Genomic DNA, 57671 nt, shown 5'->3' with positions numbered 1-57671 from the left:
GATACCGTTACTGTTAACACAACAGATCGCGACCTTACAGCTGGTGAAGATGAAAGAGGTAAAGACGCATTCGTTGACAACGCAGTTGGTGACAATGCTGCTGACCTGAAATTGGTTTCCCGTAACAATGAAGAGAAAACAATTAACGTGTCTATCTTTGCACGTGGCGGTCAATCCGTAAGTAAAGACGTAAAAGTTAGAGCTTCTAAAGTTCCTGCAACTGTAGAGTTCGGTTCTTACAACTATACTTTGGCTGAAGGCGACGAGCATACTGGTGACGAAGCAGTAGATAACAAATTCTACGTGCCGATCATCCTGAAAGACTCCAAGGGTGAACTGTTGTCCGCTCAAGACATCGTTGATGCATATGGCGATGGAAGAGACAAATTGGATATCCGTTCTTCCGGCGGCATCGTTCTTGCTGAATCGGGTGCAGAAATCCAAAAAACTGGTGCACACAAAGGTCAAATCGCTATTAAAAAAGCGGATAGAAAAGGTACAGCTTCCTTGAGCGTTACCTTGAGAGATATCCCAACACAAAGAGCAAGCTTCAACATTAGTGTTGGTGACCCTCGTGAGGCTCAAGAAATCAGATTCTCGACTACTCCTAAGAAACAAATGGTAGCTGGATCTGACAACGAGCTGAAATTCAAATTCTATGACCAACAAGGCGCTGAGTTGAAGTATGTTAACAACCCAGACTACACTTACTATGTAAAACTGTCTTACAAATTGAACTCCGTTGATAGCGGCGGAGACGCTGGTTTGACTTTCCTTGCTTCTAAAGAGAAAGATGCAAACAGCAAAAACGTTGATCAAAGAAAATATGTGTTTGCACCGAAAGCTGTAACTGACGATGTTTACCAAATCTTTGATCTTAAAGCTAACCCAGAAGCATTCCCAGGTCAATGGGATAACTTCTTCGATAAGTCCTTCAAAGTATACTCCAAAGCAGGAGCTCCTAAAGCTGCTTACACTGTAAAAGCTGAGCTCTTCAGAGTAGACAGAAAGAACGTAACTCAATTGGTTGATGATGTTAGCCAAGTAATCGAAGTTATCAATCCTAACGATTCCGCTAACAAATTGACTTATGAAGTTTACCTTGATAAAGGTGTAAACAACACTATCCTTGCTTCTGGCGATTACCTGAACCTGGATAAAAACTACAACCAAGATGCAACTACAGGTAAAACTGTAAGTGACATCACTTATGTAGCTAACAACTATCCTAAACTGGGTAAAGAAGTTAAAGTTAGAGCGAAAAACAGCAGCGGTGAAGAAGTTAAAACTCCTGCTAAAGTTGATTCTATCTCTTCCAGCAACCCAAGCGTTGTAGGTATTGACAACACTAAATACGTTTACGGTCTTGATGCAGGTACTGCAACAATCAACGTTATTTATGTCAATGCTAAAGGCGAAAAAGGAACTGCAAGCGTGAACGTAACAACCAAAAACGAAGGACCGCTTGTTAGCAGCATCGCTCTTAAGAAAACTGGTAAGCAATATGCTAGCTTGACTGGCTTGGCTGGTAAGTATGTATGGGATCTGGCACTTGCAGAAAAAATCACTGTTAAAGACCAATACGGTGATGAGTTCGTAGCTGAGAACGCTCCAGGATCTACAGGCGAAGAGCTTGGCGAAACTGATAACTTCTTGGTTAAAGATGCGAACGGTTCTAAGAGCAAAAACCATAACTCTGTTTTGAATATCAGCTTCTATGCAAGTGATATTACTACCAACGGTGGTACTAACAACACTGTAGAAATTGATTCCAAAACTGGTAAAATCATCTCCGTCGGCAGCGACGTTACAGGCTTCACAATCAACGTTCTTGCTCCAGGCAGCGGCGTATCTACTTCCTTCTCCGTTGGTATCGGCAGCAAGTAATATAAGCTTTAAAGAAAGAGGACCCTTCGGGGTCTTCTTTTTTTTATCTTAACAAGCTATACTTACAATACATACCAAGCAAAATACAAGAGGTGAAGCATGAACAAGATACGAACGAAGATTATCATCAGTACCTTAATGCTATGGGCAGCAACCATTGTGGGCGCGAATGCGGACGGTACGAATACATCGGTGCAACCGGGTTCCGTAGATGATCCTGTCATAACAAAAAGCTACTTGGAACAAAATATTAAACAAAAAATAACGGACGAGCTGACCAAGCAATCCATTACTGAAGAAAAGGTACGACAAATCATCAGTTCGGAGCTGGGAAAAGGACAGGCTGATGGAAATTCCATCGGATCATCAAATAATGCTCCAGATACTTCTGGCTCATCCGGCAGCTCTTCCTTGGAAGTCATCAAATTAGAACAAGGGCAGATTTTATATGGAAGTGCCGGCACAGAGATAATTGTCCGGACCGGAAAGACGATAGCTGTCAGCAAAGACGACGGTATTGCTGATGTTACTTCGGGCAAAGATATCGTCGCAGGTGCGGCCGTTGAGAACAACCATCTGCTTATTATTCCAAGAGAAGGCCGTGGTATTAAGCCGGATCCGAAACAAAAGCAAGAAATATACGTCATGATTCGCGGCGACTATAAGTTAACCAATGCTGACGGTTCTAAGGTTACACCATAAATTTTACCCATAATGTAAACAGTTTATACGATTGCACCTTAAGTGAGTGGACAAACTAGGTTTACATCACTTATGGAGGTGGATCTTATGGCAAAAGCCAAGAAAGTGGTTCCGGAAAGCAAGCAGGCATTGGATGTATTGAAGTATGAGATTGCGGCTGAATTAGGTCTTCCTGTTGGGAAGAGTGCAGCCAATGCCAATGTAGAATTTGCGACAGAACTTGGTGCCATACCGGCACAATCAGTAAAAGAGGATTATTGGGGACATATTGCATCCAGAGATACTGGTGCTGTTGGCGGAGCCATTACAAGCCGTTTGATTCGCAAAGCAGAAGAAATGATGCTCAATCTATAGTGCCATTAATCAGGTAAACAACGGGGCATTCCAATTGTTAATTTTTGTAGGAACTCATGCAATTTTATTGACAGTCCTCGACAAATCCAGTAACATAGCATAAAGAAGGTCATGTAAACAAAACCTTTTCCTATAGGAAAAGGTTGATTTTTTGTATGTATACTTTTTATCTAATAAATACTCTTTAGGAGGTCGATACTATGTCCATTCCTCGCGGTCGTCGTTTATTTACATCCGAGTCCGTAACTGAAGGGCATCCGGATAAAATCTGTGACCAGATTTCCGATGCGGTACTTGACGCTTTTCTTAAGAATGATCCCAACGCCCGTGTAGCTTGCGAAGTATCCGTTGCTACAGGCTTGGTGCTTGTTATCGGTGAAATCACAAGCCAATCCGAGTATGTCGACATTCAAGCTATTGCCCGCAAAACCATTGAAGATATCGGATATACTCGTGCTAAATACGGATTTGACTCCAAAACTTGCGCTGTGCTTGTTTCATTGAACGAGCAGTCTCCTGACATTGCTCAAGGGGTAGACAAGGCTCTAGAAGCACGTGAAGGTCAAATGACAGACGAACAAATCGAGGCTATCGGAGCAGGCGACCAAGGGATGATGTTCGGGTTTGCCGTTAACGAAACTCCTGAGCTGATGCCTCTTCCTATCTCGATCTCCCACCAATTGTCCCGTAGATTGGCTGAAGTTCGTAAGAACGGTACCTTGCCTTACCTTCGTCCAGACGGAAAAACCCAAGTAACAGTTGAATACGATGGCGACACACCAGTACGTGTTGACACTATTGTTGTTTCAACTCAGCACAGTGAAGACGTTACTTTGGAGCAAATTCAAGCGGATATCAAAGAGCACGTTATCAAGCCAATCGTGCCTGAAAAGTTCCTTGATGCCAGCACGAAGTATTTCATCAACCCAACGGGCCGTTTCGTTATCGGAGGACCACAAGGTGACGCAGGTTTGACTGGACGTAAAATTATCGTTGATACGTACGGCGGTTATGCTCGTCATGGCGGCGGCGCATTTTCCGGTAAAGATCCTACGAAAGTGGACCGTTCCGGTGCTTATGCAGCTCGTTATGTCGCTAAGAACGTGGTTGCAGCAGGACTTGCTGACAAATGTGAAGTTCAGCTCGCTTACGCTATCGGTGTGGCACAACCTGTATCGATCTCCGTTGACACTTTTGGAACGGGCAAAGTAGCTGAAGAGAAATTGGTTGAAGTGATCCGTAAGCATTTTGATCTGCGTCCTGCAGGCATCATCAAGCAATTGGATCTGCGCAGACCGATTTATAATCAAACCGCGGCTTACGGACATTTTGGTCGTACCGACGTGGATCTTCCATGGGAACGTACGGACAAAGCAGATCTGCTTAAACAAGACGCTTTGGCATAAACAGCCTAATCGAATACAGTTAGACAAACGATACCAAAGCCTGGTTCCTAGTGATCCGGGCTTTTTTTGTTTTGGAGTGTAGCTCATCCCTTTCAAGAAGCAATAGATTGTGAGTATTTCCAATTAGCGAAGCGTCTTTTTCAACCTAGTTTCTGTCTTGTTCGATAAATGTTCAAATATGGCGGATAATGTCCTAAAATATCTGTTTTTCATTCTAGTAAAACGTAACTTTTTCCATAGTAATAGAGTCTAAATAAAAGGAGAGTGGGAAATAGAAGGGAGAAAGCAACGTGAGTAAGCATAAGGCTTGGATGAAAATATCCTCTATCGTTTTATCTGCAATGATCTGTTTATCGCCTCTTATGTCAACGGCCCAAGTATATGCGGCATCCGAACCGACTGTGACGATGGTAAGTCAAGAGATATTAACGTCTGGTGCGGTTTTGAAAAAATATGTTTGGAAATCGACCCGTAATAAAAAAGATATATCTGTTAATGCGAATGTCGTTGAGGTAGATTTGACGAACCCCTATGTGAAATTGGATGTTATGACGGGAACGAACAATCAGTTCACTAAGAAGCAGAGTGTACTAGGGATGGCTACAGAGACGAAGGCTGTGGCCGGTGTAAACGGGGATTTCTACAATACCCAGGCGGAAGGGGTTCCAATGGGACCTGAAATCGCCAACGGGCAGCTGATGGCTACGCCTCCTTATTTACCAGGGTTTTATTCTTTTGCACTGACCAAGGATAACGTTCCTGTAGTAGATTTGTTTACGTTTCAAGGATCGGTAACGACCAAGGATGGCGCTAATTTCCCTCTTGGCGGGATCAATAAGACGTATTACTGGTTTGAGCCGGGCGGCGAGCACAGCCATGTAGACGCTATGTTCATGTACACCAATGCCTGGGGACAATCCGACCGATCGAATGATGGAGTTACGGTCCCAACGGAAGTACTGGTACAGAACGGTATTATTCAAAAGATTGCGGATAACACGATCATAGATATGATCGCTCCTAAAGACGGGTACATTCTTCGCGCATCAGGCAAGGCGGCCGATTTTGTACGTGCGCATATGAAGGTAGGAGACCCTCTTAAATACGACTATCAGATTCTTCCTCAAGATGCTAGCAAAACGTATGATACGAAAAACTTTAAAATGATGATTGGCGGCCATACGATTCTGGTAGATGAGGGCAAGCCGGCGGAATTCTCAAGAGAAGTTGACAGCTTATGCTGCACCCGTTCGAGAACGGCTATCGGCTATTCCCAAGACCAAAAAACGGCTTACCTGGTAACTGCGGATTACAGCGGAGACAGTAAGGGCTTGAGTATGACCGAGCTGCAGCAGTTTATGATTCAAGTAGGCGTTTGGAAAGGTATGAACCTCGATGGAGGCGGCTCGACCCAGATGGTGGCCAGACCGCTGGGCGAGGAGTATCCGGTTCTCATCAATAAAACGGAAACAGGGATTCAACGTAAGGTAGTCAACGGTGTAGGGGTTTATTCGACGGCGCCGAAAGGGCAAGTGAAGGACCTTGTCATCCAGTCACCGGATTTCTTGTTTTTGAATGAGCAAGCTTCATTAAGATTTAGAGGCTATGATGAATACTATAATCCGATAGCTTCCGATGGTGTACAAGCGACTTGGGCTTCGCCTAATAATGCGGGGACCTTTAAAGATAATGTGTTCACGCCGACCCAATTAGGTACAGCCAAGGTAACGGCTACATCCGGCACCGGAACGCAAACGGCGGATATTCCCGTCATAGGCAGGGATCAGCTGGCCTCATTAACCATTGATGCAAGTAATATTGCTTTGTCCGAAGGGGGTTCTTACAAGCTTCCTGTCATCGCAACGACGAAATCAGGCAAATCAAGAGAGGTCCCTGCGGAATTGCTCCAATGGGAAGTTAACGGGATGAAGGCAGAGGTCAAAAACGGCGTTCTGACCGTAAATAGTTTGGCAGGCGCAACCCAGCTGCAGCTGATTGCCCGTTACGATGGCTACAGCACGATGCTGACCCTCCCAATCGGAAAAGACAACGTCTGGTATGATCTTGATAATAATGCGGTGATGACGAATTCTCGTCCGCTTCCGCAGGAGGTTACGACTTCCGTCTATATTCGCGAATCCGAAACGAAAAATAAGTACTTGGAATTAAATTATGATTTTACAAAAGCGACGGGCAGCAGATGGGCTTATGCCGATATGGATACAGGCATCCAAATCGAAGGCCAGCCGCAATTCATTAAAATGAGAGTGAATGGCGACGAAAGCCTGAATTCGCTTAGAACGGAGATCAAAGATAACAGCGGGAAGATCTACTATATTGAGCTCGCCCCTAATATCAACTGGAAGGGCTGGAAGCAAGTTTCGGCCGATTTATCGGAATATGATATGAAATTCCCGATTACCGTTAAGAGCGTTTATGTATACAACGATCAGGTTGGCCAGGATGAGCGTGCGGCCGTAGGCAAAATAGGCATCGATGATATTACCTTCACGTACAAAGGCCAGCTGCCGGCACTGCCGAACAATTCGGTGAACCTTACGGTCAATAAAACGGCGGTTTCGGTAAACGGCAAGACGATGACCTTGGAGCAAGCTCCTGTTATTGTCAGCGGAAACACGCTGCTTCCTATTCGTTTTGTAACAGATGCGTTGGGCGGAACGGTGCGCTGGGATGATAAAGAACGTAAAGTCACTGTTATTCGTGGGGATAAGATGATCGATCTCTGGATCGATAATCCGGATTTAATCGTTAACGGAAAGCGGATAACGGCTGAGGTGGCACCCAAAATTATGAAGGATGTTACTATGGTACCACTGCGCATTTTATCCGAAAATCTCGGCTGGAAAGTAACCTGGGACGCCAAAACCCAGCAGATCACTCTGCAATAATTAGTTCCATGCTCCTCTTACAAACTTGAATAAATATGGTACTATATTGCTAGGAGCCTGTCCGACACTCGGGGTCGTGCAGGCTTCCTGTATATGGAATCGTTGGAGAAGGGGCCTTACGTATGCAAGTGGACGCTTTGGACCGCATTATTAAGAATGCAATTGACGTCATGGAAAGCAGCAAATATCAAATATTTGAAATTTGTGAAAATGTCCGGTCAGAGCGTAGTGCGTTGAACAACGAGCTGCAGGAAGTAATGGACGAAACGCGAAAGACCATAGATATGGTTGACCACATCGAGTTGGAATATCGGAGGGCTCGTATTCGGCTGACCGAGGTTAGCCGCGATTTTAAACGCTTCAAAGAAGATGACATTCGGACGGCCTACGAATTTGCAACTCAAATGCAAACCCAGCTCGCTATGTATCGGGAGAAGGAGCTTCACCTGAAGGCAAGAAGGGATGATCTTGCGAAACGAATAAAAAATGTCGATAAACAATTAGAGAGAGCTGAAGCTGTCGTCTCCCAAGTCAATGTAGTTCTCGAGTACCTGTCCGGTGACTTGAATCAGGTAACCCGGCTGCTGGAATCGGCCAAAAACAGGCAGCTTCTAGGCCTGAAGATTATTTTGGCCCAGGAGGAAGAGCGCAAACGGATTGCCCGGGAAATACATGACGGTTTGGCTCAAACTATGGCGAATGTTGTACTGCGAACGGAAATTGCCGAAAGAATGCTGACCAAGCAAGCCTATGCGTCTGTCAAAGAAGAGCTCGTGGACTTGAAGGGTCAAGTCAGAGGAGGGATTGAGGAGGTTCGCAAAATCATTTTCAATCTTAGGCCCATGGCATTAGACGACCTGGGGCTCATTCCTGCTTTGCGGAAATTTGTACAAGACTTTGAAGAAAAATCAAAAATCAACACGCAATTTGAATTTTCTGGTAAAGAAACAAGGCTTCCCTCCGGGATGGAGGTTGCGATTTACCGTCTTGTACAGGAGGCGTTTTCCAATGTGGTCAAGCATGCCCAAGCCTCGCACGTTTCGCTGGAAGTGACTTACCGGCAGCAGATGGTGAAAATCACTGTTTCAGATAACGGCGTCGGTTTTCTTGTCGACAGTGTGGAGAAGAAGATCGAAAAAGGGAGCCATTACGGCATTATAGGGATGCGTGAACGCGTAGAGCTGCTGGAGGGCAGAATGGAGCTCACATCGACGAAAGGTGCGGGCACTAAAGTATCCATGTTGATACCCATCAAATTAGATTCGAAGGAGGACTAAGTAATGGACATCACGGGAAATGCAAAACGCAACATTAAACTGGTATTGGCGGATGATCATCAATTATTTCGTGAAGGGGTCAAACGCATTATCAATATGGAAAACGATCTGGAGGTCGTCGGCGAGTGTGGAGACGGCATCCAAGTTATTGAGCTGTGCAACACGTTGCATCCGGATATCGTACTCATGGATATTAATATGCCTATTGAGAACGGTGTAGTAGCTACAGAGAAGCTCAAGGGGATATTTCCGGATATCAAAGTCATTATCCTTTCTATTCATGATGATGAAAGCTATGTCTTTGAAACGCTGCGTAAAGGAGCATCCGGCTATCTGCTGAAGGATATGGAAGCGGAGTCGCTCATTAATGCTATCCGGTCCGTAGTTGCAGGACATGCCTACATTCATCCCAAAGTAACAGGCAAGCTGATCAATCAGCTGCGCAGAATGACCTACCTGGATGAAGTGGGTACGGCAGGAAACGGCACTCTGGCCAAGGATGCGGGAGTCAGATACGTTCATACGGACAATAGCCCGCTGACGCGCAGAGAAGCCGAAGTGCTTCGGCTGATGGCAGAAGGCAAAAGCAATAAAACCATTGGGGAATTTTTGTATATCAGTGAGAAAACTGTCAAAAATCATGTGAGCAGCATTTTGCAGAAGATGGAAGTCGATGACCGGACACAGGCGGTTATTATTTCCATCAAAAACGGCTGGGTCACGCTGTAAACAGGAACCAACCAACTCATTGCGGCATATACTGGTCTTAAGGGAGGGAGCCGCGATGATGTTAGGGTTACTGTGGATCTTTGGCAGCTATGCTGCAAGTATTGCCTTGGTGCATTGGTGTTATCGACGGCGCCGGAGAACGGGTCGGAATGAGACGCATTTTTTGCTCGTTACACATAACAATGAAAATCAGGTGGAGTGGTACATTCGTTCGCTGCTTTTTTTCTCGCGGTTTAAAGGCAGGGACGTCCACTTGACTATAGCCGATGAAGGCTCGACGGACGAAACGTTGGCTATCGCCGAACAATTCCGCAAGGAGCATAATCTGGAGATCCTCACCTTGGAGGGGCTGGAATCATGGGACGAATGGATTCGTCAGCATGAAGATAAGCAGGTTATAGTTGTTCGGCTAGCCAACCCAGAAGGTTTGGAAACCGCTTACAAAATGATGTGAGGATGAATGGATGTAAGTGAGAGCAGTTCTATATGCAGTCATAAACAAGCATAGCGCCAAGTGGCATGTATCGTTAGACATGCGGGTTGATTTGGCGTTCTGGTTCGGTCAGTATGCGGATTCGATTAGAATACGGATGCTGGAGCCGGCCATTTCGTTTGGACAAGCTGTAGTTCTAAGAGACAAACTGAATGCGATGGCATGGACAGCAAAAGAACTAGACCTGTCCTCGGTATGGACAAGGAAAATTTCGGAGCAAGCGTCATCCCTTGGGATCACCATGCTGGCTGCACACGATTCGGACAAGTGGCTGCTTATGGATTGTGAAAAGCGGCAGTGGGATGCCTATCAGCAGAAACCGGAAGCGGTAGTGACGCTGCAGGCGGACGAACTCAGCCGGTTTGTAGAATTCATGCAGGGACGCAGCTTGTTATGCGATGAAGTGAAACAGCTGATGGAGCACCATGGGTTGCAGGCGGCGGCCTCAGCGCCGTTGGCTTATATACAAGCGGGCTTTTTATACGGGTATTTGATCATGGATCAAGGTATTAAAAAGCAGAAGAGCAAGGGCTGGAATCGTACCAAGGAGAACTACCAATGCCATCGGTGCGGCGGCGATTCCGAGCATATGGTCATGACAGATTGCATGTTCTGCGGTCAACCATGCCCCTATTGCGAACAATGTCTTACGATGGGAAGATCGCGGTTTTGTTCGGTTACCGTCCGTTCCTCCTCTTATGCCGCTCAGGTACGGGAAGGAGTATCAGGCAGAGAGGAAGCATTGGAATCGTATCTTGCTCCATGGGGGTTAAGCGAGATTCAAGCCGAAGCTTCGGGACAAGCATTGCATTTTTTGAAAGGAAATGAATTGAAGCCCTTAAACAAAAAACCAAATCATCCGTCTCAATTTCTTATTTGGGCTGTCACCGGAGCGGGAAAAACAGAAATGATTTTCCCCATGATCCACTATACGGTTTCCAAAGGCGGTCGTGTCGTTGTGGCAACCCCTAGAAGAGATGTCGTGCTGGAGCTGAAGCCCCGATTGGAAAAAGCGTTTGCCCCTGTTCCCGTAGTTACGCTGTACGGGGGGAGCGAGCAGAGGTGGGACACCGCTCCGATAACGATTGCGACAACTCACCAGCTGCTGCGATTTGAACGAGCTTTTGATCTTGTAATCATCGATGAGCTGGATGCGTTTCCTTACCATAACAATCCCATGCTGCAGTATGCGGCAGATAAGGTATGCAAAGCCGAAGGGGCAACGATCCTATTATCGGCTACGCCCCCGGTACCGCTTCAGAAGGCTGCAGCACGGCGTAAACTGCCTCATGTCAAAGTAACGGCCCGTTATCATCGGCATCCGCTGCCAGTCCCCTCACTACTTGCTACGCCTCCGTTACGCCAGCAGCTTCAGAAAGCTGCCCTTTCCGGCAGCTTGGTACGCATCATGACGGAATCGATACAAAGAGGAGCACAGCTATTTGTGTTCGTACCCAAGATTTACATGGTAGAGCCTTTGACAGAGCTGCTTAACCGTACATTTCCGGAGGTGGCTACTGAGGGGACTTCCTCTAAGGATGAGCACCGGTCCCAGAAAGTGATGGATTTCCGCGGCAAACAAACCCGCATTCTGGTTACAACCACAATACTTGAGCGAGGTGTAACGATCCCCAAATCGGATGTGCTGATTTTGGATGCGGACGAGCCTATCTTTGACGCCGCTGCCCTGGTTCAAATGGCGGGGAGGGCGGGGCGTTCAGCCGACGATCCTGCCGGTAACGTCTATTTTGCCGCGAAGGAGAAAACCCGGGCTCAAGTGGAAGCGATTCGTCAAATCAAAAGCATGAATGCGATGGCCAGAAAAAAAGGATATTTGCGTACAAAGGGGACGGATGCTAAGTGAGGGCAAGCACAAGAACGGTGGATTGGATACAGCAAAAATGGACGCAGCTTTTGAAGACAGCCGAGGGGGTGCTTTCGCCTCAAAAGCTGATCTGTACGGCCTGCGGTCATGACTACAGCGTTCCAAAAGAGCTCCCGTTATGCGATAGCTGCTGGACAGCTATACCATGGGTCTTAGAAGTCCATTGCAGCTGCTGCGGCCGGCCGGAGAGCTGCACGGATTGCCAGCGGCGGCATGAGCAGTATTTTGTTCAGAACCGAAGCGCAGTCAGCTACAGCCCATTGATGAAGGAGTGGCTCGCGGTTTATAAATACAGGGGGCATGAAAAGCTTCGGGAGCTTCTCGGCACCATGCTGCTGCACGCTTATCATTTGCATCGCAAAAGTGAAGAAGTCAGGGAAGCAGAGGTACGCACTCCCGGTATCGAGCTCATCACTTATGTTCCCGTGAGCCAGGCCAGACAGCTGGAAAGAGGCTTTAACCAGGCGGAGCAACTGGCGCATGAACTGGGCAGAAGAGTAGGCCTTCCGGTTGTTCCGATTCTGGAAAGAGTCCGGCACACGGATAAACAAAGTTTTAAGACTCGCGGCGACCGGTTGGGGGATTTGCGGGGAGTCTTTGCCATGCTTCCTGCGGCCAAAGATGTCTTGCGAGACCTGGCAGCTCGATCGAATATAAAGCTGTATATGGTTGACGATGTGTATACGACCGGAAGTACGCTGAATGAGTGCGCCAGGACGGTGCAGACCGAGCTCAAAGGGGTTGAAATTTACGGGTTAAGCTGGGCAAGATGACATCTGATGTCGGATTTTGTTAAAATGAAGTATACAACATCATGCTACTTGCGATACACTATGACTAATCATCCTATTCAGCAAGTCGATCGAATGTTTAACAATGGGGGGAACTCAGAAATGAGTCTGAATGTCGATAACTGTCAGCGCTGCGGCAAAATCTACGTCAAGAACAATTACGGCTTATGCGGCCAATGTCTCAAAGATATCGATCTGCAGTATGAGAAATGCTTGAAGTATTTGCGCGAACAGCGTTCTTGTTCCATAACCGAGCTTAGCGAGGCAACGGAGGTCTCGGTGAAGCAGATTACCAAGTTTATTCGTGAAGGGCGTATATCCATCAAGAATAATCCCAATATGTCCTATTACTGTGAGGTATGCAACGCCCCTATCCGTGAACATACGATCTGTGAGTCGTGCAGACAGCGGCTTGCCAAGGATGCGAGCCATATGCAAGAGGACGAGCAGAGGAAGCAAGCTCTGCAAGAGGAAGCCAACCGAATGTCGTTCAATATTAAGGATCGTTTGAAGGACCGCCACAGCTAATGATATTATCAATTTAATATAAACTTTCATGATAACTCCACCGATAAAAGTATTAACGCTTATTCGGTGGGGTTATTTTAATGAATAAACGAGGTGATAGGCATGAAGATAAATGGTACCAATCGGGTCGGTGCGGTCAATCAATATATGAAATCCCAAGAGGCTTATTCTGCTGCGGGAAAGACCAAGACTCAGAAAAAGAAAGATCAAGTAGAAATATCCAGTGAGGCGAAGGAACTATTGGAGACGCAAAATCCGGCTGCGGCAGAGAAAGCCAGAGAAAAAGTAGAAGCTTTGAAATCATCGGTAGCTGCGGGTACCTATAAGGTCGATGCCAGGACGCTGGCGGAGAAGCTTTTTCCTTTTATTAAATGATTAACATTCTGAATACACGGGTGGATGAGCATGGCATTTGAGGCTTTGATACAAATCATGACGGCGCTGAACGACGTACACGAAAACTTACTTGAGCTGGCAGAACGGAAGAAGCAGGTGCTCATCCAGAACGATGTAGAGCAGTTAATGCAGATCGTTTCCAAGGAAAACAAGCTCGTCAAGCAGATCGGCGAACTGGACCAGCAGCGTGTGGAAGCCATCGGACAATTCATGATCGAGAAAGGCTATAAGCCGAATCCAAAAGTAACAGTTAGCGACTTGACGAAAATCATCTTCAATGTGGAAGATAAGAAAGCGCTTCTTGGGATGCAAAAGCAGCTATTGGGCAATATTCACAAGCTTAAGGAGCTGAATCAGTTAAATCAGCAGCTGATTGAGCACTCGCTGGCTTTTCTAGAATATTCTCTGGACCTTATTGCAGGCCCTCCGGAAGACGAATATACGTATAAGAATCCGCAAATGAATACCTACGGCTCGAAGCGGGCCGGATTATTTGATACTAAAGCTTAATGCCTTAGAAAGCGACGGAGGGAGTTAAGAAAGATGCGATCTACTTTTGGCGGTATTGAGATTTCCAAGCGGGCTTTGTTTACGCAGCAGGCTGCTCTTTCAACAACAGGCCATAATATTGCTAATGCTAACACAGCAGGATATTCTCGTCAGGTCGTTAATATGGTTGCGGCCAGACCGATCGAAGCTCCAGGGCTAATGCGCAGCAACGTGCCGGGCCAAATGGGGCAAGGGGTAGAGTTTGATTCGGTCACGCGAATTCGCGAAAAGTTTTTGGACGATCAATTTTATAACGAAAATAAAGGCTTGGGCAGCTGGACCGTTCAGCAGGATACGCTGGAAAAATTAGAGGCCATCATTAACGAACCCTCCGATTCAGGCTTGCGATCGGTTGTAGATAAATTCTGGGCGTCCTGGTCCGATCTAAGTAAGGATCCTGAAAACATTACAGGAAGAAAGATCGTCCGGGAGAATGCCATGGCTCTGGTAGATTCTCTGAATTTAACGAGCAGACAGCTATCGGATTTGAGCAACGACCTGACGGAGAATATTTCCGTTAAAGTGGACCAGGTCAACTCTATTATTTCAACCGTAGCCGATTTAAATAGAGAGATTAAGCGGATTGAAGGCATGGGCGATAGCGCCAATGATCTGAGAGACCAGCGCGATCTGTTGGCAGATAATTTGTCCAAGATCGTAAATGTCAGGGTCCAAGAGACGGATACAGGCTATAACATAACTATGGGGAATACGGTTCTGGTAGATGGCAATACCGCTACCCTTACCTCCGTAGCCCAAGTTACAAGTGCGGCTGCAGCAGGCGACCTTAATAGCGGCGAAATCTACGGAATGATTCAGTCCAGAGACCGGTATGTGGCGGATTATCAAAAGCAGCTGGATACATTGGCAAGCACGATTGCCAACGGGAAAATTACCGTAACGATTCCGAAGGGTTCAGTTCTCCCGGAAGGAACCATTTTTAACGATACGGTTTATAGTGGAGATAAGCGAACTTTGCAGGATGATCTTACCGTTACGGTAAATGGTCTGAATGGTCTCCATAAGCTGGGCTATCTTAACGATGATCCGACCAAAAAAGTAGGTGATTTCTTCACCTCCAAGGGTAACGGGACTATTACGGCAGCGAATATTCAGTTGAATCCAACGATTGCGGCTGATCCTAGCAATATAGCGACATCCATGAGAACGGCTATGAACACTGCGACTAACAAGGAAGAAGTCATTACGGGTAACAACACGCTTGCTATCCTGGTTTCCCAGCTTAAAGATACGAAGTTTGATTTTAATTCAACAGGCACTGCCGGGTCAGTCCTGCAGTCCGGTACGATTAATGATTTTCTGAGAGCAACCATTGGACAATTAGGGGTACAATCCACGGAAGCCAAGAGACAAGTCGATAATTCCAAATCTATTGTCGATCAGGTGGATGAGCGCAGACAGTCCGTCAGCGGGGTGTCCCTTGACGAAGAGATGGCGAATATGATCAAGTTTCAGCATGCCTATAACGCGGCGGCCAGATCGATGACGACCTTTGACGAGATGCTAGATAAAGTAATTAACGGTATGGGTGTAGTAGGAAGATAGTAAGCAGTAAATAGGAGGGGTTATTATGGCGCTTAGAGTTACCCAGAGCATGATGAGTATGCAGCTGATACGAAACCTGAATACCAACACGATGCGGATGAATAGCATGCAGGAGCAAATGTCGACAGGCCGCAGAATTAATAGGCCTTCCGATGATGCGGTGGGTATTACGTATTCCTTACGTTATCGCAGTGAGCTGGATGCGAACGATCAATATATCAAAAATGTGGATACCTCCAGATCGTGGCTCGATTTCAACGATACGATGCTGGACCAGGTGGACCAAGTGTTCTTGCGAGCTACGGATTTGGCAACACAAGGGGCAAATGGCACTAATTCGGAAGCTGCTTTGAAGAGTATAAAAGCTGAAGTAGACGAGTTATACAAACAATTGGTCACTATAGGAAACAGTAAGCTGAACGGCAAGTTTGTTTTTAATGGCCAGACCACGGACAAAGCCCCTTATACAGAGGAAGACGCCGGGAATGAGACAACGGATCCATATGAGGTGGCATTCGAAGTTGGGGCAGGCATTAAATTGCCTGTGAATCTGACGGGGAATGAAATTTTCGGATCTCGAACTGACCCGGATAATGCGTTTCAAATTTTAAAACAATTGAGCAGCGACCTGGAATTAGGCAATACAACCGGGGTATCGGCAGCGCTTGACAAGATTAGTTCAAGAATGAACACCATTGTCTCCACCCGTGCTGAAATTGGTGCCAGAGTCAACCGCTTGGAATTTGTTGAAAACCGCTTAAAGGATATCGGTCTGAACATTGAAGGGCTGCAGTCCAAAGTGGAGGATGCTGATTACAGCAAGCTTATGGTAGATTCCAAGGTTAACGAGAATATATACCAGGCTTCCTTGTCGGTAGGCGCCAAAATTATATCTCCGACGTTAGTTGACTTCTTACGTTAAAAGGAGGTCGCGGCTTGATTCCATTCCCCCAGATCGATATGCGTCAGCAGTTTGGCCGAATCGGTATTGATGCGGATTTAGGGCATTATGAAATTCATCAGTCCAAGGCAACGTTAGATATCCAGACCACTCCATCCAGATATGAAGTTAGCTCGCCTCAAGGCGAACTTCATATTAATCAAGACAGAGCATGGAGTGCATTAAATGGAGGCAAGCCTGCTGAATTCACCAATCGAATCTATTCCCAGATGGACGGTATTCTTTTACAGGCCATAGCCAAGATCGTACAGGATGGCAATCGTATGGCGGCACTGAACGTGCCCGGTAACCCATTAGCAGATATCGCGTTTGAGAATGCTTTCGAACCCCAGCCTTCTATCGAGTATATGGGAGAGGCTTCATATGATAACGTGGATATCGAGTACATCCCCCATAAGCCGGATATTCAATTTGTAGAAGGAAAGCTGAATATACAAAGTCAAGTGAATAAGCCGGAAATTAATTATGTGCGGGGAAAGCTGGATATTTATATGGAGCAGTCTCCCAAACTGGATATTATACCGCCTGTCATTGACACAAGGCTATAAACATTACAAACTATAGATTATTACAATCTGTAGTTTTTGTTTTTTACGTAAGAATAATGATAATTTTATAAAAGATAAGGTTAAAATGGAAAGGGATGTCCTTCATGATACTTGACTCTTCTAGGCTTGGCAAAATTACTGTTGATGAACAGGAATTTATTACATTTCCGACGGGAATCCCGGGATTCGAGGAACTGAAAACGTATGCGATCGTTACCCCGGATCCGGATTTGCCCTTATCCTACCTGCAATCGGTGGAGAATCCTGAGCTTTCCTTTATTATCGTGGACCCGTTCCTGTTTGAACCAAGCTATGAGTTTATCTTGTCGGAAACCGCAAAAGAGGAATTAAAGGCAAGCCTGGAACAAGACATTGTGGTGTGGAGTATCGTTTCAGTCCGGGATGATTTCAAAAACGCCACTCATAACTTATTGGCCCCATTGGTCATTAATATGAAGGAACGGTTAGGGAAGCAAGTGATTTTGCAAAATACTCCATACAAAACCAGACATAGGTTATTTGCTGCTAATGGATGAGATGGATAAAAGAATAGAGAGGTGAATAAGCTATGCTGGTTTTATCAAGAAAAAAGGGTGAATCGTTAATGATAGGCGACCAGATTGAGATCGTGGTTCTGGCTGCCGAAGGCGATACCATCAAACTAGGCATTCAGGCACCCCGAAATATCGAGGTTTTACGAAAAGAAGTATACGAGCTCATCCAGAATTCCAATGAAGAAGCGTCCTTACCTAGCCCTGATTTAGGGGAATTGAAGGAAATGATCAAAAAAAGAGGGAAATAAGAGATAATGGGATGAATTTAGGAGAAATATGCAGAAAATCGTTGATATTTGTCCAGATATGCCCGAAATTAAGCTGATTAACATCTATAAATGAAAAAACAATGGTACGATATATATAGTAAGCGGTTCAATAGGATCGGCCGAGCTATGGACCGCTATATTATAAACTCGCAAGGAAGCGGGTTTTCACTTCAAGGAGGAAGAATTCAATGATTATCAACCACAATATGAACGCATTGAACACTCATCGCCAAATGGGTACGAACAACGTAGCTGCCGGCAAAAACATGGAAAAATTGTCTTCCGGTCTTCGCATTAACCGTGCGGCTGACGATGCTGCTGGTTTGTCCATCTCCGAAAAAATGCGCGGTCAAATCCGTTCCATGGAGCAAGCTCAACGCAATGCTCAAGACGGTATCTCCCTGGTTCAAACAGCTGAGGGCGCTTTGACTGAAGTAAGTGATATGCTTGTTCGTATCAAAGAATTGTACACTCAAAAAGCTAACGGTACATACAACACTACTGACAAAGCGAACATTGATGAAGAGTTGAAAGCTCTGAAATCCGAGATCACGAACATTGGAACTAACACCAAGTTCAATGATATCGCGTTGTTGGATAGCAGCTTGTCTGTAGATATCCAAATCAACCATACTTCTTCGGATACTTTGAAAATTGCATTGGGCACTAACATTGCAAGTGTTGGTACAAGTGCTACTGACCTTGACAATGCAACCAAACAAATCGATGCAGTTGCAAAAGCTCGCGCTCAACTGGGTGCTCTTCAAAACCGTTTGGAACACACTTCCAACAACTTGGGTACTACAACTGAGAACCTGACTGCAGCTGAATCCCGTATCCGTGATACTGATATGGCTAAAGAAATGGTGAATTTGACGAAGAACAACATTCTTCTTCAAGCTTCCCAAGCTATGCTTGCTCAAGCCAACCAACAACCACAAGGCGTTCTGTCCTTGCTGCGTTAATCTTAAAGTCATTAAAGACTTCAGATTTCGATCTGAAGTCTTTTTTTCTCTCGGTGAAAGAGATATAGTGCTGTATATTTCAGGTGAATACATACTTAAGAGGAATGAGCTTATGAGACCTACTATATCATTATGCATGATTGTGAAGAATGAGGAACGGTATCTTAGGAAATGCCTTGATAGTGTAAAGGGATTTGTGGATGAGATCATTATTGTGGATACCGGCTCTACGGACCGTACGTTGGAAATCGCCAATGAGTTCCATGCCAAGGTGAGTGCATTCGAATGGATCCATGATTTCTCTGCGGCCAGAAATTTCGCTATCCAGCAAGCAAGCTGTGATTATATTCTCCAATTGGATGCTGATGAGTATTTGGAGGACGGAGCTGCGCTGCAAGAAGACATAGCCTCCGACAAAGATTATTACAGTGTGACGATCAAAAATCACAAATCTGACGGGGGTTCCTTCGCTCATCAAGCCGTACGTCTCTTTAAAAATCGCGCAGAACTCCATTATATTGGAAAATTGCATGAGCATTTGAACATTCTCGACCCCTCATTGACTTTATCCTCCGGAGATGCGAGTTCGTTAATTAATCACCTCGGTTATCTGGATGACACCGTGCAGGAAAAAAATAAAGTAGAACGTAACTATGAAATCATGCTCAAAGAGCTCGAAGCTAATCCATCCCCTTACAGCTTGTACAATATGGGGAAAGTGTGCATGTCGCAAAGGAAATATGAAGAAGCGCTCAATTACTTTAAAAAATCCTATGAACTAGCCGATAACATGTCCTACGTATATTATCTATTTTGCTATATGCTGACCTGTTTAAGATTCCTGCATCGCTACGAGGAAGGCATTTCCCTTGCCAAAGTACTTATCGATAGACAGCCTTTGTACCTGGATTTCCATTATGAATTGGCCAGATTGTATGAGGAATACGGATGTTTGCAGGATGCAGAGATTGTATTGCAGCACTGCTTGAGTGATCAGCCATGGTCCGAAAAGAAAGTAGCGAACGAAGGAGCCAACGGTTATTTATCTTTCTATAGGCTGGCATGCATTTATGATAAACAGGGAAGAAGCGGGGAGGCCTTCGAGGCTATCTTCGAGGCGATCCAAAGTAATCCAGTGTATCAGCCCGCCATTAAACTATATTTACGGCTTATGCTTAAAGCCAACATCAGTCATGAAGAAGTTATTACCCATTTGGAAAAGACCTACAGCGGTAAAGATGCAGAGACCATCAAGATGCTGCTTGTAGCAATATATGAAGCTCGTCATCCTATCATGGCACATTATTTTACGGAAAAGGATGGGCAACCTCTAGATAAAGAAATTAAAGCTGTCGTTGACCAATACGACCACAAATACGAACAATCCCGGGATTTATGGTTAGAGGTTCCAGACATAAAACCGGATAATATAGTCGATCTGCTCACCTTGTCCCTCATTCTTAAGGATACAGATCTAATGAATAAGTGCAGACCATTGGCTAACACGAGCCATCGGGACTGGAAATTAATCAAAGGTTTCATCAAGAGAGAGCCGTTAACTTCGGACCTGAAAGATTCCTGGATAGAACCACATTTGGTAAACATCGCAGAACAATTCATTGTTCTTGGGGAATTTGATATCTTTGAGTATATTTCGGCGTGTATCATGAGATGCTCTTTAGCCACGCAGATTAAACTTGCCATGCTTTTAGCAGATTACGGATTTAAGGATACGGCTGTGGATTTTCTATTAGAGCATTATAATGCCAACCCTAATCATCCAGATGTTCTTCAAGGCTTATCTGCTATTTTGTATAGAACAGGTCATTATGAAGAGGCAGCAAGCCTATCCGAGCAGCTGGTGAAGCATAGAAACGATTTCCCATCGTATCAGCAATTGTATTTATGTTATATACACTTAGGAAATGGTGGCTCCGCTCAAAGAGTCGCGCAGGAAATGAAAAAGAAATATTCTTATTCCTCCTGGGTTCAATCCTTATAAAGGGGAGTCACAATGAAGAACACGGTATCGCTTTGTATGATCGTAAAGAACGAGGCTCTCTTTATAGAAAGGTGTCTAGAGAGTGTTAAGGACCAGGTTGATGAAATCATTATTGTAGACACGGGGTCGACGGATGATACCATAGCCCTTGCCGAACGATTTGGCGCCCGCATTTATCATTTTCCATGGAAGAATGACTTCGCGTCAGCCAGAAACTACTCCCTGCAGCAGGCATCCTGCCCATATATTTTAGTATTGGATGCGGACGAATATTTGGATGAAAGCAGTTATATTCAAGATATACTTCATTCACAAAAAAAAGGGTACTCGATCAGAGTCAGAAATCAGCTGGAAGATGGCATGGTCAAAACAACGTCTATCCTAAGGGTCTTTCAGTCCAGTCCGTCAATCCGGTTTACAGGACAGATTCATGAGCAAATTATGCTGGATTCCAGCGAAATCGAGGAAACGGGATTTTTGATCCATCATGTTGGCTATAGGAAGGATGTATATGCCCTCAAAAATAAAGCGGAGCGCAATATCCGTATTCTACTTGAAGAGGTGGCTAGCTCTCCCTCGGCCTATGCCTATTACAATGTAGGCAAACAGTACCTTGTGGATGGGGAAAATGAGCTCGCGCTGGAATTTCTCATCAAAGCAAGAAACGAGATGAGCTATCAGGAAAGTATCGATGTGCTGGGACTGGAGATCGATTATAATCTGGCGGATTGTTATTACCGTCTGCATCAACCTGAATATGGAATTCCAGTGTTAAATCGTACAATACAGCAGTGGCCCGAGTATACGGATTTATACTTTATGCAAGCCAGGCTGTTCGAGCAAATGGGGTATTGGAAGGATGCAGAGCAGTACTTTAAGAAATGCATTTCATTGGGAGATATGGATGGTGAAGTAGCAAGAGAGGGAGTAGGAGGGTATCTTGCCCATTTTCTACTATCCAGGTTGTACGAGAGTCAGGGAAACCTACAGGGGGCGTTAGAGCACGCGTTTCATGCCCTCCATTTAAAGAAAGACTATATGCCTTGTTTGGAAAATTATATTTCATTGGCCCAAAAGGCAGGGGTGGCTTTTGAGGTTCAAAAGGAATGCCTAAACTTCTGCTATCCTGTAAAAAAGGTAGATGAATTAACGACACTAATAGGTCTTCTATATAAATATAGACATCCGCTTTTGCAGGAATATATTACACAGTATGGCATTCATAACGATATCGCCCTAACCGCATGCGGATTACAATACAGCGGCCAGTATGAAGAAGCACGATTGAAATGGTGCGAGGTGGATGGACTTCACAAGAACAATCTTGAAGACGTTATTCTCCTTTCCTTGCTTATTGATGGAGAGAGGATGATGGAGAAGATTCGCACCATACCTCTTTTAACTGAACAGCAAATCAAAACGATTATCTCTGTTATCAAAAAGGAGAACCTAAGCCAAGATAGAGTGGATGCTTTCCTTGGGCAGGTACTCCTAACATTATGCGAGAGATGCATCAGATTAGGTGAATTTGATTGCTTTGAGTACGTATCGGGATTGATTCGATCGTGCGGGCTGGATATCCAATATCAGTTGGCCCTTCTATTAGACCAATCCGGATTTAAGGATGTGGCCTTTGACTTTATGGTTTCAGTCTTTGAGAGTCAAGAGAGGACTGCAGAAATCGAACAGTTTGTAGGAAGCCGATGTTTAGAGCGCGGCTATAGGGAGGACGCCAAGCATATTTTCCTGCAATTAGCTCATACTGCTCCTTCATACGATGTATATTTATCTTTGTACGAACTGCTGTTATTAGAGGAAGCCCCCTCTCAGGCAAGAGAGCTGTTAAGTGACATGAAGAACAGGTTCCCGCTTTCAGCCGTTATTCAGTCATTATGATGGTCCATGAGGCATTTTTCAATTATCTCTAAACAATAAGAAGCGTATATCCGATATAAATGGTAAATATCGTTCTGTCGGGGGTGTATTTCTGTGATATCGGATGTATCGCTTAACGGTAGTTCCTCCATTCCGCTTACGGGTAAAGAGACTGCTGTAAAAGCTGCGGAGCCTATAAGCAGCGCTCCAATTACTAATTCCAAGGACTTACATAAGGCCGAAATACAAGGAGCCCGCGTGTCGACGGGTGATGAGCAAATTGTAAAGGCCATTGAACGTGCATTGAAAGCACTGCAAGGTCCAACCACGATGGTAGAAGTGTCGGTTCATGAAGAAACAAAGCAAGTCATGGTTAAGGTGCTGGACCAGGATTCAGGCAAAGTCATCCGAGAAATCCCCCCTGAGAAAATGCTAGATCTTGTCGCCAACATGATGAAGGTTGCAGGGCTTTTAATAGATGAACGGAGATAAATAGCGGAGGTGTGAATTATGGTACAAAGAATTAGCGGCTTTGCATCCGGGATGGATATAGACCAGATTGTAAGTAATATTATGACGGCCAAGCGGGTTCCTCTGGATAAGCTGAAGCAGAAACAGCAGACGCTACAGTGGCAGAGGGAGAACTTTAGAGATATCAACTTAAAGCTGGTTGAGTTTAGAAAGAAAACGTTTGACAACTCGCTTGCAGGCTCCTTTCAAGCCCAAAAATCTACGGTAACCGGCGATACCAATGCCGTTACGGCTAAAGCAAGCAGCCAGGCTACATCCGGGAGTGTGAGCATCGAGGTTACAGAATTAGCCAAGACGGCGTCCGTTTCAAGCACTACTGCCTTGGTGGACGGTAGCAACAAACCTTTTACAGCCTCAACCACATTAACGGCTGCAGGTATTAGCGGGACTAAAATTACTATAAATGGATCTGAAATCAAGTTTGATACAGATGAGACGATAGGATCGTTGGTTACAAAAATAAATCAAAATAAGGCTGCCAACGCGAGCGCATATTATGACGAGGTTACGGGGAAATTATCCATCACCTCTAAGGTTTCCGGGAAAATCAATGGGGATGGAAAGATTGCCCTTGGTGGTGATGGGAACTTTTCTGCGAAATTCGACCTCACCAATGTTACCGTCGGCGACGACGCCAAGCTTAAAATCAATGGAATTGAAACGACACGTCCTACCAACAGCTTTAATGTTAACGGAATTGACATTACGCTCAATGCTAAGACGACCAGTCCGTCTGTCATTACAACATCGGTAGATACCGATCAGGTTATCGAGAAGATTAAGTCCTTTATCTCCGACTATAACGATTTGTTGTCAACCTTAAACACAAAAGTGAAGGAAAAGCATGACAGGAACTTTACGCCACTAACGGATGATCAGAAAAAGGCCATGAAGGATGATGAGGTCGAGAAATGGGAGGAAAAGGCGAAGACGGGCTTGTTGTATAATGACAGCATATTAAATGACGCTATTTCCAAACTGCGGTCCAACATATCCTCCGTAGTCATGGTTAATGGTGAGAAAGCGATATTGGATCAAATAGGCATTACGACGGGGCAATGGTTCGAAGGCGGCAAACTGATTTTGAAGGACGAGTCCAAGCTTAGAGAAGCCATTGAAAAGGAACCGGATAAAGTAGCGGCATTAATTACGAGCAAAAATAAAGGCATGTATGACGACCTTAAGAAAACGCTGGATTCACTTACCGAAAGAGCAGGTACCTCCTTCGTTGCTACGTCCAAGGATGCGGTATTGAAAGAAGAGAGCACGATCGGGCGGCAGCTGAAAAGGTTGAACAACGATATCTTGAACCAAACCAGACTATTGAATGATATGGAAACAAGGTATTATAAACAGTTTACGGCTATGGAAACCGCTATGAATAAATTTCAATCCCAGTCGTCTTCGTTTTCCAGCTTTGGTTAAGAGAATAAGTAAGAGGTGAACCCAATGATCCAAACGCCATTCAATAAATATCGGGAGACTTCTGTCCAAACTATGACTCCTGCCCAGCTCTTAATTATGTTGTACGATGGAGCCATTCGTTTCGCCAAAAAGGGAGTCGAAGCCGTTAAACAGAAAAACTATCAAGAGGCTAACAACAGTTTTATTAGGGTCCAGGAAATTATAAATGAATTGGTGGCATCTCTTGATCATTCCTATCCTATTTCGAAAGATCTGCTGCACTTATATGATTATTTCCTCCGGAAAATGATTGAAGCTAACATCAAGAAAGATATTCAGCCTGCCTTGGAGGTTATAGATCATCTAGTAGAGCTTAAGGAAACGTGGATTCAGGCCTCGAAGCTTAGTGCATCCTCAGGGTCTGTGCGCAGCCATGGATAATAGCCTAGACGAGCTGCTGCAGCTTACCCACCAACTGGCTTCCAGACTGGAAACGGCAGACTACGAGGAAATGGTTGAATTTGTGGATACGCGGGAAGAGCTTGTACAAAACATCCGGCAGCAATATGAGCAGCATCATTTCGATAAAGCATATCTGGAGTCCGCACGGGCATCCATCCTCAGCTACGATACTCTGATTCTTCGCCGAATGCAGCAATTAAAGGATGAAGCCTCAGGGAATCTGAATAGAATGACCGCGGCCAAGCAGCAAAAATCGAGTTATGAAGCGAAGTATGCTCCGGAAAGCTTGTTTTTTGATAAAAAAAAATAGAGGAAGCTCCTTTCAAAACAACCTTCTGCCCCAAGCGAGGGTTGTTTGTTTTATATCTGAAGAAGAAATCGGCAATCCCAGGCATGTATACAAGCTTATTTTATTTACTCACGACCCCTGTGGATAATGTGCATAACTTTGTGTATAACTTTATAGAAAATGTCGAAAAACCGCATAATGATGCGGTTTTTCTTTGTGAATACTTTATTCACCTCATGTTAATACGTGAATTTTCAAAATATTTTGCTAAAAGCCGTGGATATAATTGACATCCGTGGAGAGGGGATGCTATATTCGATTTGTGGGCATGCCCACAGTTATTTGATAATGAAGGGAATGTTTTACATGCAAGGTAAAGTAAAATGGTTTAACGCAGAAAAAGGATACGGTTTCATCGAGCGCGAAGACGGCGGAGACGTATTTGTTCACTTCTCGGCAATTCAATCCGAAGGATTCAAAACGCTGGAAGAAGGTCAAGCGGTTGAATTCGATATTGTGGAAGGCGCTCGCGGACCACAAGCAGCTAACGTTATCAAACTATAATCATCCGGCTTCAATGCCCTAGTATAGATGGTTATTCGATACAATTAGCAGCGACAACACCCTGGAATAGATCCGGGGTGTTTTTTTTATCTTTCGGGGCTCCCCACAAGGCCTAAATCAGCTTTGAGATGAAAGCATCCTTTATAAGGTTATTATATTTTTGTTAAGCTTTATGGAAGCAGAGGCACTTCCAGGAGCCCTATCATCCCGCGGAAAGCGAGCGATCTTCTCTTAAAACGCTGATTCTATGCGCTTTGTCACATCGTCACTAAATTGTTAGAATATTTTGAAAAATTGTCGATAAGTATGAAGGATTTTTGAAGGTGCCTATAGAATATAGTATAATAGGTACATGAAAGGAGGAGAAGTACAATGAAATTCAACATTCGCGGTGAACGTATTGAGGTTACTGAGGCACTTAAAGAGTATGTTGAGAAAAAGCTTAGCAAGCTGGAAAGGTACTTTGAAACTCCCCCTATGACTGAAGTGCATGTCACACTGAGTGTAGTCAAAGGATTACAAGCAGTCGAGGTGACGATCCCGCTGACTGGTGTCATGCTGCGGGCCGAGGAAAAGAGCAATGATATGTACGCTTCCATCGATCTGGTGATCGATAAGCTGGAGCGGCAAATCCGTAAGCACAAAACAAAGGTGAATCGTAAAATCCGCCAAGAGGGCGGCATGAGGGATATATTGAGAGTAGATTCCCCTGCACAGTATGAAGATGAGGATGAATATGAACTGGTTAGGACCAAGCAGTTTATGCTTAAACCGATGGACATCGATGAAGCTATCCTGCAAATGAATATGGTTGGTCATAGCTTTTTCGTTTTTGCCAATTCCAATACAGAGCAAGTGAATGTGGTATATAAACGCAATGACGGCAAATACGGCTTGATTGAACCGGCCAGATAATGGATGCGAAATTCGGGAGCTTGCCTGACAGGGCAGGCTCTTTAGCGTTTATTGAAGAAACTATTGACAGAAGATAATAAAAGGATACCCCGCAATTCTTGCGACTTGTGTCGCAAACTGCTACAATTTAAGGCAAACCGTTCTAAAAAAAGGGAGATGGGCCCATGCTAGGACTCGTTAAGAAAATATTCGGCGATTCAAATGAGCGTGAAGTGAAGCGGCTGTGGAAAACGGTCGAAGCAATTAATGAATTGGAACCCTCAATGGAGGGGTTGTCCGATGAGGAGCTTAGACATAAAACTGTAGAATTCCGCGAACGTCTGGAGCAGGGCGAGGATTTGGACGATCTGCTTCCTGAAGCCTTTGCTGTTGTGCGTGAAGCTTCCAAGCGCGTGCTTGGTAAACGTCATTATGATGTTCAGTTAATCGGCGGTATGGTGCTTCATGAGGGCCGTATTGCTGAAATGAGGACCGGGGAAGGGAAGACACTGGTTGGAACCCTGCCGGTATATTTGAATGCTTTATTAGGCAAAGGTGTTCACGTAGTTACCGTCAACGATTACCTGGCTCAACGTGACAGTGCAGAGATGGGAAGAGTGTATGAATTTCTTGGCATGACTGTCGGCGTAAACTTGAATTCACTAGAGCATGGCCAGAAGCAGGCTGCTTACGCTTGTGATATCACTTATGGAACGAACAATGAGTTCGGCTTTGACTACTTGCGTGACAACATGGTCGTATACAAAGAACAGATGGTACAGCGTCCGCTTTATTTCGCGGTAATTGACGAAGTGGACTCCATTCTGGTCGATGAAGCGAGAACGCCGCTCATTATTTCCGGACAAGCAGCTAAGTCGACAGATTTGTATTACATGGCAGATCGTTTCGTGAGTAAGCTGAAGGAAGAAGAAGATTACATCGTAGATATTAAAATGCGCTCCGTTTCCTTGACGGAGACCGGTGTGGCGAAGGCTGAGGAAGCGTTCGGCATCGAAAACCTGTTCGACCACGCGAACGTTACTCTGAATCACCACATTACCCAGGCCTTGAAAGCTCATGTCATTATGAAGCGGGACGTCGACTATGTCGTTCAAGATAACGAGGTTGTTATCGTAGACGAATTCACAGGGCGCTTAATGACAGGCCGCCGTTACAGCGAAGGCTTGCACCAGGCGATTGAAGCCAAAGAGCAGCTGCAGGTGCAAAATGAATCCATGACACTTGCCACGATTACATTCCAGAACTATTTCCGGATGTACCGCAAGCTGTCGGGGATGACGGGTACGGCGAAGACAGAGGAAGAAGAATTTAAGAAGATTTACGGCTTGGAGGTTATCGTCGTACCGACGAACCGCCCAATGATCCGTCAGGATCTTCCGGATGTCGTGTATAAATCTGTGAACAGCAAATTCCGGGCCGTTGTGGAGGAAATTGTGAAACGTCATCAGACCAAGCAGCCGGTGCTGGTCGGTACGGTTTCCATTGAGAACTCCGAGCGTTTGTCTGAAATGCTGAAGAGAAAAGGAATTCCACACAAGGTTCTGAATGCGAAATACCATGCGGAGGAAGCGGAGATCGTATCCCGTGCAGGACAGCCGGGTGCGGTAACCATCGCCACTAACATGGCGGGACGCGGAACCGACATTATGTTGGGTGAAGGTGTTCACGATGTTGGCGGCCTGCATATTATAGGTACAGAGCGCCATGAGAGCCGCCGGATCGATAACCAGCTCCGCGGCCGTGCCGGTCGTCAAGGGGACCCAGGCTCCTCACAGTTCTACTTGTCTATGGAGGATGATTTGATGCGCCGTTTTGGTGCGGAAAACATCATGGGCATGATGGATCGCCTTGGCTTCGAGGAAGATCAGCCGATCGAGAGCAAGCTGATCACCAAGGCCGTGGAATCTGCTCAGAAGCGGGTTGAGGGCAACAACTTTGACGTGCGTAAAGTCGTTCTTCAGTATGACGATGTGATGAACCAGCAGCGTGAAATTATTTACAAGCAGCGCCGCGAGGTGCTGGAATCCGAAAACATCCGCGATATTACCATCGGGATGCTGATGCCTGTCGTAGAGCGTCTTGTTGAAGCCCATTGTCCTGCGGATCTGGTTCCAGAGGAATGGGATCTACAAGCGATCGTCGATTATGCTAACGGGACCTTCCTTCATGAGGGCCAGCTAACAGCCGAAGAGCTGTGGGGCAAGGAGAAGGAAGAAATCACCGAGTACATGAAGGATCTTGTGATGCGTCTTTATGAAGAGCGCGAGCAGGCGATCGGCGAACCGATTATGCGCGAGCTTGAGAAGGTTATCGTACTGCGTGCGGTCGATTCCAAATGGATGGATCACATCGATGCGATGGATCAGCTCCGTCAAGGTATCCACTTGCGTGCTTACGGCGGTACAGATCCGCTTCGCGAATACCAATTTGAGGGCTTTGAGATGTTCCAGGAGATGATTCAAAGCATTCAAGAGGAAGTAGCTACGTATATTATGAAAGCCCACGTAGAAACGAACCTCGAGCGTCAGCCGGTGGTCGAAGCGGAAGCAATGAGCTCCAACGGAGAGCCGGCTCCGAAGAAGCCTGTCGTTAACAACGACGAGGATAGAGTAGGTCGTAACGATCTGTGTCCTTGCGGCAGCGGCAAAAAATATAAGCAATGCCATGGTGTTCAGTAAGATGAACCGAGTTTAAATAAGGGAAATTTGAACAAAGGGATCGTCGGTATACTACCGGCTCCCTTTTTTTGAAGACAACTGGTTAGACTGCTTGCAGTGAATATGGAGGAGTGAAGGATAATGTTGGATCCAGAGGTAAAACAGGATTTACGAGAAACGGCTAAAAGGTTAGCTGAGCTTAGGGGGTCTCTTTGACTTAGATCTGAAGCTGGAGCAAATCGCGAACTATGAGGAAAAGATGGCGGCTCCCGATTTTTGGGACGATAACGAGCAAGCACAGAAAATTATTGCCGAGATGAATGCGATTAAGGGGAGCGTAGATGAATTTCAAGCGCTGTCCTCCGAGTTTGAGGATCTGGAAGTTATGGTCGAGCTGTTGCAGGAGGACCAGGATGATAGTATGGCTGCCGATATCGAGCAAGGTATCGCCTCCCTGGTAACGAAGCTGGAGAACTTCGAGCTGCAGCTGCTGCTAAGCCAGCCTTACGATAAATTGAACGCTATTCTGGAGCTTCATCCTGGAGCCGGAGGCACGGAGTCTCAGGATTGGGCGGAGATGCTGCTGCGCATGTATCGCCGTTGGGCGGAGAAACGGGACTTCAAGGTTGAGGTGCTGGACTATTTGCCGGGTGATGAAGCGGGAGTAAAAAGCGTTACGCTGTTAATCAAGGGCTATAACGCCTACGGTTACTTGAAAGCGGAGAAAGGCGTTCATCGGTTGGTACGGATCTCACCTTTTGACGCTTCAGGCCGGCGCCATACATCGTTTGTATCCTGCGACGTGATGCCGGAGATCGACGATGATGTGGAGGTAGACATCCGCACGGAGGATTTGAAGGTGGATACGTACCGTTCCAGCGGCGCGGGCGGACAGCATATCAATACGACGGACTCTGCAGTCCGGATTACCCACATCCCGACCGGTGTCGTTGTAAGCTGCCAAACGGAGCGTTCGCAGATCAAGAACCGGGAGCGCGCCATGAAAATGCTGCGTTCCAAGCTGTATGAGAAAAAGATCGAAGAGCAAATGAAGCAGCTTGCCGAGATTCGCGGTGAGGTATCCGATATCGCCTGGGGCAGCCAAATTCGTTCCTACGTATTCCATCCGTACAGCATGGTCAAGGATCACCGCACATCAGCGGAAACAGGCAACGTCGGGGCCGTTATGGACGGAGACCTCGATATGTTTATCGATGCCTACCTGCGTCTGCAAATCAAATCGGATGCGGCCGAATAATTCGGCGTTTTATAAATAAAAACATGGAAGCACATCCTACACATAAAGCCAAGTCTACAGAACGTTGGAAGAGGGGCGGCACGGGCCGTCCATGATCTTGCCTTGTTATTGTTGATACGGTTATGTCCGTGTAGGATGTTTTTTTGTTTGCGATGACATTGTTTACGAAGGGTACGGAGGGATGCGTATGCAAAGCAGGAAGAAACGGCCGCGGAACCCGGCGATAGTGCAGCCTGGACCGGGACAGCGCGTCATGGAGTATGTGCTTTTGCTGTTAGGCTCACTGTTGATTGCGATCAGCTTCAATATGTTTTTGAGTCCGAATCAGGTTGCTTCCGGAGGGGTATCCGGTATCAGCATCATTGTGAATTCCTTGTTTGGGATTGAGCCTGCCATGACGCAATGGGCACTGAATATTCCTTTATTCTTATTAGGAACCTGGGCTCTTGGAGGCCAGTTTGGGGTTAAAACGGCCATAGGCTCGGTCCTGCTGCCGCTGCTTATTCTGCTAACGCGCGATCTTCCGCCATTGACAAATAACATTTTGCTGGCCAGTATTTATGGCGGCATTTTAATAGGTATGGGGCTTGGACTTGTTTTCCGCGGCAGAGGTTCAACGGGAGGGTTGGACTTGGCTGCCCAAATGATACATAGATTTACGGGGCTGAGCCTGGGGCTGGCTGTTGCAATGCTGGACGGGATGGTCATTTTGACCGCGGGCATCGTCTTGTCTCCGGAGAAAGCGCTCTACGCCTTGATCGGATTATTCGTAACGAGCAAAACCATCAACATTGTTCAGCTGGGTCTGAGCTACTCCAAAGTAGCCTTTATTATCTCTTCCGAGACAGCGCCAATTCGGGAAGCGATTTTGCATGATCTGGACCGCGGGGTCACCCAATTGCATGCTACGGGAGGCTATACCGGTGAAGAGAGGACGGTGCTGATGGTTGTAGTAGGACAATCAGAGGTTACCCGGTTGAAGCAGCTTGTGAAGGCATTGGATCCGGGGGCTTTTGTCATATTGAGCGATACGAATGAGGTGCTCGGAGAAGGCTTCAAATTTCATATTCCATCTTAAAAAAGTGAGTGTATGCAATTTGGGACAGATTAGGTAAAATGGGGAAGGCAGCAAGAAATTTTTGCCTCATAAAGTAAAAGTTTATGCAGGAAAAATACATCGGGGAAGAAGCAAAATCGGGGGAAAAAATCCATTGAATTATTATACCTTCGAATGTATAATAATACATAGTTTTTCATGTGGAGGGAACGGTTATGTCTAATAAATTAAGAGCGGCAATTATCGGGGCAACAGGATACGGCGGAGTAGAGGTCATTAGGCTGCTTCTGGCGCATCCCAACGTGGAGATCACTTCGGTCATCTCTTCGTCCAGCGCGGGAACGCCGATTGCAGACGGATATCCGCATTTGAATGAAATTATGGTCGGCAACCTGGACGGCATCGACGTAGAACTGATGAAGCAAAAAGCGGATGTGGTATTCATGGCGACTCCGCATGGCGTAGCTGCAGAGCTGGCTCCGAAGCTGGTAGACGCAGGCTTAAAGGTCATTGATATCTCCGGCGATTTCCGGTTGAAGTCTGGAGAAGTGTACGAAAAATGGTATAAGCATAAGCCGGCGGATCCGGCCTACGTAGAAAAAGCGGTATACGGTTTATCCGAAGTATTCGATGATGAAGTTCGCGATGCGACGTTTATTTCGAATCCGGGATGCTTTCCGACGGCAACGCTGCTCGGCTTGGTTCCTTTGGTCGACAAGGGTTGGGCAGATTTGTCCTCGATCATTATCGATGCCAAATCCGGAGTGTCCGGTGCAGGCCGCGGCTTGAGTTTAGCTTCTCATTATTCCGAAATTAACGAAAACTTCTTGGCTTACAAAGTGAATAAGCACCAGCATACGCCGGAAATTGAGCAGGTTCTCAGCCGTGTAGCAGGTGAAGAGGTCGTTGTATCCTTTACCACTCATTTGGTGCCGATGACGCGCGGCATCTTGTCAACAATGTATGTCAAACTGAATGGCACTCATTCGGAAGATGAGATCATTGAAATGTACCGTCAGTATTATGAAGGCCGCCGCTTCGTGAGAATTCGCCAGAAGGGCCAGTGGCCTGCGACGAAGCAGGTATGGGGCTCCAACTATTGCGATATCGGCTTCTCGCTGGATGAGCGTACGGGCCGTTTAACGATCATTTCAGTCATTGATAATGTTGTGAAAGGGGCAGCCGGTCAGGCCGTCCAAAACTTGAACTTGATGATGGGCTGGGAAGAATCGACCGGTTTGGCGTTCACCCCGGTGTATCCATAACAGTAACATGCCATGGGTGAGGAGAAGATGAAAGTGAAGGATCAATTTACTGTCGTGCCGGAAGGCTCGATCACAACACCGCAGGGCTTTCGTGCAGGAGGCTTGCATTGCGGCTTGAAGAAAACAAATCGTTTTGACCTCGGTGTCATTGTGTGTGAGGTTCCTGCCCAAGCTGCGGGAGTCTACACGCTCAATGCCTTTCAGGCGGCGCCTCTGCGCGTAACGCAGGATAGCATTGCCGTAGACGGCAAGCTGCAAGCGATGCTCGTTAACAGCGGCAATGCCAACGCCTGCACAGGTAAGCAGGGAGAGGACGACGCTCGCGAGATGCGTGCGGCAGCTGCAAAAGCTTTTGGCGTTGCGGAGCATCATGTCGGCGTTACCTCGACGGGAGTTATCGGAGAGCTGCTGCCAATGCCTAAGGTGCTGAGCGGGATCGAGAAGCTTCCTGCCGAAGTGAAACTGGACGGAGGAGAAGATTTCTGTCAGGCGATCCTCACGACCGATCTGGTGCAGAAGATGACCTGCGTCAAGCTGACGGTGAATGGCAAAACGGTACATATTGCCGGTGCAGCGAAAGGGTCGGGCATGATACATCCGAACATGGCAACGATGCTCGGCTTTATGACGACGGACGCCAACATTGAGAGCGCCCAGCTGCAAAAGCTGCTGAACGGCGTTACGGATTCCACCTTCAACATGATCACCGTGGATGGCGATACAAGCACTAACGACATGGTTGTCGTTATGGCGAGCGGCATGGCTGGCAATGACAGCCTGACGCCGGAGCATCCGGACTGGGCTTCGTTCGAAGCGGGCTTCCGCTATGTAGGCGAATATTTGGCCAAAGCCATTGCCCGCGACGGGGAAGGCGCTACGAAGCTCATCGAGGTCAACGTGGCAGGAGCCGAGACAAAGGAAGCGGCACGCGCGATTGCCAAGACGATCGTCGGCTCGAGCCTGGTGAAGTCGGCCTGCTACGGCGCAGACGCGAACTGGGGCCGTATCATTGCGGCAGTAGGCCGCGCTGGTCGGCCGGTGAATACGGAAACCGTGGACATCCGTTTGGGGGATATCCTCGTACTGGAGCAGTCGCGTCCGGTGAAGTTCGATGAAGACCGGGCCGAGGAGTACTTGAAGGGCGAGCTGGTGCAAATTCACGTGAATTTGAACATGGGCTCGGAGACTGCAACCGCATGGGGCTGCGACTTGACCTATGATTATGTTCGCATCAACGCGGCGTACCGGACGTAAGAGAGATTTTCAACGAAAATAAGCTGAGCAAACGGAACGTCTGCCGGTACAGCACAAGGCTGTCAGCGGGCGAGCCGTGTATATAAAGGGGAACGAAGCATGAGCGCAATGTGTTTTGTGATGAAATGCGGCGGCAGCACGCTGGCGGCTCTGCCGGATTCATTTTTCTTGGATATGAAGAGGCTTCAGGATGAGGCCATCATTCCGGTCATCGTCCACGGGGGCGGTCCGGCGATTTCTTCAACGCTTGAGAAGCTCGGTATCGAAACCGAGTTCGTCAACGGTCTGCGGAAGACCAATGAAGCCGTGCTCGACGTGGTTGAGATGGTGCTGTCGGGTCAAATCAATAAAGAGATCGTACGCAAAATTCAGCTGTCCGGGGCTCGGGCTATGGGACTGTCCGGGGTAGACGGTCATCTCATTCAGGCAGAGCCGGTCGCTAACGCTCACGAAGTCGGTCTTGTCGGCGACGTAACGAAAGTCAACGCCGAGCTGATTCAAGGGATCGTAAAGATGGGCTATATGCCGGTTATCGCGCCTGTCGGACTTGGAGCCGATGGAGGCCAGCGGTATAATATTAATGCGGATACGGCCGCAGGCGCCGTTGCATCGCATCTGGGCGTTGAACGAATGATCGTTGTTACGGATGTGCCTGGCATCATGAACGGCGAGAAAAAAGTGCTGCCTTCCGTAACGGTGCAGGAGATCGACGCTATGATCGCCAGCGGGGAAATTTACGGCGGAATGATTCCGAAGGTTCGTGCGGCGGTTCAATGTATTCAAGGCAAAGTTCGTGAGGTTATCATCGTGAACGGTGCGGAGCCGGAAGTGTTGAGCAAGGTGATCAAAGGCGCTGCGATCGGAACACGAATCGTTAAATAAATGGAATTATATGGATAGTTATCATGGGAAAAAGGAGTGATTCAGCATGGGAGAAGGAGCTAATTCATTGTTTCCGAATTACGGGCGCTACCCGCTAGCATTTGTGAAGGGGGAAGGCAGCCGTCTATGGGATGAGAATGGCAAGGAGTATCTCGATCTGATGTGCGGCTTGGCGGTTACCAACCTGGGGCATGCGCCCAAACAGGTCAAGGAACGCCTGAAGGATCAGGTTGACCAGCTGTGGCACACCAGCAACCTGTTTCATATTCCGAATCAGGAAAAGCTCGCGAAGCTGCTGACGGACAACAGCTGCGGCGATGCCGTATTTTTCTGCAACAGCGGTGCGGAGGCGAACGAAGCGGCCATCAAACTGGCACGCCGGTATTTCAACAAAGTGCTCGGCAAGCCGGACCAATACGAAATTATTACCTTCCACCTGTCGTTTCATGGACGTACCTTGGCAACATTGACCGCGACCGGGCAGGATAAAGTAAAGGACGGCTTTGCACCGCTTCCAGAAGGTTTCGTATACGCACCATACAATGATTCGGAAGCCCTGGAGCAAGCGATCGGACCGAAAACATGCGCTATCATGCTGGAGATGGTACAAGGTGAAGGCGGCGTTAATCCGGCTGATCCTGCATTCGTGGCCCGCGTAGCGGAGCTGTGCAAGCAGCATGGGCTGCTGTTGATCATTGACGAAATCCAAACCGGTATCGGACGTACTGGTAAAATGTTTGCTTACGAGCATTACGGCGTGGAGCCGGACATTTTTACCCTGGCCAAAGGGTTGGGAAGCGGAATGCCGATCGGGGCGATGGTCGGTAAGGAGCATCTGCGCAGTGCATTCAGTGCAGGCAGCCACGGCTCCACCTTCGGAGGCAATTACTTGTCCACCGCAGCGGGTATCGCAACGATGGAAACGATGCTTGCCGAGAAGCTGTCGGATCGTGCGGCGGAGCTTGGGGATTACATCGTCAGTACGTTGAAGGAGAAGCTGGCAGGCAATCCGCTGGTGACGGAAATTCGCGGTCTCGGAATGCTGATTGGCATCGGCTGCACGCAGCCGGTAGCTGATTTGATTACAGCTATCCAGGAGCAAGCCGTGCTCGTTGTTTCGGCCGGACCTAACGTTATTCGTCTTGCGCCAAGCTTGCTCATCTCCAAAGAAGACCTGGATCGCGGACTTGATGTAGTCTGCTCCGTATTAAGCAAACAAGCCGCAGCAGCGGTATAAGCATCTTTTAGACGACACTAAGCTACCGTTAAAATATATGAAGCCCGCTGAAAGCAGCTTAGAGGGTAGGAATGCTGTTACTTGCGGATCGGTATTGATTCCGGATTTACAGCCTTGCCCTCCTGCTTGGCGGATAGTTACTCATACAACTTATTGAAAGGGGCGATTACATTGGCAGGAACCGAACAGCCTGTGGCCATCGACTTGAAAGGACGGGACTTCCTGGCCGTTGCCGATTATTCTCCGGAAGAGCTGAAATATTTGATTGACCTGGCTATTGAATTGAAACGGAAGCAAAAAGCCGGGGAGGTATACCAGCCTCTCAAAGGAAAAACGCTGGGGATGATCTTTGAAAAATCGTCAACTCGTACACGTGTATCATTTGAAGTAGGGATGTACCAATTGGGCGGTCAAGCTCTCTTCTTGAGCAAAAATGATCTTCAAATCGGGCGCGGAGAATCGATCTGGGATACGGCACAAGTGATGTCACGTTACTTGGACGGCATTATGATCCGTACCTACGAGCACCGCAAGGTCATTGACTTGGCGAGAGGCGCCACCATCCCAGTCATCAACGGCTTAACGGACCGTACGCACCCTTGCCAGGCATTGGCGGATTTCCAAACGATTTTGGAGCATAAAGGCACTTTAAAAGGCTTGAAGGTTGCTTATGTCGGGGACGGCAATAATATGCTGCATTCCTTGATGATGATGTCCGCTAAGCTGGGTGTTGATTTTGCTTCCGCATCGCCGGTCGGCTATGAGCCGGATAAAGGTATCGTGGAGTCCACGAAAGAAGTGGCGGCACAAACCGGCTCCAAGCTGTACGTAGGCAACGATCCGAAGGAAGCGGTAGCGGACGCGGACGTTATTTATACGGACGTATGGGCGAGCATGGGCTTTGAAGCTGAGCAAAAAGAGCGTGAGATCGCCTTTAAGGATTACCAAGTGAACGAAGAGCTGGCAAAGTATGCGAAGAAGGATTACTTGTTCATGCACTGCCTGCCGGCACACCGCGGCGAAGAGGTTAGCGAAGGCGTTATCGACGGGGAGAACTCGATTATTTTTGATCAGGCGGAAAACCGTCTTCACGCGCAAAAAGCAATCATGGTTGCTGTTATGTAATTTTTACTATAGAGAGTCTGCTATGAAGCGGTGGGCATGAACCAGCTGCCCACTGTGTGCAGGCTTGACGAATAAAGGAGAGCGGGACAATGGCAAAGCAAAAAATCGTACTGGCCTATTCGGGCGGTTTGGATACATCGATCATTTTGAAATGGTTAAAAGAAACCTATGATGCAGAAATTATCGCATTTACTGCGGACATCGGGCAAAAGGAAGAACTGGACGGTCTGGAAGCTAAAGCTTTGGCAACGGGCGCTTCCAAAATCTATATCGACGACCTCCGCGATGAATTTGCAAAAGACTTCATCTTCCCTATGTTCCAAGCCGGTGCGCTGTATGAAGGACAATATTTGCTCGGTACAAGTATCGCACGTCCTTTGATTGCCAAACGCATGGTAGAAATCGCGCGCAAAGAGGGCGCAACAGCTATCGCACACGGTGCGACAGGAAAAGGGAACGACCAAGTTCGCTTCGAGCTGACTGTAGCTGCTCTGGCTCCTGAGCTGGAGGTTATTGCTCCTTGGCGTTTGGATGAGTTCCGCGAAACCTTCCCTGGACGCGCAGAAATGATCGCATATGCCGAAAAGCACGGAATTCCGGTAACAGCTTCCGCTGCAAAGCCTTATTCGACAGACCGTAACCTGCTGCATATCAGCTTTGAGAGCGGCATGCTCGAGGATCCATGGTTCGATCCAAGTGCGCCGTCTAACAAGGATATGTTCGTCTTGAGTGTAGACCCTGAGGATGCACCGGACCAAGCAGAGTATGTGGAGCTGAATTTTGAAAAAGGGAACTGCGTCGGCTTGAACGGCGACCGCATGACGCCTCTGCAAGTAATGGAACGCCTGAATGAGCTGGGCGGCAAGCATGGCATCGGCCGTGTAGATATGGTAGAAAACCGTTTTGTCGGCATGAAGAGCCGCGGCGTATATGAGACTCCGGGCGGAACAATCCTGTTCACTGCTCACCGCAAAATGGAGTCCTTGACCATGGACCGCGAGGTTATGAACCTCCGTGACTCCCTGATCTCCCGTTATGCGACTCTTGTATATAACGGCTTCTGGTTCGCTCCGGAACGTCTTGCCCTGCAAGCGCTCGTGGATGAGAGCCAAAAGAACGTATCAGGTACGGTCCGTCTGAAGCTGTACAAAGGTAATGTTATCGGAGCCGGCGTACAAAGCCCTGTGAGCTTGTACAACCCTGACATCGCAACGATGGAAGCTGATCCTACACAAGCTTACAATCAAGGTGACGCAACAGGCTTTATCCGCCTGAACGCGCTTCGTTTGAAGGTATCTTCCGGCGTTCAACAAAACGCGAAGAAGTAAGGACAGAAGGCCGTGGGAATCGCGGCCTTTTCGTGAGACGGGCTTTCCTATGGATCTCCATAGGGAGGCCCTGCATCACGTATACACAAAGAGCTTTCCTCAAGGAAAGCTCGTTAGTATTGCTTACGAAGTTCACTTTCCTCCGGAAAGTTCTTAGAAAGGGGCAGCAGCCGTGTCAAAGCTTTGGGGTGGACGATTTACTAAAAAAACGGACCAGCTGGTGGAGGAGTATACGGCTTCCATCATGTTCGATAAAGAGCTGGCTGAAGAAGATATTCAAGGCAGCTTGGCTCACGTAACGATGCTTGGCAAATGCGGAATTTTGCCGCAGGAAGATGTGGAGACCATCAAGGACGGGTTGTTGAAGGTGCAGGGCACGATCCGCCGCGGGGAAATGGAGTTCTCTGTCAGCGACGAGGACATCCACATGAACATTGAAAAAGCCCTGATCGAAGAAGTTGGACCTGTAGGCGGCAAGCTGCACACGGGACGCAGCCGCAACGACCAGGTCGCTACCGACATGCACTTGTACTTGCGCAAACGTGTAGTGGAATTCGTTGGGCTGTTGAATAAGCTTCAGGAAGCATTGATCGAGCAGGCAAAGAACAACCTCGATACAATCATTCCTGGCTATACGCATCTTCAGCGCGCTCAGCCGATTTTGTTCGCCCATCATTTGATGGCCTATGTGTCGATGTTCCAGCGCGATATCGAGCGTTTGCAGGACAGCTACAAACGCATTAACGTGCTGCCGCTCGGAGCAGGAGCTCTGGCGGGAACGACATTCCCGATCGATCGTCATTTCGTGGCTCAACAGCTGGGCTTCGACGGTGTGTATGAGAATTCCCTGGACGCTGTCAGCGACCGTGATTTTATCATCGAGTTTCTGTCCAATGCTTCCATGATTATGATGCACCTGTCCCGCTTGAGCGAAGAATTCATTCTTTGGTCTTCGACAGAATTCCATTTCATCGAGCTTGACGATGCATTTTGTACGGGAAGCAGCATCATGCCTCAGAAGAAAAATCCGGACGTACCGGAGCTTGTTCGCGGAAAAACCGGCCGTGTATATGGCAACCTGTTCGGCTTGTTGACGGTCCTTAAGTCGCTGCCTCTTGCTTATAACAAGGACATGCAGGAGGATAAAGAAGGCATGCTGGACACGGTTCGTACGCTTCAAGGCGCCCTTCAGCTGTATGCCCCGATGGTCAGCACCATGAAGGTTAATAAGGATCGCATGCGTCAAGCGGTTAACCAGGACTTCTCTAACGCAACGGATATTGCGGACTACTTGGTTAACAAGGGCCTGCCTTTCCGCCAAGCACATGAAGTTATCGGTAAAACAGTGCTCTACTGTATCCAAAACGGCAAATTCCTGCTCGATCTGAAGCTGGAGGAATTCCACCAGTTCTCAACTCTTTTCGAGCAGGATATCTATAAAGTGTTGCAGCCGGAGCAGGTCGTTAACGCCCGTAACGTTTACGGCGGTACGGCAAGCAACCAGGTTAGCGAAGCTATTGCTCGTGCCGAGGCAGTGATCAACCGTACGAACGAATGGTTCGAACAGTACAGTAACAAAAGCCAATAAATGTATGTTGATGAAATAAACAAAAGCGGCTGGCAGAGGGGTGACTCTGTCCAACCGCTTTTTTTAATGGGCTCCCCTCATAGTATCTGACCACTTTGAAACCTGGGCTTCGCTTTGAGGAATTGTTTTACCTGAAAGTCGGCCCCTTCACGCCGTCCTCTATAAGTGGAGCTTCCGGCTGCCGGTTGTTCGGCTCTGCGGCACTGCCTTGGTTAGTAGCAATGATGGTAGGTTGAGCGGCATACGTGTCATGAGAAATCCTTTCCCTGCTTATCTCGACTCCATTTTGCATTTTGATCCGGTAAGTATCGACGACGTAGCCGGTTTTTCCTGTGCTGATGGTCTGTTTTTTTCCTTTGGGGAGCGTAGGGTTTAAGATGTATTTGATGGAAGGCTGCAGCTTTTCGATAGTAGTCGACTCGATGGCGTAGGTAATATCCGTTGGCGTTTGTCCGAATAATTTGACGGTAATCTGGCGGTCGTCCGTATAGGTACGAATCAGTAGGTGCTTCTCCGTATTGTTGCGGAATTTGAAGTTGATATGGCCGCTTGCGAAGGTGGCGTCCTGCCCTAGTGGAACATAGCTGACCGGAAGCGAGTGGTTGCGTCGCTCGACGATTTGCAGGCCTGCGCGAAGCACGGCATTGTACAGAGTGGACGAAACCTGACAGATCCCGCCTCCGATACCCGGCACCAGCTTGCCGTTGAGAATGACGGGTGCTTCCTTGAAGCCGAATTTGGCTTCGGTTTGGGCGATATAGGTTGCGTAATCGAAGGTTTCCCCGGGCTTTAATAACACATCTTGGATAGATTGGGCTGTAGAGCGTATATTGTGAATCCGCCCTTCGCCGTTTTGCGGGTATGTTGTTGTAAACTCGCTGATTTTACGCTCAATTCCTTGCGCTTGGAGCATGCTGATGGTGACGGCAGGCTCCTGATTTACCAAAGGGAGTACGACAAGAAACGGCGTTTTCCCCGCAGGCACTACCACAGGCGCTGCCTCCTCCTGAACCCGCTGGACCGCTCCTTCTCCGGAGTGATTTTCCCCCGGGTAGTCCGCAAAGCGCCGCCCATCCTTTCCCACTGTCCAACCGATGGTTCCCATGGAAGGAAGAATTCGCTGCAGCTGCTGAAGCAGCTCCGGTTCATGGATACGCATGACGGCTGTTTCGGGCACATAGCTGATCATGTCGTTCGGACCTACAATTCTTTGAGCATCGACAGGCTGTTTATTGTACAGCTCCGGAAATCCGCGCATAAGTGTGGCATGAAGCTTGGCAGCATCAAAGGTAGGGGCCAGGGGCCACTCTTCATTGCGGATATGCCAGCGATAGGCGGCTCTGTGAAACAAGGAGCCTGTTTTGAGCGGTTGAAGCCGGTCGATCACGTCCTGCAGGGAGAGATCCAATCCGAGCTGATCCAGCATCCAGTCTGCAGGCTGAAGCGGAACATCGGGCTGCTTGCTGACCATCCGGACTGTTTGCTGCAGAAGCAGCTTTTTTTTGTCCTCCAGTTGGCGCTCGAATTCAAGAATCGGTAAACCGCCGACGTCCCAGTTATCTACGGTTAAGCCTGCGGGAAGCGTTCGCTGCGATCCGTACCAGGCCATGGCTGCACAGGCGGCACCGGCAAACAGCAGCAAGCCTACAATCGCCTGCCATATCAACATGCGCTGACGCGTCATCGGTTTCGTCTCCTTTGGCTTCATGGTTCCATGACAAGCTCTGCTCGTACATATTGATATATATGCTGTCATTTCGGAAATTTGCCTGTGGGAATATTCGTGTTTTCTACAAAAAATGCCGGGGTAAATGTGAAAATGTGTTGAAAATCTTTTACGCGTAAAGGAATTTACCTGTTTATGTCGAAAGGATATAAGCTAGCTAAAAATTCAGGATGTGATACCGTGATTGAAATGCATGACGTTTGGAAGACGTATCCCGATGGAAGTCAGGCGTTGCGAGGCATCAATGTCAAGGTGGACCGCAATGAGTTCTTGTATGTGGTAGGTCCGTCGGGTGCAGGAAAATCGACATTTATGAAATTGATTTATAGAGAAGAGCGGCCTACGAAGGGAAGTATTTTTGTAAACGGATTTAATTTGGAAAAGCTGAAGCAGCGCAAGATTCCGTATGTGCGCCGCAATATCGGTGTTATCTTTCAGGATTTCCGCCTGCTTCCCAAGCTGACTGTGTATGAGAACATTTCCTTTGCAATGGAGGTTATTGAAGCACCCAAAAAGCTGATCCGCCGGCGTGTGCAGGAGGTTCTTGAGCTCGTCAGGCTGAAGGACAAAGCCGGCTCTTTGCCGACGCAATTATCTGGCGGAGAGCAGCAGCGGGTAGCGATCGCCAGGGCTATCGTGAACAACCCTTCGGTCATCATTGCCGATGAGCCTACGGGTAACCTCGACCCCGATACATCCTGGGACATTATGAAGCTGATGGAAGAGATCAATTTTCGTGGTACGACGATCATCATGGCTACACACAACAAAGAAATCGTAAACACGATGCGCAAGCGTGTTCTGGCTATTGAACAGGGACAAATTGCCCGTGACGAAGTTAGGGGTGAATACGGCTATGAGGATTAGCACAGTCTTCCGCCACTTACGGGAAGGCGGTAAAAATGTGATCCGCAATGGCTGGATGACGTTCGCTTCGATAAGCTCAATTGCCATTTCATTATTGATATTAGGTGTATTTTTACTGCTGACGCTGAATGTGAATTATCTCGCTCAGCAAATCGAGCAGCAGGTTGAGATTCGCGTTTACCTGGATGTGAACATTACCAAGGAGCAAACGGCATCCCTACAAACGGAGATCGCCTCTATAGCCAATGTTGCCAACGTTACCTTCATATCGAAGGACGAAGGACTTAATTACTTGCGGGACAAGCTCGGCGATAGCGGAAAGTCTTTGCTGGAAGGATTTGACGGAGACAATAACCCTCTGAATGATTCCTTTACCGTCGAAGTGGTAGAGCCCCGTCAGGTAGGAACGGTTGCCCAGCAAATCAGCGATCTGAACAACGGAAAAGCCTCCAAACCAATTTATCGTGTCAGCTACGGACAGGGAACGGTAGAAACGATGTTTAAGGTTACCCAAATCGTTCGTAACATCGGACTTGTGCTGGTAGCAGGGCTTGCATTGACGGCTATGTTCCTCATCGCCAATACGATCAAGATTACTATTGTAGCGCGTCGCCGCGAGATTGGCATCATGAAGCTGGTCGGGGCGACGAACTCCTTTATTCGCTGGCCGTTTTTTATCGAGGGAGCTTTACTGGGCATTGTAGGATCCATTATTCCTACCGCCATTTTGTTATATGGTTACTGGGAATTGATGAGCTCGACACAGCTTGATTTGAACTTGCTGATGATTAAGCTGCTGCCTTTTAATCAGATATACTATTCGATGTCGGGTCTGCTGCTTGGAATCGGCGTGTTAATCGGGATCTTTGGCAGCACCTTGTCCGTACGAAAGTTTTTGCGAGTGTAGCATAGATGGTGTAAACAAGCTTAAGCCATATCCGGCTAAGGAATGAATCTAGTTGGGGAGGAAACGAAAGTTGAAGAAGTCCGTTCTATCACTGGTCGTTACCGCGGGGATGGCAAGTACGCTGCTTGTGCCGCAGCTGTCCTTTGCTTTGTCCGAATCGCAAAAGATTCAGCAGCAGCTGGATCAACTGAAGAAGCAGCAAAATTCCACCCAGCAAAAGGCTACCGAAACCCAGCAGGAAATAAGCAAGGTACAGCAGGATAAACAGCAGGTGGAAGCTGAGGTCAAAAGCATCATTAAGCAGATCGAAGATGAGAATTTGAAGCTGAACAAATTGAATGAGCAAATAGCGGATACGAAGGATAAGCTGACAGAGAACAGCAAGCTGCTGGACGAGCTGAAGGCCCAAATCGAGGCCCGCGATGTGCTGCTAAAATCTCGTCTGCGTCTTATGTACATGAACGGTGTCGTATCGTATGCGGACGTTCTGCTTAGCTCTACGAGCTTTGGGGATTTCCTGGACCGCATGAACGCGCTAAGGGCTATTGTGAATCAGGATAAGGAAATATTGCAGGCGAACCAGCGGGACAGGGAAGCCAAAGAAGTGAAGCAAAATCAGATTGAGCAGGAGTTCAAGCAGGTAAGTGATCTATATAGCCAGTCTGCTGCAATCAAAGCTAGCCTGGTGGCTAAGGAGAAAGATAAGGAAGTCAAAATTGCCAGCCTGTCCAAAAAGGAAAAAGAGCTTGAAGACATCAGCGAGGATCAGGAGCAGCAGCTTCTTCAATATGCCCGCAAGTCGGCTGCTTTAGCGGAGCAAAAGCGTAAAGCGGCTGCGGCAGAGGCTGCGAAAGCTGCCGCAGATGCGGCGGCCAAGGCGAAGGCAAGTGGAAATAGCGGCAGCAGCGGTGGAGGCGGTTCTACAGCCTCAGCGGCACCAACATCCACCTCCGGGGGCAAATTTGGCTATCCGTTAGCTAAAGTAGCTCCGATGACTTCGGATTTCGGATACCGTTCCGATCCGTTCACCGGCGCCAAGAAACTGCATAAAGGCATTGACTTGGGTGCCCCTAACGGAACGGACATCCTGGCGGCGGCAGAGGGTGAAGTTATTGTCGCTTCCTGGTGGAGCGGTTACGGCAACACGGTAATCATTGACCACGGGAATGGTTACTGGACGCTATACGGACACATTCGTAATGGAGGTACGGTAGTAGAAAAAGGAGACCATGTGAAGCGCGGCCAAAAAATCGCGGAAGTGGGCTCTACAGGAGAATCCACAGGCAACCATCTGCATTTTGAGGTGCGCATTAACGAAGATCCGGTTGATCCGAAACCGTATTTAAAATAAAAACCGCTGTTAATAATTTCTAATAGCTTGTCATATAATACAGAGACGAGTTCACCAAGGTAGGAACAAAGGCGGTGTAAAGGGCAATGACGTTTAAAGGACGTACGGTTTTAGCATTTATTTTGTTGGCTATGTTCGCCAGCAGCATTATGACGCTTACGATTGTAAATCCGTCCATGTTTGCTGGTGCCGGGAAGGAAGGCTCCACGGCTGCGGTGAAATCAGGGTTAACTTCCAAGGACATGAACAAAATAGCAACGACGTATCAGCTGATACAGAACAAATTCCTATCTGAGGTCGATCATGAAAAGGTCGTCAACGGAGCCATTAACGGAATGCTTGCCACATTGGACGATCCCTTTACCGTGTATATGGACCAGAAGGAAGCGAAGCAGTTTGACGAAAGCATCACATCCTCGTTCCAAGGGATTGGCGCTGAGGTATCTACGGAAGACGGCAAAGTAACGATCGTGGCTCCCATCAAGGGCTCTCCGGCGGAAAAGGCGGGCCTGCATGCCAAGGATGTCATTCTGTCGGTGAACGGAGAGAAATTGGACGGGCTGACGCTGAACCAGGCCGTGATGAAAATCCGCGGTCCGAAAGGAACCCAGGCGAAGCTTGAAATCCTGCGTCCGGGTACTCAGGAGCCGATCCAAATGATCGTGGTTCGTGATGACATTGACGTAGAAACGGTCTACGCCGAGATGCTTCAAGGCAATATCGGGAAAATCGAAATTCGCCAGTTCTCCACGAATACAGCCAAACGCTTCAAGGAAGAGCTGCAAAACCTGGAATCCAAAGGAATGAAGGGGCTTGTCATCGACGTTCGTAACGATCCGGGCGGCTTACTGCAGGCTGTAGTGGAGATTGCAGAGCCGTTTATTGCCAAAGGCAAACCGATTGTCAAGATCGAGGATCGCAACGGCAAGCAGGAGGACACACCGTCCCAGGGGGCGGGAAAAAGTTATCCGGTCACCGTTCTGATGAACAAAGGAAGCGCAAGTGCTTCTGAAATATTAGCAGGCGCTCTTCGTGACTCCGCTGGAAGTAAGCTGGTCGGGGAAACCTCCTTCGGAAAAGGGACGGTACAGGTGCCGTTCGAGAAGGAAATGGGCGATGGAAGCAATATTAAGATGACCGTATACAAATGGCTGACGCCGAACGGAACATGGATTCACAAAAAAGGGATTACTCCCGACATTGCTGTTGAACAGCCGGCTTATTTTAAAGTAGCTCCATTGACGAAAAAGGCGACCCTTAAGCCTGATTCGATTGGCGATGACGTGAAGAACCTGCAAATCATGCTGACCGGACTCGGAATGAATCCGGATCGGACCGACGGCTACTTTAGTGAGAAGACCGCTGCAGCCGTAAAAGCGTTCCAACGTCTTCATAACTTGCCGGTCACCGGTGAGGTTGACGTAGAAACAGCCAATCAGCTGGAAAAAGCGATTTTGAATGAAATCAAGGATCCGAAGAACGATCTGCAGCTGAAAGCGGCAGTTCAGGAAATCCAATCGGCTATAACCAAATAAGGTCTGTTGGAAAAATGGAATCGTAGAAGGAAAAGCCCCTATAGGCGTCGAATGGTAAAGAAGGTTGGACTCGTCCAGCTTTCTTTCTTTTTTTGAACCCATGAATGATGTACGATAGGCGGTCATGCCTTTATCCTTGTGTACAAAGGAGCAGCCTAATGAACTTATTAGCGGATTTGGCTTACCAAGGGCTTTACGCCTTGCTGCAATTGCTGTTGCATCCGTTCTATTATGTAGGGATTTTATTTATAGTGCTTCAGTATCGAAGACAGATTCAATTCGAACGCAAGCTGTTTCATACCAAGCTGCATTCATTACTATCGGAAACATGGCGGGCGCTGCTATGGGGATGGATTGGCGGCCTGCTCGCGTCCGTTCTTATGGCCGTTGTTGGAGCAACCATTCAGCCGGAGGCCGTTGTCCTGCTATGGATTATTTCTTTGCTGCTGATCTTGTTCCGTGTCCGGTTTCTATGTTGGGCTTATGCGGTCGGGGCTATAGGAATCATTCAAGTGCTGGTCAGCACAATAGGCACTGTATCGGACATAATGCCAGCTTGGCTGCTGGAGCCTTTACGAAGCCTTAACGTGCCGACGCTGCTTGCTCTTGTGGCTGTGCTTCACTTAATTGAAGCTATTCTGGTTCGGTTGCAGGGGGCGAGAACGGCCACGCCGATGTTTTACGAAAGCAAGCGCGGGAAAATTGTCGGCGGTTATCACATGCAGGGATTTTGGCCTGTCGCTTTGTTTTTGCTGGTGCCGCTTCAGGGAGGGAACGTTCATCCATTGCCCTGGACTCCGCTGTTAGGCGGTGAATTATGGAGCGGTGGCTGGACGATTGTCGGTTTCCCCGTCATGATCGGCTTTGCAGAATTAACGATGTCCCGGCTGCCGCAAATGAAGGCCAGGCTGACGTCCAGATTGTTGGCATTGTATGCCTGCCTCGTCCTGCTCCTTGCGATTGCCGTTCATGAATGGCCTGTAGTGACCTTGGCCGCTTCCCTCTTATGCATTGCGCTGCATGAAGGGCTGCTCTTGTTCAGCCGTTGGGACGAAGCCAAGCGCAGTCCGATATTTGTACACGATCAGCGGGGCTTGAAGGTGCTGGCCATACTGCCCGGGAGTCCTGCGGACGAGCTTGGCATTGTGCCAGGCGAAATTCTTCATAAAGTCAATGGAATGCCAATACGAACCAAAAGTGAGCTTCACCAAGCTATGCAAGTGAATTCGGCCTTCTGCAAGCTGGAAGTATTGAACTTGGCGGGGGAGAGCAAATTTTTGAAGCGGGCCATGTTCTCGGGAGAGCATCATCAATTAGGTATTTTATTGGCCCCGGATCAAGATGCAATGTACTATGCCGTAGAGAAGCAGACCCCTATTTTCGCTTATATGAGAAGAAAGCTGGTCGGATTGCTCAGCAAGCCTTCCGATACGACGAAGCCGATGTAACGTATAGAGAATAGTAAATTGAAAAGCTGCCGGGGATATCCCCGACAGCTTTTTTTCGAACCGATATTAATCATTTTACCGATAACCTAGTGGTGTATGATCAGCTTTTACCTCTGAGAACGACAATTTCGACACGGCGGTTTTTGGCGCGGTTCTCGACGGTATCATTGTCGGCGACAGGCCGGGTATCGGCGTAACCGGTCGAGATGAAGAGCTTCGGATCCAAGCCGTCATTATATACAAAGTAGCGAAGTACCGATAGGGAACGTTCGTTCGACAACCCCCAGTTATCCTTATAGAGCGAACCCGTCGCTAGCGGAAGGTTATCCGTATGCCCCTCAATGCTGATCGTCGTATCCTTCAGAGTAGGGAACAAGCTGGCCAATTGGTTCAATATCGGGTAGGCATCCTTTTTCAAATCGGCCTTTCCAAGATCGAACAGGAACAGATCGTTCAGTGTCACCGCAACTCCTCTTGGGGTATTGGCGGCGGACACTTGGGCTTGCAGGTTGTTTTGCTGAATATACTGCTGCACTTGTTCCAGCAAGTTTTGCAGCTGCTTTTCGCGCTGCTCCAGTTCTTCGCGTTCTTTCTTATCCTTCTCGTTGTTCTCGGTTTTCTCGCCTTCCTGTGACTTGGCGGTGCTCACGCGGCCGAGAACCCCTTCGCCTTGCGGCAGCACCGTATCCGACTTCTTAAATTCAAAGCTGAGCGCTGAGGCCAGGACCGAATACTTTTCATTATCGATTTTACTCATGGCGTACATGATGATAAAGAAAACCAGAAGAAGCGTGATCAAGTCGGAATAGGTAATTAACCATCGTTCGTGGTTCTCGTGGGCTGCGTGCTTTTTATTTCTCCTCGCCACCGGTATCACCTTCGCTTTCCGGTTTCTTCTGCTCTTGGTGTAGGAACGATTTCAATTTTTTCTTGATCAGCTGCGGATTTTCACCGGCTTGCAGCGCCAAAATCCCTTCCAGCATAAGCTCCATTTCGGAGATTTGCTCCTTGCTGCGGACTTTGATCTTTTGGGCAAGCGGCATGTAAATAACGTTAGCGGATGCAACCCCGTACAAGGTGGCGGCAAAAGCGACCGCGATTGCAGGTCCTAATGTGCTTGGCTCGGAAAGGTTGCCCAGAACGTGGATCAGACCCATTACCGTACCGATGATCCCCATCGTTGGCGCAAAACCGCCGGCGGATTCAAAAATTTTGGCCCAGCCTTCGTGATGATGCTCCAACGCATCCATTTCGAGCTCCAAAATTTGTCTTGTCAATTCAGGATCGGTGCCGTCAACGACCATCATCAAGCCATCGCGCAAAAAGTCGTTGCTGTGCTCCTGCGCACGCTGCTCCAAGGCAAGCACGCCTTCCCGTCTGGCAACTGTAGCCATGTCGACCAGCTCGTCAATGATAGCGCCTGGATCGCGCTTGGTTTCTTTAAATGCCATTTTCAACGCTTTTGGCGTTTCCTTCAACGTAGACATTGGAAAGCTTACTACAACCGCTCCAATGGTTCCGCCGAATACGATCAGCATGGCACTTGGGACTATCAGTGCAGAAATATGTCCTCCATCCCACATGTAACCGCCGATTAGGGCGCCCAAGCCGAATACAATACCTAGAATTGTTGTCAAATCCATTTTTCGTACCACCCCTAGTTCGAGTAAATGAGAATGCTTCTTGTTTTTTTAAATCCGTTCTTCGGCTGTGGCTGCAGCATAGAAGTGGAAGACTTATGCGTTTGCAACATAAGCTGAAAAAAGGTATAATATATGGGAACAAATATTCCTATAGAGGAAAAAGTCGAACGGAGTCAACCTGCGTCGATGTGACGCATAGTATTTATCGGAAACATCCCGGCAAAAGTTTATAGAGAATGATCTTTTTCAATAGGCGGTGACGAAATGAACGATGTAGTGATGAGTGACAAGCGCTTTGAGCTGGTATCCGAGTTTTCCCCTCAAGGGGATCAGCCCAAGGCAATAGAGAAGCTTTTAGAAAGTATCCGATCAGGGAAAAGGCATCAGACGCTGCTTGGAGCGACAGGAACGGGGAAGACGTTTACGGCAGCTCAGGTTATTGCACAGCTGAATAGACCTACACTGTTAATAGCCCACAATAAGACACTGGCTGCGCAGCTGTGCAGTGAGCTGAAGGAGTTTTTTCCGAATAATGCGGTTGAATATTTTGTAAGCTACTACGATTATTATCAGCCTGAGGCCTACATTCCTTCATCCGATACGTTTATTGAAAAAGACTCGAGTATAAATGATGAGATTGATAAGCTTCGCCACTCCGCTACCAGCGCGCTGTTCGAGCGCCGCGATGTCATTATCGTAGCGAGTGTCTCCTGCATTTACGGTTTGGGTTCTCCAATGGAGTATCGGAACCTGGTGATGTCCCTGCGTGTCGGAATGGAGCGTTCGCGCAATGAGATCTTGCATAGACTGATCGACATCCAATATCAGCGAAATGATATGAATTTTGTTCGCGGCACGTTCCGTGTTCGGGGGGATGTCGTAGAGATTTTCCCGGCTTCACATAGCGAGCATGCCGTTCGTGTGGAGCTCTTCGGCGATGAAATCGAACGGATTACGGAAATTGATGTCCTGACCGGCGAGATTCTGGGCGAGCGGGATCATATCGCTATTTTCCCGGCATCCCACTTCGTAACCCACGAGGATACGATGAAGCGGGCGCTTGTCGATATAGAGCGTGAGCTGGAGGAACGGCTGGAGGAGCTTCGCGGTCAAGGCAAGCTGCTGGAGGCCCAGCGGCTCGAGCAGCGGACGCGATACGACATCGAGATGATGCAGGAGATGGGCTTCTGCTCGGGCATCGAGAACTATTCAGGCCCCCTCACGTTCCGCGAGCGCGGAGCTACGCCTTATACCCTGTTCGATTACTTCCCTGACGATATGCTGATTGTCGTGGACGAGTCGCACGTGACGCTTCCGCAAATTCGCGGGATGTATAATGGAGACAGGGCGCGTAAGGAAGTGCTGGTAGAGCACGGCTTCCGTCTGCCTTCGGCTTTGGATAACCGTCCGCTGCGCTTCGAGGAGTTCGAGAAGAAGATCACCCAAGCGCTGTATATATCGGCTACTCCAGGACCTTACGAGCTGGAGCATTGTCCGGAAATGGTGGAGCAAATCATTCGTCCGACCGGCTTGATCGATCCCGAGATCGAGGTTCGTCCGACCAAAGGACAGATCGATGATCTGCTTGGGGAGATTCAGGACCGGATTCGCAAGGATGAGCGGGTGCTCGTTACCACATTAACGAAGAAGATGGCCGAGGATTTGACGGATTACTTTAAGGAAATCGGCATTAAGGTACGTTACCTGCATTCGGACATCAAGACGCTGGAGCGGATGCAAATTCTGCGCGAGCTGAGGCTCGGTGTATTTCATGTGCTGGTAGGCATCAACCTGCTGAGAGAAGGGCTCGACCTGCCGGAGGTATCCCTGGTCGCTATTCTGGATGCAGACAAGGAAGGCTTCCTTCGTGCAGAGCGGTCGTTGATCCAGACGATCGGGCGGGCGGCGAGAAACGCTAACGGCCGGGTTATCATGTACGGGGATAAAATAACCGACTCTATGGATAAAGCGATACGCGAGACGAATCGCCGTCGTGAAATCCAGATGGCCTATAACAAGCAGCACGGGATTACGCCGCAGACGATTCAGAAGAAGGTCCGCGACGTTATTGAAGCGGTCAAGGTTGCTGAGACCAAGGCGGATTATTTGACCGATGTGAAGCAGGCCAAGATGTCGAAGAAGGACCGCATGTCTTTAATCGAACGGTTGGAGCAAGAGATGAAGGAAGCGGCCAAAAACCTGCAGTTTGAGCGCGCCGCCGAGCTTCGCGATGCCGTTATGGAGTTAAAGGCAGAGCTTTAATGGGTATAATGATGAAATAATGATTCATGCATTGAATTTGTAGTGAATAGATTAGAGATTCGGAAATGGCGGATTCTCCATCAAAGCGAGTACGGAAAGTAGAACAGCTGTCAGCTCCGTTGAATATGAAGGATGGTGGAAGGCAAGTGGCCAGAGATAATATTGTGATTAAGGGCGCAAGAGCGCACAACCTGAAAAATATCGATGTAACGATTCCCCGTGACAAATTTGTAGTATTAACGGGGCTCAGCGGCTCCGGGAAATCATCTCTTGCGTTCGATACGATCTATGCGGAAGGACAGCGCAGATATGTGGAATCCCTATCTGCTTATGCAAGGCAGTTTCTGGGCCAGATGGATAAGCCGGATGTGGACTCGATCGAAGGATTATCACCTGCGATATCGATCGATCAAAAAACAACCAGCCGGAATCCTCGTTCGACCGTAGGTACGGTAACGGAAATCTACGATTATCTCCGGCTGCTGTTCGCCCGGATCGGGCGTCCGCATTGTCCGATTCATAAGATTGAGATTACTTCGCAGACCGTGGAGCAAATGGTCGACCGGATTATGGAGTACCCGGAACGTACCCGGCTGCAAATATTGGCTCCGATTATTTCCGGGCGCAAGGGCGAGCATACGAAGCTGCTGGCGGACATTCAAAAGCAAGGCTTCGTTCGCGTGCGCGTCAACGGAGAAGTCATGGATCTATCGGATAAAATTGAGCTCGATAAAAATAAAAAGTCCAACATAGAAGTCGTTGTGGACCGTATCGTCGTCAAGGCGGATGTGCAGGCTCGCTTGGCGGACTCTCTTGAAACGGCATTAAAGCTGGGAAGCGGCCGCGTCATTGTCGATATATTGGAGCAGGAGGAGCTGTTGTTCAGCCAAAACCTGGCTTGTCCTGAATGCGGGTTCAGCATAGAGGAGCTCGCTCCAAGAATGTTCTCCTTCAACAGCCCATTCGGTGCTTGTCCTGACTGTGACGGACTGGGCAGTAAGATGATAGTAGATCCGGATTTATTGGTTCCGGACCCGAAATTGACGATTGAGGACGGCGCCTTTGAGGCTTGGGCGGGAAGCACCTCGAATTATTACCCTCAATTTCTGGCTGCGGTATGCGATCATTACGGTATCCCGAGAAACATGCCCGTAAGCGAGCTTACGGCAGAGCAAATGAAAAAGCTTCTTTACGGTACAGGCGGAGAGAAGGTTCGTTTCCGGTACGAGAATGATATGGGCCATAAAAAAGAAGCTATGGTCGCTTTCGAAGGGATTATTCCGAATTTGGAGCGCCGTTATCGCGATACGTTCTCGGATGGGATTCGTGAGCATATCGAGACCTATATGAGCTCCAAGCCTTGCAGCAAGTGTAAAGGACAGCGGCTGAAGCCGGAGACTTTGGCCGTCACGATTAACGGCAAAAATATCGCTCACGTGACCTCTCTATCGATTGGAGATTCACAAGAATGGTTCGAGTCCCTGCAGCTGAATGACAGGGAGTTCCAGATCGCTCACCTGATCTTAAAGGAAATCAAGGCACGGCTTGGATTCCTGGTCAACGTAGGGCTGGACTATTTGACGATGCATCGCGCCGCCGGTACGCTCTCCGGTGGAGAAGCGCAGCGCATACGCTTGGCTACCCAGATCGGCTCAAGCTTAATGGGCGTTCTGTACATTCTGGATGAGCCCAGCATCGGACTCCACCAGCGTGATAACGATCGATTAATTAAGACGCTGGAGCATATGCGTAATTTGGGCAACACCTTGATCGTTGTAGAGCATGATGAGGATACGATGCTGGCCGCTGATTATATTATCGATATTGGGCCGGGAGCGGGGATTCACGGAGGCAACGTAGTTTCCCAAGGCACTCCGAAGGAGATCATGGAGGATCCCCATTCATTGACGGGCCAATATTTAAGCGGCAAGAAGTTTATTCCTGTCAGCGCCGAGCGTCGTAAGCCAAATGGCAAATGGCTCGAAATCAAAGGTGCCAAGGAAAACAATCTGCGCAACGTCAATGTCAAATTTCCATTAGGCGTGTTCACCTGCGTCACCGGTGTATCTGGATCCGGCAAAAGTACGCTGATCAATGAGCTGTTGTATAAAACATTGGCTAAGGAGCTGAACGGAGCCAAGGTACGTCCTGGTGAATACCGTGAATTTGTAGGTCTGGAGCATGTCGATAAAGTCATAGACATCGATCAGTCGCCTATCGGGCGAACTCCACGATCCAACCCGGCTACGTATACCGGTGTATTCGATGATATTCGCGACGTTTACTCCGCGACCAATGAAGCCAAGGTACGCGGCTACAAGAAGGGCCGTTTCAGCTTCAACGTCAAAGGCGGACGCTGTGAGGCTTGCCGAGGAGATGGCATTATCAAGATTGAAATGCATTTCCTGCCTGACGTGTATGTACCATGCGAAGTTTGCAAGGGCAAGCGATACAACCGTGAAACGCTCGAAGTGCATTACAAAGGGAAAAATATCTCGGAAGTGCTGGATATGACCATCGAGGATGCATGCGAGTTTTTCAAAAACATTCCGCGTATCCACCGCAAGCTGCAAACCCTTCTAGATGTAGGCTTAGGCTATATGAACCTGGGGCAACCAGCGACAACCTTATCCGGCGGCGAGGCGCAGCGCGTGAAGCTGGCAGCCGAGCTGTACCGTAGAAGTACCGGCAAGACGATATATATACTGGATGAGCCTACCACAGGGCTCCATATCCATGATATCGACCGACTGCTTAAGGTACTGCATCGATTGGTAGAGAGCGGCGAAACGGTCCTCGTGATCGAGCATAACCTGGATGTTATCAAAACCGCGGATTATTTGATCGATCTCGGTCCGGAAGGCGGAAGCAAAGGCGGTACCATCGTAGCTACCGGAACACCGGAAGAAGTGGTGAAGGTGGAAGGCTCCTATACCGGCCGTTATTTGAAGCCAATTCTGGAGAGAGATAGGGCTAGATCCGAAGATTACGCTCAACGTATCAAACAGATGGAAGACGCTGCTGTATAATTTCGGCATCGCCCCGACTTGGACAAGTTAGGGGCGATGTTGTGCACATAGCCGATAAAACGCCAAAAAGCTTGGTTCCTCACAGGAGGACCAAGCTTTTTTCAATACATTAAGAAGCAAGAATCGAAGTCAATTTGTCTTGGAAGGCACCGATGCCTACACGGTGAACAAATTGATGGAAGGTTTCATCTTCACTGCGATTTTCTTTGTAATACAGAATCAGCTGTTCCAGGACAGGGCCAACATTGTCGCCTTTGACGCGGCCTTTCAACACTTGGTTAAATTGAGCGCCTGGGCCCAGAATACCGCCTACTGCAATATCGAATGCATCGACCATTCCTTCAGGAGTCTTAACAAGCGCGCCTTGCAGGCCGATATCGGCGATGTGCTTTTGACCGCATGCATTCGGGCAGCCGATGAAATGGATTCGGACTTCCTCGTCCAGCTCTACGTTAGCATCCAAATATTCAGCGACGAGTACTGCTCTTTTCTTTGTTTCTACAACGGCCAGGTTGCAGAACTCGTTGCCGGTACAGGATACGGTACGGCTCAGGAAATGCTTAGGATTCGGAGTCAGGCGTTCCATGATTTTTTCTGCCAAAGCAGCTTCAACCTTCTCCGTAGGGATGCCGGACAAAATAATATTCTGGGAAACCGTTGTACGGATGGTTTTGTCTCCATACTCGTCTGCAAGGCGAGCCAGCTCAGTAAGCTCCGCATCATCCAGGCGTCCTACGGGTACGCTTAGGCCGATGTAGTTCAAGCCTTCTTGCTTTTGCGGATGCACGCCATCAAAATAAGCAGCCTTCCAGCCCACAACCTTATCTTCACCGAGAGCTGGCATATCACCGATCAGCTTGATAAGCTCCTCCTTGAACTTCTCAGCACCCCAGTCTGCCACAAGGAATTTCAGGCGGGCATGGTGGCGTTTTTCTCGGTAGCCATGATCACGGTAAATGGTAGTTACGCCGATTGCGACCTTCAAAACCTCTTCCGGTCTCACGAACAGGTCGAGCTTCTTAGCCAAATGAGGCTTAGCCGACAATCCGCCGCCGACCCATACGTGGAAGCCGACAACTTCTTGCCCATCGATCACCTTGGTAGCCGGCGTAAACGCCAAACATTGGATTTCAGCATGACCGGAGTTATAAATATTAGAAGAAATGGACATTTTATATTTACGCGGCAAGTTAGAGAAATCACGGTTCAATAAGAAGAAATCATTGACTTCGTTGACCAGCTGCGTTGTATCCATAAGCTCATCTTTATCGATACCGGCGAGAGGGTTGCCTACGACGGTACGAGGGCAGTCTCCACAGGCTTCATAAGAGTACAAGCCTACGGATTCCAGACGTTTGAAGATGTCAGGTATATTCTCGATGCGAAGCCAGTGAAACTGTATAGCTTGTCTGGTTGTAACATCCACAAGACCGCGGCCGTAATCTTTGGCTATAGAAGCCAACACCCGGGCTTGGTCCGAGGTCATGATCCCTGAGTTGATACGCACACGCATCATGAAATGACCGTCTTTCGGTTTTTGCTCATACACACCGGCCCACTTGAAGCGATTCATATCGTCTTCGGTGATAGCGTCGTAGCCTTCGTGAGCGTATTTCTCAATAATGGTACGGATGACATCGAGGCCGTCTTTTTCCAGCTTTTGCAGTTCAACCTTGTTAAGCTTGGAAGGGTCAGCCGCCCAAATTGCTTCATAAGCCATGTTGTTTATGCTCCTCCTTTAAAGCGTAAATCCGATGAAAATAGTATGAAAAGATCAACCTAATAGTAACATTTTTAAGAGGATACGTAAATCGCAATAGAGGAGCTATATATAAGGTTTTCTTATAAATAATGTCTGGTATCGTTATAACAGCAGTTGGTTAGTATAAGGAAATATGAGGAGTCTAAAGGCTGCCAATACAGGAAATGTTGACAAACTTGTTACACTTCCTATTTATGGCTTGCACTTCAAGACGACTCAAGATAAGATAGAAAATAAGCATTTTTGTACATTGAAGGAGGTCTCTCGATGTTTTTGGCTGAAGAGGCAGCGCAAGCAGCGAGTAAATTCACCGGTTTTGACCCATTCGTAATTTTGTTTACTATAGTTATTGCGATCGGCGTTCTGCGGTTATTGGGTGCTGCTAAGAAAAATCCTTTTGCCATCGGCTTCAGTTTGATCAGCTTGATCGTGTTTCTGATCATGGACGTCGTTATGGTCATGAATTGGATGGACAAATTGTAATACGGAACGGGACCTAAGTATCAATAATAATGCTGCGGCTTTATGAAAGCGGCAGCTATCTGCATGTGCAGATGTATAACTCAAGCCTGTAGGACGTTCTAACAGGTAAAGAAGCCCTGGATCTCATTGGTCAAGACCCCATTTTGTAGACATTGAAAAAAACCCTATGCCACAAGCTGACGCCGGTACTCTAAAG

At 47.8% G+C, this 57671-nt stretch carries 49 protein-coding genes (1 of these 49 running past the window's edge); 45 read left to right on the top strand and 4 right to left on the bottom strand.

The features are described 5' to 3' along the window. The 37 genes from ABEA66_RS31085 to argH form a co-directional block, all read left to right on the top strand. Positions 1–1887 carry the 3' portion of an S-layer homology domain-containing protein gene (locus ABEA66_RS31085; RefSeq protein ID WP_179136270.1) on the top strand. 1482 nt of this gene lie to the left of the window's left edge, so only the last 1887 of its 3369 coding nucleotides appear in the window; its start codon lies off the left edge, out of view; it ends in the stop codon at positions 1885–1887. A 99-nt stretch (positions 1888–1986) separates the two neighbouring features. Beyond that, positions 1987–2589 (top strand): hypothetical protein, encoded by a 603-nt coding sequence (locus ABEA66_RS31080; protein ID WP_079914244.1) that lies wholly within the window; start codon positions 1987–1989, stop codon positions 2587–2589. 87 nt (positions 2590–2676) lie between these two features. Beyond that, positions 2677–2943 carry an alpha/beta-type small acid-soluble spore protein gene (locus tag ABEA66_RS31075; RefSeq protein ID WP_079914245.1) on the top strand — a complete coding sequence of 89 codons (267 nt, stop codon included), beginning with the start codon at positions 2677–2679 and terminating at the stop codon, positions 2941–2943. 200 nt (positions 2944–3143) lie between these two features. Further along, positions 3144–4349: a methionine adenosyltransferase gene (gene metK / locus ABEA66_RS31070; RefSeq protein WP_079914246.1), complete on the top strand. Its 1206-nt coding sequence runs from the start codon at positions 3144–3146 to the stop codon at positions 4347–4349. Between the two features lie 290 nt (positions 4350–4639). Then, the gene (locus ABEA66_RS31065) at positions 4640–7258 is read left to right on the top strand and encodes a stalk domain-containing protein (protein WP_345593718.1); all 2619 of its coding nucleotides are present in this window, start codon (positions 4640–4642) and stop codon (positions 7256–7258) included. Between the two features lie 122 nt (positions 7259–7380). Continuing rightward, the gene (locus ABEA66_RS31060) at positions 7381–8535 is read left to right on the top strand and encodes a sensor histidine kinase (RefSeq protein WP_079914247.1); all 1155 of its coding nucleotides are present in this window, start codon (positions 7381–7383) and stop codon (positions 8533–8535) included. A gap of 3 nt (positions 8536–8538) precedes the next feature. After that, a complete protein-coding gene (locus ABEA66_RS31055) occupies positions 8539–9264 on the top strand; it encodes a response regulator (protein ID WP_079914248.1) in 726 nt (241 codons plus the stop codon). 55 nt (positions 9265–9319) lie between these two features. Further along, positions 9320–9718, top strand: coding sequence for a glycosyltransferase family 2 protein (locus ABEA66_RS31050; RefSeq protein ID WP_192705954.1), 399 nt, complete (start codon positions 9320–9322; stop codon positions 9716–9718). Positions 9719–9734: 16 nt separating this feature from the next. Further along, positions 9735–11621, top strand: coding sequence for an ATP-dependent helicase ComFA (locus ABEA66_RS31045; protein WP_345593714.1), 1887 nt, complete (start codon positions 9735–9737; stop codon positions 11619–11621). After that, positions 11618–12415 (top strand): ComFC family protein, encoded by a 798-nt coding sequence (locus ABEA66_RS31040; protein WP_345593712.1) that lies wholly within the window; start codon positions 11618–11620, stop codon positions 12413–12415. The genes ABEA66_RS31045 and ABEA66_RS31040 overlap by 4 nt, the downstream gene beginning before the upstream one ends. Positions 12416–12535: 120 nt before the next feature. Continuing rightward, positions 12536–12961 carry a flagellar protein gene (locus ABEA66_RS31035; protein WP_345593710.1) on the top strand — a complete coding sequence of 142 codons (426 nt, stop codon included), beginning with the start codon at positions 12536–12538 and terminating at the stop codon, positions 12959–12961. A gap of 102 nt (positions 12962–13063) precedes the next feature. Continuing rightward, positions 13064–13336: a flagellar biosynthesis anti-sigma factor FlgM gene (gene flgM, locus ABEA66_RS31030; RefSeq protein WP_192705951.1), complete on the top strand. Its 273-nt coding sequence runs from the start codon at positions 13064–13066 to the stop codon at positions 13334–13336. 30 nt (positions 13337–13366) lie between these two features. Next, a complete protein-coding gene (locus ABEA66_RS31025; RefSeq protein WP_079914253.1) occupies positions 13367–13867 on the top strand; it encodes a flagellar protein FlgN in 501 nt (166 codons plus the stop codon). 33 nt (positions 13868–13900) lie between these two features. Next, positions 13901–15472 (top strand): flagellar hook-associated protein FlgK, encoded by a 1572-nt coding sequence (flgK, locus tag ABEA66_RS31020; RefSeq protein ID WP_345593704.1) that lies wholly within the window; start codon positions 13901–13903, stop codon positions 15470–15472. Positions 15473–15497: 25 nt separating this feature from the next. Continuing rightward, entirely contained in the window at positions 15498–16394 is an 897-nt protein-coding gene (gene flgL, locus ABEA66_RS31015; RefSeq protein ID WP_079914255.1) for a flagellar hook-associated protein FlgL, read from the top strand. Between the two features lie 14 nt (positions 16395–16408). Beyond that, complete coding sequence (locus ABEA66_RS31010; protein ID WP_345593701.1) at positions 16409–16981, top strand: DUF6470 family protein; 573 nt, start codon at positions 16409–16411, stop codon at positions 16979–16981. Positions 16982–17085: 104 nt separating this feature from the next. Continuing rightward, positions 17086–17517: a flagellar assembly protein FliW gene (gene fliW, locus ABEA66_RS31005; RefSeq protein ID WP_179136271.1), complete on the top strand. Its 432-nt coding sequence runs from the start codon at positions 17086–17088 to the stop codon at positions 17515–17517. A gap of 32 nt (positions 17518–17549) precedes the next feature. After that, the gene (gene csrA, locus ABEA66_RS31000; RefSeq protein WP_079914258.1) at positions 17550–17783 is read left to right on the top strand and encodes a carbon storage regulator CsrA; all 234 of its coding nucleotides are present in this window, start codon (positions 17550–17552) and stop codon (positions 17781–17783) included. Between the two features lie 209 nt (positions 17784–17992). Continuing rightward, positions 17993–18769 carry a flagellin N-terminal helical domain-containing protein gene (locus ABEA66_RS30995; RefSeq protein ID WP_079914259.1) on the top strand — a complete coding sequence of 259 codons (777 nt, stop codon included), beginning with the start codon at positions 17993–17995 and terminating at the stop codon, positions 18767–18769. Between the two features lie 112 nt (positions 18770–18881). Then, positions 18882–20771 (top strand): glycosyltransferase, encoded by a 1890-nt coding sequence (locus tag ABEA66_RS30990; protein WP_345593801.1) that lies wholly within the window; start codon positions 18882–18884, stop codon positions 20769–20771. A 12-nt stretch (positions 20772–20783) separates the two neighbouring features. Then, positions 20784–22667: a tetratricopeptide repeat-containing glycosyltransferase family 2 protein gene (locus tag ABEA66_RS30985; RefSeq protein ID WP_345593694.1), complete on the top strand. Its 1884-nt coding sequence runs from the start codon at positions 20784–20786 to the stop codon at positions 22665–22667. 93 nt (positions 22668–22760) lie between these two features. Then, entirely contained in the window at positions 22761–23138 is a 378-nt protein-coding gene (locus ABEA66_RS30980) for a flagellar protein FlaG (protein WP_256865587.1), read from the top strand. A gap of 18 nt (positions 23139–23156) precedes the next feature. Continuing rightward, positions 23157–24602, top strand: coding sequence for a flagellar filament capping protein FliD (gene fliD, locus ABEA66_RS30975; RefSeq protein WP_345593692.1), 1446 nt, complete (start codon positions 23157–23159; stop codon positions 24600–24602). 24 nt (positions 24603–24626) lie between these two features. Continuing rightward, on the top strand, positions 24627–25022 hold the full coding sequence (gene fliS / locus ABEA66_RS30970) for a flagellar export chaperone FliS (protein ID WP_079914263.1): 396 nt from the start codon (positions 24627–24629) through the stop codon (positions 25020–25022). Then, on the top strand, positions 25015–25353 hold the full coding sequence (fliT, locus tag ABEA66_RS30965; RefSeq protein ID WP_079914264.1) for a flagellar protein FliT: 339 nt from the start codon (positions 25015–25017) through the stop codon (positions 25351–25353). The genes fliS and fliT overlap by 8 nt, the downstream gene beginning before the upstream one ends. Positions 25354–25698: 345 nt before the next feature. Continuing rightward, positions 25699–25896 carry a cold shock domain-containing protein gene (locus ABEA66_RS30960; RefSeq protein ID WP_079914265.1) on the top strand — a complete coding sequence of 66 codons (198 nt, stop codon included), beginning with the start codon at positions 25699–25701 and terminating at the stop codon, positions 25894–25896. A gap of 372 nt (positions 25897–26268) precedes the next feature. Further along, entirely contained in the window at positions 26269–26811 is a 543-nt protein-coding gene (hpf, locus tag ABEA66_RS30955) for a ribosome hibernation-promoting factor, HPF/YfiA family (RefSeq protein WP_192705937.1), read from the top strand. 164 nt (positions 26812–26975) lie between these two features. Continuing rightward, complete coding sequence (gene secA, locus ABEA66_RS30950) at positions 26976–29489, top strand: preprotein translocase subunit SecA (RefSeq protein ID WP_079914267.1); 2514 nt, start codon at positions 26976–26978, stop codon at positions 29487–29489. Positions 29490–29609: 120 nt separating this feature from the next. Continuing rightward, positions 29610–30726 (top strand): peptide chain release factor 2 gene (gene prfB, locus ABEA66_RS30945; RefSeq protein ID WP_345593684.1). Its coding sequence is split into 2 segments (ribosomal slippage): positions 29610–29681 and positions 29683–30726, totalling 1116 coding nucleotides; the frame shifts between segments, so codons are not numbered across the junction. 187 nt (positions 30727–30913) lie between these two features. Continuing rightward, entirely contained in the window at positions 30914–31804 is an 891-nt protein-coding gene (locus tag ABEA66_RS30940) for a YitT family protein (RefSeq protein WP_345593682.1), read from the top strand. A gap of 194 nt (positions 31805–31998) precedes the next feature. Then, positions 31999–33048 (top strand): N-acetyl-gamma-glutamyl-phosphate reductase, encoded by a 1050-nt coding sequence (gene argC, locus ABEA66_RS30935; protein WP_345593680.1) that lies wholly within the window; start codon positions 31999–32001, stop codon positions 33046–33048. A 27-nt stretch (positions 33049–33075) separates the two neighbouring features. Next, positions 33076–34302, top strand: a complete 1227-nt coding sequence (argJ, locus tag ABEA66_RS30930) for a bifunctional glutamate N-acetyltransferase/amino-acid acetyltransferase ArgJ (protein WP_345593678.1) — start codon at positions 33076–33078, stop codon at positions 34300–34302. A gap of 99 nt (positions 34303–34401) precedes the next feature. Continuing rightward, a complete protein-coding gene (argB, locus tag ABEA66_RS30925) occupies positions 34402–35184 on the top strand; it encodes an acetylglutamate kinase (protein ID WP_079914272.1) in 783 nt (260 codons plus the stop codon). Positions 35185–35230: 46 nt separating this feature from the next. Beyond that, positions 35231–36421, top strand: a complete 1191-nt coding sequence (argD, locus tag ABEA66_RS30920) for an acetylornithine transaminase (protein ID WP_345593675.1) — start codon at positions 35231–35233, stop codon at positions 36419–36421. 171 nt (positions 36422–36592) lie between these two features. Beyond that, positions 36593–37546 carry an ornithine carbamoyltransferase gene (gene argF, locus ABEA66_RS30915; RefSeq protein WP_079914327.1) on the top strand — a complete coding sequence of 318 codons (954 nt, stop codon included), beginning with the start codon at positions 36593–36595 and terminating at the stop codon, positions 37544–37546. Positions 37547–37635: 89 nt separating this feature from the next. Continuing rightward, positions 37636–38874 carry an argininosuccinate synthase gene (locus ABEA66_RS30910; protein WP_345593672.1) on the top strand — a complete coding sequence of 413 codons (1239 nt, stop codon included), beginning with the start codon at positions 37636–37638 and terminating at the stop codon, positions 38872–38874. Between the two features lie 172 nt (positions 38875–39046). Further along, complete coding sequence (argH, locus tag ABEA66_RS30905) at positions 39047–40462, top strand: argininosuccinate lyase (protein ID WP_345593670.1); 1416 nt, start codon at positions 39047–39049, stop codon at positions 40460–40462. 127 nt (positions 40463–40589) lie between these two features. Here argH and ABEA66_RS30900 read toward each other — a convergent pair whose 3' ends face one another. Then, positions 40590–42146 (bottom strand): VanW family protein, encoded by a 1557-nt coding sequence (locus tag ABEA66_RS30900; RefSeq protein WP_345593668.1) that lies wholly within the window; start codon positions 42144–42146, stop codon positions 40590–40592. Between the two features lie 222 nt (positions 42147–42368). Here ABEA66_RS30900 and ftsE point away from each other — a divergent pair, with 222 nt between their 5' ends. The 5 genes from ftsE (at position 42369) to ABEA66_RS30875 (ending at position 48296) form a co-directional block, all read left to right on the top strand. Continuing rightward, the gene (gene ftsE, locus ABEA66_RS30895; protein ID WP_079914328.1) at positions 42369–43055 is read left to right on the top strand and encodes a cell division ATP-binding protein FtsE; all 687 of its coding nucleotides are present in this window, start codon (positions 42369–42371) and stop codon (positions 43053–43055) included. Then, a complete protein-coding gene (gene ftsX, locus ABEA66_RS30890; RefSeq protein ID WP_079914278.1) occupies positions 43045–43962 on the top strand; it encodes a permease-like cell division protein FtsX in 918 nt (305 codons plus the stop codon). The genes ftsE and ftsX overlap by 11 nt, the downstream gene beginning before the upstream one ends. A 70-nt stretch (positions 43963–44032) precedes the next feature. Further along, positions 44033–45313, top strand: a complete 1281-nt coding sequence (locus ABEA66_RS30885) for a murein hydrolase activator EnvC family protein (RefSeq protein ID WP_225948640.1) — start codon at positions 44033–44035, stop codon at positions 45311–45313. A gap of 86 nt (positions 45314–45399) precedes the next feature. Next, positions 45400–46848 (top strand): S41 family peptidase, encoded by a 1449-nt coding sequence (locus ABEA66_RS30880; RefSeq protein WP_079914279.1) that lies wholly within the window; start codon positions 45400–45402, stop codon positions 46846–46848. Positions 46849–47006: 158 nt separating this feature from the next. Continuing rightward, on the top strand, positions 47007–48296 hold the full coding sequence (locus ABEA66_RS30875; RefSeq protein ID WP_345593662.1) for a PDZ domain-containing protein: 1290 nt from the start codon (positions 47007–47009) through the stop codon (positions 48294–48296). 100 nt (positions 48297–48396) lie between these two features. Here ABEA66_RS30875 and ABEA66_RS30870 read toward each other — a convergent pair whose 3' ends face one another. Beyond that, positions 48397–49164 (bottom strand): OmpA/MotB family protein, encoded by a 768-nt coding sequence (locus ABEA66_RS30870; RefSeq protein ID WP_079914281.1) that lies wholly within the window; start codon positions 49162–49164, stop codon positions 48397–48399. Then, the gene (locus ABEA66_RS30865) at positions 49148–49939 is read right to left on the bottom strand and encodes a flagellar motor protein (RefSeq protein ID WP_079914282.1); all 792 of its coding nucleotides are present in this window, start codon (positions 49937–49939) and stop codon (positions 49148–49150) included. Before ABEA66_RS30865 ends, ABEA66_RS30870 begins: the two co-directional genes overlap by 17 nt. Before the next feature lie 264 nt (positions 49940–50203). On the opposite strand from ABEA66_RS30865, the gene uvrB reads away from it, so the two are divergent. Both uvrB and uvrA read left to right on the top strand, forming a co-directional pair. After that, entirely contained in the window at positions 50204–52201 is a 1998-nt protein-coding gene (gene uvrB / locus ABEA66_RS30860) for an excinuclease ABC subunit UvrB (protein WP_345593659.1), read from the top strand. A 146-nt stretch (positions 52202–52347) separates the two neighbouring features. After that, a complete protein-coding gene (uvrA, locus tag ABEA66_RS30855; protein ID WP_345593657.1) occupies positions 52348–55230 on the top strand; it encodes an excinuclease ABC subunit UvrA in 2883 nt (960 codons plus the stop codon). Positions 55231–55339: 109 nt separating this feature from the next. Here the strand turns inward: uvrA and ABEA66_RS30850 are convergent, their stop codons facing one another. Continuing rightward, a complete protein-coding gene (locus tag ABEA66_RS30850; RefSeq protein ID WP_345593655.1) occupies positions 55340–56950 on the bottom strand; it encodes a nitrite/sulfite reductase in 1611 nt (536 codons plus the stop codon). A gap of 309 nt (positions 56951–57259) precedes the next feature. Here ABEA66_RS30850 and ABEA66_RS30845 point away from each other — a divergent pair, with 309 nt between their 5' ends. Beyond that, complete coding sequence (locus tag ABEA66_RS30845) at positions 57260–57475, top strand: hypothetical protein (RefSeq protein WP_079914285.1); 216 nt, start codon at positions 57260–57262, stop codon at positions 57473–57475. The last annotated feature ends 196 nt before the right edge of the window (positions 57476–57671 follow it).

Origin of the sequence: Paenibacillus vulneris (assembly GCF_039543185.1) — a bacterium.
GTDB lineage: Bacteria > Bacillota > Bacilli > Paenibacillales > NBRC-103111 > Paenibacillus_S > Paenibacillus_S vulneris.
The sequence above is the reverse complement of the archived record's forward strand: the minus strand, read 5'-3'. Positions and strand labels throughout refer to the sequence as shown.

Coding starts and splice junctions, on each gene's coding strand:
- ABEA66_RS30875 (WP_345593662.1), top strand. CDS start 47,007: ATGAACTTATTAGCGGATTTGGCTTACCAAGGGCTTTACGCCTTGCTG.
- ABEA66_RS30985 (WP_345593694.1), top strand. CDS start 20,784: ATGAAGAACACGGTATCGCTTTGTATGATCGTAAAGAACGAGGCTCTC.
- argB (WP_079914272.1), top strand. CDS start 34,402: ATGAGCGCAATGTGTTTTGTGATGAAATGCGGCGGCAGCACGCTGGCG.
- hpf (WP_192705937.1), top strand. CDS start 26,269: ATGAAATTCAACATTCGCGGTGAACGTATTGAGGTTACTGAGGCACTT.
- ABEA66_RS31050 (WP_192705954.1), top strand. CDS start 9,320: ATGATGTTAGGGTTACTGTGGATCTTTGGCAGCTATGCTGCAAGTATT.
- ABEA66_RS31025 (WP_079914253.1), top strand. CDS start 13,367: ATGGCATTTGAGGCTTTGATACAAATCATGACGGCGCTGAACGACGTA.
- ABEA66_RS30900 (WP_345593668.1), bottom strand. CDS start 42,146: ATGACGCGTCAGCGCATGTTGATATGGCAGGCGATTGTAGGCTTGCTG.
- ABEA66_RS30995 (WP_079914259.1), top strand. CDS start 17,993: ATGATTATCAACCACAATATGAACGCATTGAACACTCATCGCCAAATG.
- ABEA66_RS30910 (WP_345593672.1), top strand. CDS start 37,636: ATGGCAAAGCAAAAAATCGTACTGGCCTATTCGGGCGGTTTGGATACA.
- uvrB (WP_345593659.1), top strand. CDS start 50,204: ATGAACGATGTAGTGATGAGTGACAAGCGCTTTGAGCTGGTATCCGAG.
- ABEA66_RS30990 (WP_345593801.1), top strand. CDS start 18,882: ATGAGACCTACTATATCATTATGCATGATTGTGAAGAATGAGGAACGG.
- ABEA66_RS30850 (WP_345593655.1), bottom strand. CDS start 56,950: ATGGCTTATGAAGCAATTTGGGCGGCTGACCCTTCCAAGCTTAACAAG.
- ABEA66_RS30880 (WP_079914279.1), top strand. CDS start 45,400: ATGACGTTTAAAGGACGTACGGTTTTAGCATTTATTTTGTTGGCTATG.
- metK (WP_079914246.1), top strand. CDS start 3,144: ATGTCCATTCCTCGCGGTCGTCGTTTATTTACATCCGAGTCCGTAACT.
- argJ (WP_345593678.1), top strand. CDS start 33,076: ATGAAAGTGAAGGATCAATTTACTGTCGTGCCGGAAGGCTCGATCACA.
- ABEA66_RS31055 (WP_079914248.1), top strand. CDS start 8,539: ATGGACATCACGGGAAATGCAAAACGCAACATTAAACTGGTATTGGCG.
- fliS (WP_079914263.1), top strand. CDS start 24,627: ATGATCCAAACGCCATTCAATAAATATCGGGAGACTTCTGTCCAAACT.
- ABEA66_RS30960 (WP_079914265.1), top strand. CDS start 25,699: ATGCAAGGTAAAGTAAAATGGTTTAACGCAGAAAAAGGATACGGTTTC.
- fliW (WP_179136271.1), top strand. CDS start 17,086: ATGATACTTGACTCTTCTAGGCTTGGCAAAATTACTGTTGATGAACAG.
- fliT (WP_079914264.1), top strand. CDS start 25,015: ATGGATAATAGCCTAGACGAGCTGCTGCAGCTTACCCACCAACTGGCT.
- ABEA66_RS31035 (WP_345593710.1), top strand. CDS start 12,536: ATGAGTCTGAATGTCGATAACTGTCAGCGCTGCGGCAAAATCTACGTC.
- flgM (WP_192705951.1), top strand. CDS start 13,064: ATGAAGATAAATGGTACCAATCGGGTCGGTGCGGTCAATCAATATATG.
- ABEA66_RS31060 (WP_079914247.1), top strand. CDS start 7,381: ATGCAAGTGGACGCTTTGGACCGCATTATTAAGAATGCAATTGACGTC.
- flgL (WP_079914255.1), top strand. CDS start 15,498: ATGGCGCTTAGAGTTACCCAGAGCATGATGAGTATGCAGCTGATACGA.
- ABEA66_RS31075 (WP_079914245.1), top strand. CDS start 2,677: ATGGCAAAAGCCAAGAAAGTGGTTCCGGAAAGCAAGCAGGCATTGGAT.
- secA (WP_079914267.1), top strand. CDS start 26,976: ATGCTAGGACTCGTTAAGAAAATATTCGGCGATTCAAATGAGCGTGAA.
- ABEA66_RS30940 (WP_345593682.1), top strand. CDS start 30,914: ATGCAAAGCAGGAAGAAACGGCCGCGGAACCCGGCGATAGTGCAGCCT.
- ABEA66_RS31080 (WP_079914244.1), top strand. CDS start 1,987: ATGAACAAGATACGAACGAAGATTATCATCAGTACCTTAATGCTATGG.
- fliD (WP_345593692.1), top strand. CDS start 23,157: ATGGTACAAAGAATTAGCGGCTTTGCATCCGGGATGGATATAGACCAG.
- flgK (WP_345593704.1), top strand. CDS start 13,901: ATGCGATCTACTTTTGGCGGTATTGAGATTTCCAAGCGGGCTTTGTTT.
- ABEA66_RS30845 (WP_079914285.1), top strand. CDS start 57,260: ATGTTTTTGGCTGAAGAGGCAGCGCAAGCAGCGAGTAAATTCACCGGT.
- argC (WP_345593680.1), top strand. CDS start 31,999: ATGTCTAATAAATTAAGAGCGGCAATTATCGGGGCAACAGGATACGGC.
- ABEA66_RS30865 (WP_079914282.1), bottom strand. CDS start 49,939: ATGGATTTGACAACAATTCTAGGTATTGTATTCGGCTTGGGCGCCCTA.
- csrA (WP_079914258.1), top strand. CDS start 17,550: ATGCTGGTTTTATCAAGAAAAAAGGGTGAATCGTTAATGATAGGCGAC.
- argD (WP_345593675.1), top strand. CDS start 35,231: ATGGGAGAAGGAGCTAATTCATTGTTTCCGAATTACGGGCGCTACCCG.
- ftsX (WP_079914278.1), top strand. CDS start 43,045: ATGAGGATTAGCACAGTCTTCCGCCACTTACGGGAAGGCGGTAAAAAT.